This is a genomic window from Marinobacter sp. G11, assembly GCF_021282325.1.
Classification (GTDB): Bacteria; Pseudomonadota; Gammaproteobacteria; order Pseudomonadales; family Oleiphilaceae; genus Marinobacter; species Marinobacter vinifirmus.
Genome location: NZ_JAJSPB010000003.1, coordinates 1 through 57671, shown reverse-complemented (window position 1 = coordinate 57671; position 57671 = coordinate 1). Strand labels below are relative to the sequence as shown.

Here is a 57671-nt window from a genome sequence, read left to right as displayed (position 1 = left end):
TTTTGCCACCCTCACCTTCGAATCCATTTTCTGCTTTGTGCTGGAGGCCGGCCGTCTTCAGGCCCGAAACAAACTGCTGAAACTGGCCGAAAGCCATGAAAAAGCCGCGCGTACCGATGAGCTTACCGGCCTGGCCAACCGGCGGGATATGCACAACCGCCTTGCCGCCGAGTTTTCCCGCTACCAGCGCTCCGGGCACCACTTTTCCGTGGTGCTGATCGACCTGGACCTGTTCAAACGGGTCAACGACGATTTCGGCCACGATGCCGGCGATGCCGCCCTCCGGCACTTTGCCAGCCTGGTGCGCAAGGTGATCCGGCAAACGGATATCGCGGCGCGCTGGGGCGGTGAGGAATTCCTGATCCTGCTGCCCGACACCACCCTGCTGCAGGCCCTGACCCTGGCCGAGCGATTGCGTGCGGAAGTGGCGGCCACCGAGTTCCGCCACCAGGAGCAGATCCTGCCGGTGACCATCAGTGCCGGCGTCTGCTCGATTTCCAAGGCCGGATCTGTCAACGAACTTCTGAAGCTGGCCGACATCAACCTGTACAGCGCCAAGGAAGATGGCCGCAACCGCATCGCCCCCAGGGTGCGCAGCCAGGACAGCCAGCCCGCTGCGGAAAGCCCGGCTTGAGCGCGGCCCATTGCCGCATTACCATCTCTGCCGGCAATGCAGAGACCTGAACAGACATAAGGCAGTAACATGGCAGCAATTCGAATACTCACCGGCAGTGTTTACGGCGGCGCCCTGCTGACCGCCCGCAAGATCAAGGAAGAGCTTGAAGCCGAAGGGCACCAGGTGACCGTGCTGGAGACCCCGGCCCTGGAAGACATCACCGGCAATGACGACGCCCTGCTGGTCTGCACCTCTACTACCGGCCAGGGGGAAATCCCTGACAACCTGCTGCCGTTTTACCTGGCGCTGCGGGAACAACTGCCACAGCAGCCCGGTCGCCCTTTCGGCATTATCGTGCTGGGCGACAGCTCCTACGGTGACACCTTCTGCGGCGCCGGCGACCTGATGGAAGAAGCCCTGTACGAAACCGCGGCCCGCAAGGTGGGGGAAACCCTGCGCATAGACGCGCTGGAAACCCTGGAGCCGGAAGCCGAAGCCCTGCCCTGGGTCAAAGACTGGGTTAACGGAATCTGACTATTATTTACACGAGTTGCCAAAACTCTGTCTGGCTGCCCTTGAGCCACCCGCAGCGACAGGCCATACTCGACCCATAACGATAATAACGGTAACAACAGATCCTGATGAAACTGGCCCGGCTTCTGGCAGCGTTGACAGCTTTGCTGACTTTGTCGCTTCACCTCCATGCGGCACCGGCTTCCTATATTCCGGAAATGGAGTATCTGCGCCTGGCCCCGGATGCCAGCGTCACCGCCAGCGAAGTCATGGCCTCGGATCAATGGCAGAGGCTGCCGGACCAGACCCCCAATTTTGGCTATATCCGGGACCAGATCTGGCTCCGGTTCCCGGTGACCGACGCAAGCAACAGCAACCTGCTGGAAATCAGCTATCCTCAGCTCGACGCTATCGGCTTCTATCTGTTTAAAGACAACCGGTTACTGCGGGAAGTAATAACCGGCGACCGTATGCCCTTTTCCGAGCGGCCGGTACAACACCCCCATTTCCTGTTCCCCCTGCAACTGGCGCCTGGCGGCAATTACCAGGTGTTACTGCGGATACAGACAGAAGGTGCCATGCAGGCACCACTGCGGCTCTGGAACAACAGAAGCTATTTCGAAAAGGCCTCCGTTGAAAGCCAGCTCCACGCCGTTTATTACGGCATTCTGATTGCCGTTATCTGCTTCAACCTGTTTGTCTTTATCGCCCTGAAAGAAGCCGTTTACCTGTTCTATGTGCTCTCCACCCTCGGCTACCTGTTGCTGGTGGGCGGACTGAACGGTATTACCTACCAGCTACTGTGGCCGGAAAGTCCGACCATACAGAACCGGGCCATGGCGATGATTGTGCCCCTGGCCATGAGTTGCACCCTAATGTTCTCCAGGGCGTTTTTACGGCTTAAACAGGTCAGCCCGAAAATGGATCGCCTGGTACTGGCAGTGCTGGCCCTGAACCTGGCCATGGCGGCGGCCAACCTGTTCATCGATTACAACACCGGTATGCGCCTGAGCGTGGCCCTGGTGATTCCAAGCTCGCTGCTGCTGACCTTTATCGGCCCCCTGCAGTGGCTCAGGGGCAACCCCCAGGCCATGTACTACACCCTGGCCTGGGCGGCACTGACCCTCGGCAGCGCGATCACGGCCGCCAACAAATACGGCTGGATTCCCAACAGCTTTATTACCTCCTACGGCATGGAACTGGGCTCGGCCCTGGAAGCCATGCTGCTCAGCCTGGCCCTGGCAATCCGGATCTACCGGGAACGGCAGGACCGCCTGCACTCGCGGGAAGCGGAACTGCACGCACTGGAAGCCCGCCGTAACGCGGAACTGCAGTTGATGGACCAGGCCCTGCACAACCCGCTGACCGGGCTACCCAACCGCAGCAGTTTCGAGCTGCGGATGAGCGAACTGATCCGCCGCAACCCGAAGCAACGGCTGGGCATTGCAGTCATTCACCTGAACAACCTGTATGCCGTGACCAAGACGCTCGGGCACCGCAATACCGACCGGATACTGGAACTGGCATCACGGCAGTTCAACGATGTCACCCGTAAGGTGCCCGGCATTGTCGCCATAGAACAGAGCGAGGGCCGGGACTTCTACCTGGCCAGCCTGGACCCGCAAACCTTCGCGCTGATCAGTTACGCTGACCGCACAGAATCCGTACCCCGCCACGTACTCAGGGATATCGAAGTTATCCGCCAGCCCATTGACTTCCTGGGCATGCAGATACCGCTCACCCCCCAGCTGGGGGTGGCCATCTACCCCGATCATGGCACGGACGTGAACACCCTGATCCGGCGAGCCGTCATTGCCGAAGGTTCGGAACGGGCCAGGGAACGGGGTGTGGCCTATTACAAGCCGTCGAAGGATTCCTACAGCGCCGAACGGCTGACCCTGGTGTCCGAGCTTCGGCAGGCACTGGAGCTGAACCAGCTGACCCTGTACCTGCAACCCAAGCAGTGCCTGAAAAGCGGAGACATTACCGGCTTCGAGGCCCTGATCCGCTGGCCGGACCGGGAGCGGCAAGTCCCGCCCCATGAAGTGATCGAACTGGCCGAGCAAACCGGCCTGATCAAACCGCTCACCCGCTGGGTGCTGCGGGAAGCATTGGAAATACGGGAAAAGCTGGCGGCAAAGGGCGCTCCGACTCGTATCGCCGTCAACATTTCCCCCAACAACCTGCGGGAACCGGACTTCCCGGTGTTTGTGCAACGAATAATGCAGAGCTATCAGTGCTCCGCCGGAGAGCTGGCCTTCGAGGTGACGGAAACCTCCATGATGCAGGACCCGGCCAACTCCCTGAAAGCCCTGAAAGCCATCAATGCCGCAGGCATCCCCTTGTCCATTGATGACTTCGGCTCCGGCTATTCCTCGCTGTCTTACATCAAGCAGCTGCCCGCCAGCGAGATCAAGATCGACCGCTCACTGATCACCGAGCTGGCAGAGCGGGAGGAGGACCGGGTCATCGTGCGCACCACCATCGAGATGTGCCACAGCCTGGGCTACACCGTGGTGGCGGAGGGTGTGGAGAGTGAAAAAACCCTGAAGCTGCTGGAGAGCATGGGCTGCGACCTGGTTCAGGGTTATATCCTGGCCCGGCCGCAACCTTTTGATCGCATTATCGACTGGCTGGCAGATCAGCCCTGCCGTTCCCGGATCAACGCTTCCTGAGTGGTCGAAGCCACCAGTACGCCATCCCGGGTGAAGAAATTACCCCGATTGAAACCACGACCGCCGGAGGCACTGGGGCTGTCCTTGTCGTACAGCAGCCATTCGTCCATCCGGAAGTCCCGGTGGAACCAGATGGCATGGTCCAGGCTGGCTACCTGCATGTTCCGGTTCATGAACGTGCGGCCGTGGGGTGCCATGGAGGTGCCCAGAAAGGAGAAATCCGACGCGTAGGTCAGCAGGCAGCGGTGCAAGACCGGATCATCCGGCAGTGGCCCCAGAGCCCGGAACCAGTTCTGGCGGTAAGGCGGCTGTTTCTCCGGTTTGAGCGGGTTGCCGGGGTTCACCGGGCGGATCTCGATGGGCCGGTCCCGGGTGAGCAGGTCCCGAAGCTTCTCCGGCACCTGGTCCACCAGCAACTGACCCAGTTCCTGTTCGGATTTCAGGGTTTCCGGTGCTGGCGCTTCCGGCATCGGGAACTGGTGGCTGAGCCCTTCCTCGGCCACCTGGAATGACATGGAACCGGTCAGGATTTCCTTGCCGTCCTGGCGGGCAATGACCCGGCGCACCGAAAATGTGCCGCCATCGCGAACCCGCTGAACCTCATAATCAATCGGCATGCTGTGGTTGCCGGGGCGCAGGAAGTAGGCGTGCAATGAATGGCACAACCGGCCTTCAACGGTACGGCTGGCCGCCATCAACGCCTGGCCAAGCACCTGGCCGCCAAACACATGGGGAAAGCCGAGATCCTCACTGTCACCCTGAAAATGGTCATCTCCGATGGGCGACAAATCCAGCAAATCAATCAGCTTCCGGGTTATTTCCAGCATGCATGCTCCTGTTGTTTTGGTCAGGAGCCAGCGGCCAGCTCCTTAGCTTACGAAAGAATTTCTACCTCAGGTGAAACAATTTCGCAACGCTCAGTCACTGTGGATGGGCGGCACTTCCCGCGACAACGCCTGTTTTTCCACGGCAAACCGACCGGTCACCGCAAAGCCGAGCACCTCGCCCGATGGCGACAGGAAACGGGCTTTCACGTCTGAACCCTCCTGCTCGATGTCCCATTCGCCTTCGCCACCGGCCGGTGGCGGGCACACTGCTGTGGGACAACAAGGAGTTTTGATCATCACCGGCATGGCACCGTAGCTCACCTCAGTGCGTTCACCCGTGAGGGTTTTCGCCAGGGCGCGGGCACAGGCCATCAACGGCAATACATACAGCAACACCTGGCCGTCTACCTCGGCGCAGTCACCCAGGGCATAGACATCCGGTGCCGACGTCTCCAGGGCCCGGTTAACCACAATGCCGCGGCCGACTTCAATACCCGCAGCCCGGGCCAGCTCGGTGCGTGGCCGCAGACCGACCGCCGAAACCACCAGGTCTGCCGCCAGGGTGTCGCCGTTGGCCAGCGCCAGCTTTACGCCCTGCCCGTCGCGATCCACCCGCTGTACCACCGTGCCTAGGTGAAAGTTCACGCCCAGGGCCTGCAACTCCTGCTGCACGGCGTTGGCGGCCGCCTCCGGCAGCAAACTGGGCATAACGGCGGCGTCAGGGGCTATCACATCCACCTCATAACCGCCGTTGCGCAGGTCGTTGGCAAATTCACAGCCGATCAGCCCCGCCCCAATGATGGCCACCCGCTTGCCACCTTCCAGGGCCTTGCGGAACGCCCGGTAATCCAGCAGGTCGTTGATGGAATAGACCCGGTCCAGGCCATCACCGTCCAGGCCCAGGCGGATCACATCCGCACCCCAGGCCAGCACCAGTTTGCTGTAGGCCAGCCGCTCGTCGCCCAGCACCAGCTCGCGGGCACCGGTATCAATACCGGTCACAGTGCTGTAGGTGCGAATGTCCACCGACAGCTGTTCGGCCATTGCCTCGGTGTCGCCCTGGGCCAGCCCTTCGGCATCCTTACCCTTGGTAAAGCCGGTGGACAGCATCGGCTTGGAGTAATTCACGCCGTCGTCTGCGGTTACCATCACCACCGGAGTGGTTTTATCCAGCTTGCGCAGTTCCCGCACCAGCGAGTATCCGGACAATCCGGTGCCTACTATTACAATCGGTGCCTGGTCGGTCATAGTCCTGCTCCGTTAATCAGCCGATTTCGATCATCTCGAAGTCTTCCTTGCCCACGCCACAGTCCGGGCATACCCAGTCATCCGGCACATCTTCCCACTTCGTGCCCGGCTCGATGCCGTCTTCCGGCCAGCCTTCAGCTTCGTCGTAAATCAGGCCACACACTACACACTGCCACTTCTTCATACTTGCTCTCCATTAAAATTCCGTGCGCCATAATACCCTCCACCCGGTCTGTGACCAATGCCACGCGAGACGCCGGTTGTCCGGGTTTTGTGCCAATAGGCATGATTACAGATAGTCCGTTCACCATCTGCCCCTCCCTTCAGGGCAACCGGTTCGGTATAATCGCCGGTTTTACGACAGGACCGACCGTTATGACCGATACCGTCGCCGAAATGAACCAGGTCATGGCTGAAGCCGACTGCCTGGTAGACGAACAACAGGTAAGTGCCGCCATCGACACCATGGCCTCGGCCATCACCGATCGCCTGAAAGACAGTAACCCGCTGTTGTTCTGCGTTATGAACGGTGGCCTGATCACAACCGGCCAGCTGTTGCCCCGCCTCAAATTCCCGGTGCAGGCGGAATACCTGCACGCCACCCGCTACCGCCAGGAAACCACCGGCGGCATCCTCGAGTGGAAACTCCAGCCGGAATCCGACATGAAAGACCGCACGGTGCTGATTGTCGACGACATCCTGGATGAAGGCACCACCCTGTGCGCCATCGCTGACTACTGCCTGGCCCACGGCGCCCGGGAAGTGCTGACCGCGGTACTGGTCGACAAGATTCACGAACGCAAGGCCCGTCCGGGCCTGAAAGCCGACTTCACCGGCCTCTGCGTTGAAGACCGCTTCCTGTTCGGCTACGGCATGGACTACAAAGGTTACTGGCGTAACGCCCCCGGCATCTATGCTGTCAAAGGACTCTGACCGGGAAAACAGCCTGAAGATCCCGCCTACCCGCTGGTACCGGTCGCTGGCTGCGGCCGGGCTGCGCAACCCGGAGGTTCACGGCCCGGCCCGCTACTGGCTGCAGGTGGAGGGGTCTTTCACCCAGGCCCTGAAGCACCGGTGCCTCGAGAGCTTCCATGTGGAAGTCGCGCGCGAAGGCTACGCCACGCCGTTCCCGGAAGAGGTTCGCCGGCTCGGGCTGCAGCCCCGGCAACAGGCCTGGATCCGCGAAGTCCGCCTGTGCGGCGATGGCCAGCCCTGGGTCCTGGCCCGCACGGTCATCCCCCACCAGTGTTTTGAAGGCAAGGGCAGGCAGCTGCGCCACCTGGGCAACAAGCCCCTCGGTGCCTTTCTGTTCAGCAGCCCGGACTGGTCACGGGGGCCGCTGGAAACCGGCCTGTGCCTGCCCGATCATCCGCTTCAGCCCCGGCTGGCCCGGCGCTCCCTGTTCCACCACGGCAACAACGCCTTGATGGTGGGTGAATACCTGTTGCCGGTGCTGTACCGGTAAGCTTCGGTTTAACCCCCGGGCCCGGGCTGGCTATAATCCGGTGTTTGCCACGCACCTGACCCACGGAAGAGCGCACCATGTTGCAGAATGCCCTGCCAGACCCTGTCCAGGCACGCCTGGCCGACTACGCCCGCCTGCTTCGCATTGACCGGCCTATCGGCAGCCTGCTGTTGCTCTGGCCGACCTATTGGGCACTCTGGCTGGCCGGCGACGGCAGCCCCTCTATTGCCAACGTCATTATCTTCACCCTGGGCGTGTTCTTTATGCGGGCCGCCGGCTGCGCCATCAACGACTTTGCCGACCGGGACTGGGATCGCCACGTAAAACGCACCCAGGACCGCCCCCTGACCACCGGCCGCATCCAGTCCTGGGAAGCCGTTGCCCTGTTTCTGGGCCTGTGCCTGGTTTCCTTCCTGATGGTAGTACTGTTCACCAACCGGCTGACCCTGTACCTGTCCTTCGGTGGCGCCCTGCTGGCGTTTATCTATCCGTTCATGAAGCGCTACACCCACCTGCCCCAGCTGTTTCTGGGGGCCGCGTTCTCTTGGGCCATCCCCATGGCCTGGGCCGCACAGGCCAACGAGCTGAGCCAGCTTACCTGGCTGCTGTTCACCGCCAACGTGTTGTGGACCGTGGCCTACGATACGCTCTATGCCATGGTGGACCGGGATGACGACCTGAAAATCGGCATTAAATCCACCGCCATCCTGTTCGGCGAAGCCGACCGGGCGATCATCGGCATACTGCAGGCGCTGGTGGTGCTGATCCTGGTAATTGTAGGAGGCCAGGCAGAACTGGGCACATTCTGGTACCTGGGCGTGGCGGTAATGGCAGGCCTGTTTGCCTATCACCAGTACCTGGCCCGCGACCGTGCCCGGGAAGGTTGCTTCAAGGCCTTCCTGAACAACAACTGGGCCGGGTTTGCGGTATTTTCCGGGCTGGTGATCGACCAGCTTCTCTGAGTTGCCAGCATGCACGGAACCGCCGCCAACTCAATCGTGTCATATACTTGTAACAAAGACGCGTTGTAATGAGCCAGCAACATTACTGGGGAGCGCAAATCCTGCTCCCGGGGTTCTGACACAGGTTGAAGCACATGAATGGAAAAACTGTCCTGATCGTCGATGACGAGCCAGCCATCCGCGAAATGATCGCCGTGGCCCTCGAAATGGCTGATTACGACTACCTCGAGGCAGAGGATGCCCGCCAGGCCCACGCCCTGGTTGTTGACCGGCAGCCAGACCTGATCCTGCTGGACTGGATGCTCCCGGGCACCAGTGGTGTCGAGCTGGCACGGAGGCTGAAAAAGGAAGAGGCAACCGCCGACATCCCGATTATCATGCTGACCGCCAAGGTTGAGGAAGACAACAAGATCCAGGGCCTGGAAGTCGGTGCCGATGATTACATCACCAAGCCCTTCAGCCCGCGGGAACTGGTTGCCCGGCTGAAAGCGGTACTGCGCCGTGCAACGCCGGCCGGTGTCGACAGCCCGATCGAAGTGGACGGGCTGACCCTGGACCCGGTCGGCCACCGGGTAACCACTCCGGAAGGCGCCCTGACCATGGGCCCCACCGAGTACCGGTTGCTGCAGTTTTTCATGACCCACCAGGAACGGGTCTATACCCGGTCGCAGTTGCTGGACCAGGTCTGGGGTGGCAATGTCTATGTTGAAGAGCGTACGGTAGACGTACATATCCGGCGCCTGCGCAAGGCCCTTGGCGACCGCTACGACCACCTGGTCCAGACCGTCCGGGGCACCGGCTACAGGTTCTCCACCAGGGTCGCATAACCGCTTCGGCCCCAGGCCTGATACCAGAACACAGAACAAGGCTGCGCCTGATGCAACACAACTGGTCACGATATCTGCGCCTGATCCTGGCCAGCCTGGCCGGCACCACGCTGGTTGGCCTGTATTTTGGTGAACCGGTATACGGCTTGCTGGTTGGCCTGGTGGGTTACCTCTGGTGGACCCTGATCCAGGCCCGCCGCCTGTACCAGTGGCTGGGCAACCCGGACGCCAGCGAAGAAGCGCCCCAGAGTATCGGCATGTGGGGCAGCATGTTTGACGGCCTGAACAAGCTGCACCAGGGCCACCTGCATACCCAGGACCGCCTCCGGGCCCGTATCAACCGGGTTCAGGAATCCACCAACGCCATGCGCGACGGCGTGATCATGACCGACGCCCGGGGTGCCATGGAATGGTGGAACGGCTCTGCCGAACACCTGCTGGGGTTCCGGCGCAGTACCGACCGGGGCCAGTACATCCACAACCTGATCCGAAACCCGGCCTTCAAGGCCTACTTCGACTCCCGGGACTACCGGGAACCGCTGGAACTGAACTCCCCGGCCAAGCCCCATCTCCACCTGCAAATCCAGATCAGCCTGTTCGGCGACGACGACCGCCTGATCGTGGCCAAGGACGTTACCCGGCTGTACCAGCTGGAACAGATGCGCCGGGACTTCGTGGGCAACGTTTCCCATGAAATGCGGACCCCGCTCACGGTAATCAGCGGCTACCTCGAAACCCTCGTTGACCATGCCGACGAACTGCCACCCAAGTGGCGCCGGGCCATTAACACCATGGCCGCCCAGTCATCCCGGATGGAAGCACTGATTACCGACCTGATCCTGCTGTCGCGTATTGAAACCGGTGAACACACGGTAGATGACACCCTTGCCGACATGGATGCCCTGCTTAACCAGATCTGTCACGACGCCCAGGCCCTGAGCGGCAGCAAACAGCACCGCATTACCGTCAATATTTCCGACCACCGGCTGCTGCAGGGGGATGAAAGCCAGCTGCGCAGCGCCTTCTCCAACCTGGTGTTCAACGCCGTGAAGTACACGCCGGCGGAAGGCGAAGTGACCGTGTCCTGGACGGCCAACCGCGACGGCGCCCATCTGTCGGTCAAAGACAGCGGTATCGGCATCGACCCGGTTCACATTCCCCGCCTGACCGAGCGCTTCTACCGCGCCGACCCGAGCCGGCATAAAGACACCGGTGGCACAGGCCTGGGACTGGCCATCGTCAAACACGTGCTGATCAACCACGATGGCAACCTGGAAATCCGCAGCAAACCCGGCGAAGGCAGCGAATTCATCTGCCACTTCCCCCGTGAGCGACTGGTAGAACGGGTACCGGAACTCCGGGATTAAAGAATTGTCACTCCCGGGCCGGTTCAGCGGTATTTCCGAACCGTAAAAACGCGCTAACATGGCATTCATACCCGCCCATTCATCTTGCGAGGTTTTACTGTGGCCAATCAGCCGATGCCGGGGCCAGTACGTCACGCCCTGACTGCCCTTTTCCTGCCAGCCCTGCTCTTTACCAGCCAGGCTTCGATGGCAGAACTACCCACCATGACCGACGCCGCCTTTGCAGAGTGCAAGGCAGGCCTGCAAGACAAAGCGGTCCAGGCCGGTGTCAGTGCCGACACCGCCAGCCGGGTGATGGCCGATGTCAGCTACCTGGAACGGGTAATCGAACTGGACCGCAGGCAACCGGAGTTCACCACCACCTTTGCCGACTACCTGAACCGCCGGGTTAACGAAAGCCGGATCAGCAAGGGCCGGGAAATGCTGGCCGAGCACAAGGACCTGCTGGCCCGGGTGACCCGGGAAACCGGTGTGCCTGCCCCCTACCTGGTGGCGTTCTGGGGCCTGGAAACCAACTACGGCAGCTACTTCGGCAAGATGCAGGTGCCCAGTGCCCTGACCACCCTGGCCTGTGACCCGCGCCGCACGACCTTCTTCACCGAACAGCTGATTGCCGCCCTGCGCATTATCGACGAGGGCGCCATTCCGGCAGAACAGATGGAAGGCTCCTGGGCCGGCGCCATGGGCCACGTCCAGTTCATGCCCACGGTGTTCCTGAAACACGCCGTAGACGCCGATGGCGATGGCCGCCGGGACCTGTGGAACAGCCTGCCCGATGCCATGATGTCGGCCGGCAAGTTCCTGGAATCCATGGGCTGGGACAGCGACTACCGCTGGGGCCGGGAAGTGTTACTGCCCGAAAACTTTGACTTCAGCCAGGCCGATGGTCGCCGGCTGCCCCTGGCCGAGTGGCGGAAACTGGGCATTACCGATGCCTTCGGTAACGCCCTGGCCCGGGAGCCCATTAAAGCCGCACTGGTGGTGCCCAGCGGCCACCAGGGCCCGGCCTTCCTGGCTTACAGCAACTTCCGGGTCATCATGGGCTGGAACCGCTCGGAGTTCTACGCCATCGCCGTTGGCCACCTGGCCGACCGGGTCGCCGGTGCCGGCGGCCTGCAGAACCCGCCACCGGAAGACCAGCCTGCCTTATCCCGGGATCAGATCATGCAGCTGCAGGAAAGCCTGAACGCCAAGGGCTACAGCAGCGGCGAGCCTGACGGCATTCTGGGTTCCAACACCCGCAAGGCCATCCGCCAGTACCAGAAAGCCGAAGGCCTTATTGCCGACGGCTTTCCGTCCGGGCAACTGCTGCAGGCGCTGGATATCCAGGCCGGTAGCTGAACCATGGACTCCATTACCCAGGCCGCCCTTGGCGCCACCCTGGCCGGAGCCGTGGCCGGCAAAACCCTGGGGCGGTCGGCACTGCTGACCGGCGCCTTGCTGGGCACCCTGCCGGACCTGGACGTAGTCATCGACTATGGCACCGCGGTCGCCAACTTTACCCAGCACCGGGGCTTCAGCCATTCCCTGCTGATTCTCGCGCCCCTGTCGCTGCTGATCGCCTGGGGCCTGTGGCGCTGGAAGCCCGTCATAAGCTACCGGCGATGGCTGGCGCTGGTAGCACTTATCCTGATCACCCACCCCCTGCTGGACGCGTTCACCACCTACGGCACCCAGCTGTTCTGGCCGTTCGGCACTCCGGTGGCTATCAACAGTATTTTCATTATTGACCCGCTCTACACCCTGCCGCTGCTGGCCGGCTGCCTGGCGTTTCTGGTGCGCCCGCCGGCCCGCACGGCGCTGAGCCTGGCACTGGGGCTATCCACCCTGTATCTGGGCTGGACGCTGGTGGCACAGCAAATCATCACCGACAGGGTTCAACCGGCACTGGCCCGGGCCGGGCTGGAACAGCCGGCCCTGATGGTACAACCCATGCCGTTCAATACCCTGTTATGGCGAGCCACGGCCATCACCGACGACACCCGGGTGGAGATTGTTACCGGTTTTCTGGATCGCACGCCGGAACTGTCACTGGAATACTTCCCCCGCAATCCGGTGCTCCGGGCCCGGGTAGCTGGCTTGCCGGAAGCCCGGCGCCTTGAGTGGTTCACCCGGGGCTTCCTGCATTATGAGCAGGCCGGCCAACAGATTACCGCCACCGACATCCGCCTGGGTATTCCCGGCGCCCATCCGTTTACCTTTACCCTGGCGAACCTCTCGGATCAGGGTTTAGCCCCGATCCCCAGCGGCCGGCTGGACCGGCCCGCCATCAATCCGGACGCCCTGCCGCTGCTCTGGGCCCGGCTGACCGGAGAACTGCCGGTGCTGTGCCTGGCCACACTGGCCCCGCCGGCTCAGGGGCATACTTGCTGATGCGCCTGGACCAATACCTTGCCAGCGGCACCGGGTTGTCCCGCAAAGACGCCAAGCGGGCAATCACCGGCAAGCGGGTTCAGGTGAACGGCCAGTTGTGCCGCAGCACCAGCGCCAACATCAACACCGGCGACAGCGTGCTGCTCGACGGCGAACCGGTGACCCTGCCCGGCGAGCTGTACCTGATGTTGCACAAACCCGCCGGAGTGATCAGCGCCACCACCGACAGTAGCCAGCCCACCGCGCTGGACCTGCTGCCACCGGAACTGGCGCGGCAGCTGCACATTGCCGGACGGCTCGACAAAGACACCACCGGACTCCTGCTGCTCACCAGCGATGGCCAGTGGTCGCACCGGGTTACCTCGCCCCGGCGGGACTGCCCGAAAACCTATCGGGTACAGCTGGCCGAGCCATTAACGGCAGAAGCCCGACAGGCCCTGGAACAAGGCATTCAGCTCAACGGAGAAGACACGGCCACGCGACCGGCGCAGGTACTGGCCTGTTCTGAACAGGAGATAGAGCTGACCATCAGCGAAGGCCGTTACCACCAGGTCAAACGCATGCTGGCGGCGGTGGGAAACCATGTCACGGCACTGCACAGACAACGCATCGGCGCGATTGAACTGGATGCAGGGCTGGCACCGGGCCAGTTTCGGGAACTGACCCGGTCAGAAATCGATTCGGTTTAGCGAGCGCTACCGGGCTGCGTCATCGATACGTTCGAACTTCTGGGCCTCCAGGTTCTTGCGCACCGCTCCCGCCTCGAACACCTCGCCATTCATCGCAATGTAGACGCCCGGCGGCAGTAGCCGGGCCGCCGCCCAGGCAAAGCCGATATTGAAGATGGCATCGGTACGACGCATCCGGGCCGGTTGCATGGCCCCGGTCAGCACAATGGTGCGATCGGGCAGGGTTTTCAGGACCTGGGCCGTCTGGGCCATGGTGTCGGTGCCATGGGTGATAATAATGCGGGAATGTTCGGTCTGCTTTACCGCCTCGAGAATACTGTCGCGGTCGTCATCGGTCAGTTCCAGGCTGTCTTTGCGCATCAGCTCCCGGATGGCATAGCCCTCATGGATATTCGACTCTGCCAGCAATTCCGGCAACAGGCTGTCGCCGATCTCGAACTTGCTGTTGGCATCAAAGTACACCTTGTCGATGGTGCCGCCGGTGGTCAGTATCTGGATGGTCACGGGGTATCCTCTATTGGAATGGAGCTAACGGGAACAGGTCTCATTTTAACCATCCGCATGAAACTCCAAATGTAAAATATCTTTAAATGCATTAAAATTTGTTCAAATTCATAATGTTGCAAGATGTTATATTAAGTAACATTGTGTATCGAAGCCTTTGTACCAATCAGGATTGCTACGGAATGGGCGCAGCCTCCACAAACCAACACAGCCCGGCGCGCGCCCGGGGCCGGCGCGCCAGTGGCAGCGGGCTGCAACGCTGGTTTCCGTTTGTGGTGCTGTTGGTGGTGGCAGTCTATGGTTTGCTGGCGGCATTTCTGGGCCAACAAGCTTCGTCGCCGGTTGGCGACACGGCCATCGCCGAGCCTGACCTGCCGGTCATGGTCTGGAAATCCTTCGTCACCGGCATGCTGGTGTTTGCCCTGCTGCTGAACCTGAGCATTGTCATCAGGCTTCGCCGGCCCGGGCTGGCCTGGCTCAGTGTGCTGATGGTGGGCGTTATCTACAGCCAGCTGGTGATGGATGGCCTGGGGCTCTGGCTGATCTGGCCCGGCATACCGGAGCTCAACGCCCTGCTGTCCGTCAGTCTGCCACTATGCCTGATTGCCCTGTGTGAATTCACCCCCCACTTTATTGCCGTGGGCCGGCAAGGCGCCCGGCTACTCCGGGGCTTCAGCCTGGCCGCCGGCCTGCACCTGCTGGCGGCCCCCTTCGCCATCGGCCCGCTGGGGCAGGATGTGTTCCTGGTAGTTGCCGCCACCGGTGGCATGTTCATCTTCGGACTGGTGCTGGGGCAGATCCGCAAGCACGTCTACGCCCGTTATTTCGCCCTGTCGGTACTGGCCATTCTGGTCGGCGCACTCACCACGTCCCTGACAACCATCGGCTGGCTGCCGGTCAATCCGCTGACCGACTCCGCATTTTTTCTGGGGGCAGCCGCCGGCTCGCTGATCCTCACCAGCGGTGTCGGCCGGCTGTTGCTGGAAGAGCGCAAACGCCGGCTGAGCGCCGACATCCGCGCCCGGGAAGAACAGGCACTGCGCGCGCGCATCGAACAGGATTACGACCGGGTCCTGAAAACCCACCGGGTAACCGGCAAACCCAACCGCCCCATGCTGGAAGAGGCGCTGACCGCCATCGACAGCCGGCAAACCCCTTACACGCTGTGCATGGTGCGGCTGACCCGCTTCAATGAACTGGAGCAGGCGCTGGGTTACCGCTCTGCCGAAGAGCTGTTGAGGCAGTACCTGCGGAAGATGAACCGGTTCCTGAAACAGGCATTGGGCGAGCAGCTGATTCCCATCAACGGCTATGCCATTGCCACACTGGATACCGTCAACCATGCCTTTGCCCTGCGCCGCAGCCCGAACCAGCCAGAGCTCGAAACCCGCGCCCTGAGTGCCATTACCGACTGGTTATCGGGCAACTTCAGGGACGGCCGGTTCTCGTTCTCCTGGGCTGCGTCACTGGGCCTTGCCCACGCCCCGGAGCATGGCACCGACGCCGGCAGCCTGCTGTCGGCGGCGGGCTTTGCCTCCCTGAACAACGACAATGCCCTGAGTGTTTATGACCCGTCTATTGCCGAGTGGCAGTACCGCCAGCAGATCCTGATGCTGGACGTTGAAGATGCCCTGAACTCCGGCGACATGTGGCTGGAATACCAGCCGAAAGTGAGCATCCGCGACGGCCGGATCAGCTCGGTGGAAGCCCTGCTGCGCTGGGAACACAGCGAATTCGGACGAATCCCCCCGGACCAGTGGATTCCGCTGGCCGAGGAAGTGGGCATTATCCACCAGGTTACCCGCTGGGTGCTGGACCGGGCCTGCCGTGATGCCAGCGGCCTGCGGGCAAGGTACGGCGACCACATCGCCATCAGCGTCAATATTTCCGCCAAGGACCTGGCTCACCCGCTGTTCCACGAACAGGCTCGGGCGATCCTGCGCCGGCACCACCTGCTGCCCCGGAATATCATCCTGGAGATCACCGAAACCGCCATGATGACCGACCCGGAGCTGGCCCGGCATACCATCGAAATCCTCAGCGACATGGGTTTCCGGATTGCCCTGGATGACTTCGGTTCCGGCCATTCCTCCCTGGGCACCCTGGCCCTGTTCCGGCTGGATGAACTGAAGATAGACCGCAGCTTCCTGCACAATGTGCTGGACTATCCGGCCCGCCAGAAAATCCTGAAAGCGGCACTGGAACTGGGCACCGCCCTGGACCTGGACGTTGTCGTGGAAGGTGTGGAAGAAGAAGCCATCGCCGTCTGGCTGCAACAGTTCCCTGGCCTGCAGGGGCAGGGTTATTACTGGGGTCAGCCCGCCCGGGCCAGCCTCGAATCAACAGGCGCACCCCTGCCCTCTCACGTAAGCGATCATTAGCCCGTCAATAGATGCAGACTCCAATGACCTGCATCAAGGGCCCCTCCCGGCACTGCCATTAAACTGCTCTGACAATTATCAATGTCATGGAGGCCGACTATGTCTTCGCCCATTAAACAGGTTCCAACGCCGGATGCGACCGCGGCGAGCCCGGTGTTCCAGTGCTGGCAACAGGGCTATGGCATAATCCGGCACTCTGAGGCCACCGCTCGCCAGGTACAGGCGCTGGCACAGAAACTGGTGGCAGCAGGCCAACAGCCGGACGCCGACAGCGTATACCGCAAACTGATCGCCCTGGACCGGCTGACCAGCGCCGGCCTGTGGCTGGTGGTGCACATGACCTACTGCAACCGGGTGGATATTACCGGTGCCCCGTTGCAACCGAAGGATTTCAAAACCGCCCCGGAAGGCCACACCGGTGGCGCGCTCAACATGGTGCCGGCCTATGCCGCCTACCTGACCCTGAACAACCTGACCGGACAAACCCGAAGCTGGCTGATGGGCCAGGGCCACTGCGTTGCTGCCGTAGACGCCATCAACGTTCTGACCGGTAACCTGCACCCGGAACAGAAAACCCGGTACCAGGCCGCAGACGGCCTGTCCCGCCTGGCCTCGGATTTTTACAGCTACCGGCAAAAGCCCGACGGCTCCATGGCATCGCCTCTGGGCAGCCACGTTAATCCGCACACCGCCGGCGGCATTATTGAAGGCGGCTATCTGGGGTTCGCTGAGCTGCAGTACGCCCACATGCCGCTGCCCGGTGAGTCCCTGGTCGCCTTCCTGTCTGACGGCGCAGCTGAAGAACAGCGCGGCAGTGACTGGATACCCCGCTGGTGGCGGGCGGAAGACTGCGGGCAGGTGCTGCCGGTGATGATCGCCAATGGTCGCCGCATTGAACAGCGCACCGAACTGGGTACCCGGGAAGGCCTGGAGCGCTTCGAACAGCACCTGGAAGCCCGTGGCTTTGCGCCTTTCCGCTTTGACGGCAAAGACCCGGCTGCCTTTGTCTGCGCCCTGTACGAGATGGAAACCGCGCTGGCCGCCAACGGCGAGGCAGCCAAAAAAGGCGAAACCGCGTATCCGGTGCAGATTCCCTACGGCATTGCTGAAACCGTCAAAGGCTTCGGCTTTTACGGCGCCGGCCAGAACAGCGCCCATAACCTGCCACTGCCGGGCAACCCCCGGCTGGATACCCGGGCCAGGGATCTGTTCCAGGAGCACATTGCGCCCCTGTGGGTTGAACCGACCCATCTCCAGCAAGCCGTTGCCGAACTGAACGAACACGCACTGCAACAGCGCCCGCTGGAGCGGGACCACGCCCTGGCCACCCGAAACCCGCCGGAACCTTCCATACCGGCCCTGCCCTGGGGCCAGAACCAGAGCTCGCCCATGTCGGCCGTCGACGAATTCTTCCGGGCACTGGTGGAGGACAACCCCGGGTTACGCCCCCGGGTGGGCAATCCTGACGAACTGGCCAGCAACCGCCTGACCGGTATCCTGGCTGACCTGAAACACCGGGTTAATGACCCGGAAAGCCGCCAGGAATCAATCCACGGCAAGATCATCACCGCCCTGAATGAAGAGGCCGTGGTGTCTGCCTGCCTGGCCAACAAGGCCGGCCTGAACCTGGTCGCCAGCTACGAAGCCTTCTGCGTAAAAATGCTCGGCGCCATTCGCCAGGAGCTGATCTTTGCCCGGCACCAGAAAGAAGTGGGCCGGCCGGCCCGCTGGCTGGGCTTTCCGGTGATTGCCACTTCCCACACCTGGGAGAACGGCAAGAACGAACAGTCACACCAGGACACCACCTTCTGCGAAGCCATGCTGGGCGAGATGAGCGATGTTTCCCGGGTTCTGTTCCCGGCGGATTACAACAGCACCCTCGCAGTTCTGCCGTCGGTCTTCACTGACCGGGGCCGGATCAGCTGCATGGTGATCCCGAAGCGGGAGCGGCCCTGTGTGTTCAATGCCGGTGAGGCAGAAACCCTGGCCCGCCACGGCGCGCTGGTGGTCGACGAAGACACCTCCACCGGAGAAGAGCCGATTCTGCTGATTGCCAGCGGCGCCTACCAGCTGTCTGAAGCCATCCGGGCCTGCGAGCGCCTGTGGGAAACCGGCACCGCGTTCCGGCTGGTGTACCTGCAGGAGCCCGGGCGCTTCCGCCAGCCCCGGGACCCGCACGAAGCCGCGTTCTGCCTGAACGAATTCGAGCGGGAGCGGTTGTTCCCCCATCGCCTGCAGCGACGGGTTGCGCTTACCCATATGCGCCCGGAAGTATTCCGGGGCCACCTGCACAACCTGTTCCCCCAGCCGTCCCACACCCGGGTGCTGGGTTACGTCAACCGTGGCGGCACCCTGAACGAAAGCGGCATGCTGTTTGCCAATCACTGCTCCTGGGGCCACACCCTGGCAGCCTGCGCCGAGGTGCTGGACAAGCCCCCCGGAGCCTGGCTCTCCAGTGCCGAGCTGGCCGCCGTGGAAGGCCGGGGTGACCCGTCCGTGATTACCCGCGGGCTGCCCTGAAGCGCCGGCGGATTGCCGTTTCCAGCTCCAGCAGCACCAACACCGCCACACCGGCCAGTACCGCAAAGCCCAATGCTTCAGGGGAGAGCGCGGTACTGGCAAAGGTGCCCTGGAACCAGGGCACCCAAGTGAACAGGGACTGCAGGACAATCACTGCAAACACTGCCAGCAGCACCACCGGAGTACCCAGCACACCCCGCAAGGTAATCGACGGCGTATCCAGGTAACGAACCGCAAACAGGTAGAACACCTCCATGGCCACCAGGGTATTCACCGCCAGGGTACTGGCCACCACCGCATCGTCATAGTTGTACATGGCCCAGAACCAGGCGCCGAAGATACCCGCCAGGAACAGCAGGGAGACAAACACGACCCGCCAGACTACAAAGCCCCGGAGCAGGGATTCGTCCCGTGGCCTCGGCGGCTGGGCCATCACGCCCGGCTCCGGCGGCTCGAAGGCCAGGGTCATGGCCAGCACCACCGAACTCACCATATTCACCCAGAGAATCTGCAGGGCGGATATGGGCAGCGCCAGCCCCAGCAGCAAGGCCGTGATCAGACTGATCGACTCGCCGCCGTTAATCGGCAGCATGAAGGCAATGCCCTTGCGCAAATTGGTGTAGACCGTACGCCCTTCCCGCACCGCGGCCACAATGCTGGCAAAATTGTCGTCCAGCAAGACCACCGACGAAGCCTCCCGGGCCGCTTCCGAGCCTTTCACGCCCATGGCGATACCCACATCCGCCCGCTTCAGGGCCGGGGCATCGTTCACCCCGTCACCGGTCATGGCCACCACGCCATGCAGGGCCTGCAGGGCTGCCACCAGCCTCAGCTTGTGTTCTGGGCTGGTGCGGGCGAAAACATCCACTTCACCGGCCGCCTGCTGCAGCTGTTGCTCGTCCATGGCGTCCAGGTCCTTGCCGGTGAGCACCTTGTCGGTATTCCGCAACCCCAGCTTGCGGGCGATGGCTCCGGCGGTCAGGGCGTGGTCGCCGGTGATCATTTTTACCCGGATACCGGCACTGTGGCATTCCTCGATAGCCCGGATGGCTTCCTGCCGGGGTGGGTCCAGCAGGCCCACCACACCCAGCAGTTCAGCCCCCTGCTCCAGTTCTTCCACAACCAGCTCACGGCTGCCGGCTGTCACGGGCCGGCGGGCAATCGCCAGTACCCGCAGGCCTTCGGACGCCATCCCGGCAATGATTCCGTCCCATACCGGGTGGTCAAGTTCAACCGGCTCACCGTTATCCGATAACTGGTGCGAACACATCCGCAGAATCCGCTCTGGCGCGCCTTTCAGGTAGGCCACCTCGTGGCCATGATGATCATGGTGCAGGGTCGCCATAAAGCGGATATTGGTATCAAAGGGTACTTCATCGACCCTTGGCCAATCCCGGGCACTGGCTTCTACATCGAACTCCGCCTTGCTGGCAAACACCTTCAGTGCGGCTTCCATGGGGTCGCCATGAATCACGGCCCGGCCATCCCGGTGGCTGATACTGGCATCGTTGCACAGGGCCGCGGCCCGCGCCATTTCCGCCAGCACAGGGCTGGCATCTGCCGGAGCATCGTTGCGGCAGACCGCGCCCTCAAAGCTGTAGCCCTCGCCGGTGACATCGAAGCGCTGGCCGCCGGCCACTGCGGCGGTCACCATCATTTCGTTGCGGGTCAGGGTTCCGGTCTTGTCGGAACAGATCACCGACACCGCACCCAAGGTTTCGATGACCGGCATACGCCGGACCACGGCCTTGCGGCGAGCCATCTGGCGCACACCAATGGCCAGGGTAATGGTCAGAATCGCAGGCAGGCCCTCGGGAATGGCCGCAACGGTGAGCCCCACCACCGCCATGAACAGCTCCCGGAACTCCAGGCCGCTGAACGCCAGGCCGCCGAAGAAAATCGCCACCCCGGTCAGGATGACAATAATCGACAACACCCGGGCAAACCGGTCCATCTGCTCCAGCAAGGGCGTTTTCAGGGTGGTCGTGCTGGCCAGAAGGCCGGAAATCCGGCCAATCTCGGTACTGGCGCCGGTACGCACCACCACACCCCGGCCGGTTCCGGTGGCCACCATGGTGCCGGAAAAGGCCATACCGGTCTGGTCACCCAGGGCAGCCTCGGCCTCCACCGGCTCGGTGGTTTTATCCACCGCCTCGGATTCGCCGGTCAGGATGGCTTCTTCAATTTTCAGGTTGTGGCACTTTTCCAGGCGGATATCCGCCGGTACACGGTCACCCGGTTCCAGCAAAATGGTATCGCCCGGCACCAGTTCCGCTGCATCCACCTGGTGCTGTCCATCTCTCCGGACAACCCGGGCTTTCGGCGCCAGCATGTGCCGGATAGCCGACAGCGCCTGTTCGGCCCGCCCTTCCTGTAGAAAGCCGACCAGGGTCTGGATGACCACCACCGCCAGGATGACGCCGGCATCGACCCAGTGGCCGAGGGCACCGGTAATCACCACCGCGGTCATCAGCACATAGATCAGGAAATTCTTCAGTTGCCGGCCAAGGCGGGCAAGCGGGCCGGATGCGGCCGCTTCCGGCAAACGGTTGTAGCCCAGGGTGACCAGGCGTTCAGCAGCTTCGGCGTTGGATAATGGATGTTCGGCCTTCAGGCGTTCACGAGCCTCGGCGGCCGGCACAGCCTGCCAGTGCTCAGAAAGCAGGGACCCAGGCTCCAGCGCTGCGGAGTCGGAAGATGGGGGAGATCCGGTCATTACTGATTCCTTGTAGTGGACTCAACCATACTACAAGGCCGGCACAGGCCTTTGCCATTGGCACAGGTCAAACAAAAACGGGAGCCGAAGCTCCCGCAAACGATCCGAACACAGGTGACACCTGGTTATCCGCTGATAAAGACCGGGCCAGCCCCCAGGTTCCACAGGATCACCGAACCCACGCGGGTGGACACCAGGATCACCAGTGCGACCGTCAGCAAAGCGCCACCGTACATCACAGCACGCTCTTTCTCGATGCCCATCACAATGGGCAGACCGTCATACATTAACCAGGCGCCGTAGCAGGCGGCTGCCAGGAATACCGCAGCGTTGAACCAGGGCACCGGATACAGCAGGGCAAAGCCCGCCAGGAACAGGGGCGTACAGGAATAAGCCGCTAGGGCAATGCCATTGGAAGGCACGTGTTCTTCCTTGGCACCGTAGGTCCTGGCCATCCAGTTGATGGCATAGCCGAGGGCAAACACCCCCACCAGCATTGCCACGTAGGTCAGGACACTCAGTTGAACCGCACTGATTTCCGTAAGTTTGATCAGCCGCTCGCTACCCACAGACCAGCCGAAGTGTGCTGTTGAAATATAGGCGCAGATGGGAGCAATGGCCGCCAGAATGGCAATGTAAGCGATATAGAGCCTGGTTGGATTCTCGTGTTCCTTTCTGATGGATACCCACTCCTGGTCAGGGTGAGTAAAGAGACCGAACGCATGTGACAGGAGCATAGACCACCCCGCATTGTTGCTGTTGTTGGTATGGGGATATACGGCGCCTGAACCAGTTCAGACTTACAACCGTTCCTGTACTTAACTATAGTCAAGAATGCCGGTGGTAAAAGACGGCTTTGATGCTATTTTGTTCAAAGCCCGCCGTTATCATACCCTTTAGTTCTTGATGAACAGGAGCAGGAACCGCCATGAAACCACGTTTGAACAAACACTCGCTCGCCGCCCTTACCCTGGCCATTGCCAGCCTCAACGCACATGCCGAGCTTCGCACCGAGACCGTGGAATACACGCTCGATGGCCAGGTCTTCAGCGGCTACCTGGCCTGGGATGATGAAGCCGAAGGTAAAAGACCCGGAATCCTGCTGGTACACGAATGGTGGGGCCACAACGACTTTGTCCGGGAACAGGCAGAACAGCTGGCAGCCGCCGGTTATACCGCCTTTGCCCTGGACATGTATGGCGAAGGCAAGCTGGCCGAGCACCCGGATACCGCCCAGGAGTTCATGAAACAAGCCACCCGGGATATGGAGCAGGTAAAAGCCCGCTTTATCAAAGCGAAAGAGCTATTGCAGAACCACGAATCGGTGGATGCTGACAAGATTGCCGCCCAGGGCTACTGCTTTGGCGGTGCCGTGGTGCTCAATATGGCACGGATGGGCGTCGACCTTGATGGCGTGGTGAGCTATCACGGCGCCCTGGCCAGCCCGCTGCAGGCCGAAGCCGGCAAAGTCACCGCACGGGTACAGGTGTATACCGGCGGCGCCGACCCGATGGTGCCATCAGAACAGGTGGCCGGCCTGGTTCAGGAAATGCAGGATGCCGAGGTGGACCTGACGCTGGTGAGCTTCCCGGGGGTCAAGCACTCCTTCACCAATCCGGGTGCGGATGCCTTTGCCGAAAAGTTCGGTATGCCGGTCGGCTACGACGAGGATGCCGCCCGCCGTTCCTGGGATGGCACCCTGCTGTTCTACCAGGAGCTGTTCGGCAGCTGATCCGGCAAACCGGGCAGGCACAAAAAAAGGCAGCCTTGGCTGCCTTTTTTTGATGTTGCTGAATCCTCAAGGATTACAGGGCAACAACGTTCTCCGCCTGAGGACCTTTCTGGCCCTGAGTTACGGTGAACTCAACCTGCTGACCTTCGGCCAGGGTCTTGAAACCAGAGCCTTGGATGGCGCTGTAGTGAACAAATACGTCCGGGCCGCCTTCACGAGTGATAAAGCCAAAGCCTTTTGCTTCGTTGAAGAACTTAACAGTACCGGTAACAGTAGACATACGTAAACTTCCTGAAATCAATCATTTTATCTGCTGCCACACACCATTCTGGTGCTGGTCAGCGTGTTACGGAAAAACTGAACTCGCGGGATCAAAAACAGGACGGCACTACTAACTGCGGAGGTACGTCTTATTCATGAACTGCTTTGCTAATCTTTCCTTCAGGATTCACTCTACTCCTGAATTTCCGGCTTGCCAAGGGTAAATTCAATAATTTATGTAGGTAGTGATACCAAGGCCGGAGCGGTCATCCGCAACCGTCTTTATCCCCTGAACAGGGTGAAGGTCCAGAAGCCCAGGGCGGTCATCAGGATGGAACCAATCACGTGGGCCAGGATGCCGGTGAGGGCCACCGCCCACTTGCCTTCCTGCATGGCGGCAAACATTTCCAGGGAAAAGGCCGAGAAGGTCGTCAGCGCACCGCACAGGCCCGTTACGGCGAACAGCCGCCACTCCGGAGCCAGCGAACTGCTGTGGGTAAAGAAGCCCATCAGCAGTCCGATCAGCCAGCCACCACTGAGGTTGGCCACCAGGGTGCCCCAGGGAATGGCATGGTAACTGGCATTCAGCCACAGGCTAAGGGCCCAACGCAGGTTGGCGCCGATCACGGCGCCAACACTGACAGCAACTACCGACAGCCACATATCAGCGGCCTGCTTCAGGCCGGATTGTGGTCAATGAGGGTGTCCTTGTTGCGGGCGAACTCGTCGAACGGGAAATCGTCGACGGTCAGCATTTCCAGCACCAGCGCCTCATACTCGCGCATGAAATCGGCCTCTTCCTGGCTGAAAATACCCGCTTCCAGGGCCGCCTCGAACCGTTCTTCCGGATGCAGGGCAGTCATGGGCAACTCGCCCTTGGCGTAGGCCTTGGTAGCTTTGCGGTACAACTGCTCTGCCTTGCCATAGTCCTTGAGCAGGCTGTTGTACTGAGCCAGCGGATTGGCCACATCACCCTCACCTGCCGTTGTCCACGCACTTTCTGTCAGCTTGCTGCGCACCGGAGTATCCGTGCTGATGCTGTTGGCCAGTTTGCGGGTAAGCTCGTCGCCCGGCTCAGCCCAGCGACGGCCCAGCGGCAGGGTTACCGCCCGCAACGCCATAGCGGCAGGCCGGTTGGGCAGGTTCTTCAGGAATTCGTCCAGGGCTTTCTCAGTGCGATGCAGCAGCAGGGTCATGCTGTATTGCATCAGTTCCTTCTCGCCATCCACCGGCTGGGTTTCATACCAGTTCTTGAGCACCATGGAGGCCAGGTACAGGTTGGCCAGCATGTCGCCGAGGCGCGCGGAAATCAGCTCACGCATTTTCAGCTCTCCGCCAAGGGTGGTCATGGCCGCGTCGGCACACAAGCCGAAGGCAGAACTGAAGCGGGCAAGGGCCTGGGCATAGGGCCGCGACGCGCTGTCAAACGGCACGTCCGCCTTGCCGATACCCAGGGCCTGGGTGAAAGCGCGGGCAGCGTTGCCGAAGATCAGGCCGGCGTGGCCGAAGAAGGCTTCATCGAAGGCCTTGATGTCATCGTTATCCTTGGCCGCCAGCTCCTTGAGTACATAGGGATGGCAGCGAATTGCGCCCTGGCCGAAGATCATCAGGCTGCGGGTCATGATATTCGCGCCTTCCACGGTGATCGACACCGCGGCACCACTGTAACCGATACCCAGATAGTTGCGCGGCCCCAGGGTAACCGTCTTGCCGCCGTGCACATCCATGGCATCGGTGAGGATGTCACGCTGGAACTCGGTCAGGTGGCACTTGAGAATGGCCGACGGCACCGCCGGCTTTTCGCCCTGGTCGATCATGTTGGCGGTATGGTTGACCGCAGACTGGGCAATGTAGGTCTTGGCAGCAATCCGCGCCAGCGGGGCCTGGACACCTTCCATCTCTGCCACCGGGGTGTTGAACTGGCGACGGATACGGGTGAAGCCACCGGCCGTGCCCACGGCATAGGCAGCCGCACCGGCAGCACCGGACGGCAGGGTGATACAGCGGCCAACCGACAGGCACTCAACCAGCATACGCCAGCCCTGACCGGCCATTTCCTGGCCACCGATGATGTAATCCAGCGGGATGAACACATCCTTGCCCTTGATCGGGCCGTTCATGAACGGCGAGCCGATGGGGCAATGGCGACGGCCGATGTCCATGCCGTCTGTATCCCGGGGAATCAGCGCACAGGTAATGCCGTGATCCCTGGTATCGCCCAGCAGGCCGTCCGGGTCGAACATCCGGAACGCCAGGCCCACCACCGTGGCCACCGGTGCCAGGGTAATCCAGCGCTTCTCGAAGTTCAGGCGGATGCCCAACACTTCCTTGCCGTCCACTTCCTGCTTGCACACGATACCGGTGTCCGGCAGGGAGGTGGCGTCGGAGCCCGCGCGCGGGCCGGTCAGGCCGAAACAGGGCACTTCCCGGCCATCCGCCAGGCGCGGCAGATAATAGTCTTTCTGCTCCTGGGTACCGTATTTGACCAGCAGCTCGCCCGGGCCGAGGGAGTTGGGCACGCCCACGGTCACCATCAGCATTTCATTGGCGGCCAGTTTCTGCAGTACCGCCGTCTGGGCCTTGGCCGAGAAACCCAGGCCACCGTATTCCTTCGGAATGATCATGCCGAAGAATTTTTCCTGCTTCAGGAAATCCCACAGTTCCTTGGGCAGGTCAGCCCGCTCTACCGCCAGGTCCCAGGCATTGCACATGGAAATCGCCTGGGTGCACTGGTTATCCACAAAGGCCTGTTCCTCATCGCTCAGGCCGGTATGACGCTTGATCAGCAGGTTGTGCCAGTCCGGGCGGCCGGTGAACAGCTCGCCGTCCCAGCCTACGGTGCCAGCCTCCAGGGCCACCTTTTCAGTGTCGGAAACCTTCGGCGCCACCTTCTTGAACATGGCGAACACCCGGGGGGTCAGCCAGTTCATGCGGAACTGGGGCAGACCGGCTGCGGCCGTGGCTGCCGCACCCAGGAACAGAAGCAGGGTCAGCCAGCCGGAGGCCATAAACAGGGACAGCACACCCACCACCAGCATCACGCCGATGGCCGGCTTGGCACCGGACTCCCGGCGCATCACAAACAGCAGGCCGGCCAGTGCTACCAGAAACAGAATCAAAGTCATCGCAAGTTCTCTCTGTCTTCCATGGATTAGAGCCTCCGGCACGCAGCCGGAGCCACTTCGCTAACACTTCGTTACGTTCAACTTACCCTAACAGATGCCTGTATTCCAGATAACACACCGGATTCAGACAGTTAGGAGCCTCAGGATGTGACAATCACCCGGATTCCCTCCAGCGCCAGGCTGGCATGGCCCACCGCCTCGCGGGCGGCTTCCAGCTGTTTGCGCAGGAAGTCGATTTCCTCATCGCGGATAGCCGGGTTTACTTTCTGCAGGGCTTCAAGGCGGCGGATTTCCGGTACAAAGCCGGCTTCCACCTGCGCCAGCGCCTTTTCCTGCAGTGGTTCGAGGTTCGGTTCGGCCAGCCGCTCGGCATGGTCCACCATGGTTTCCACTTCTGCCCGGATCTTGGGCACGATGGCCTGGGCCGTCCGGCGGCGGATGTTGGAACACAGCTCGTTCAGCCGGTCATGGGGCAGGGCCTTGGACAGGTCCCGGCCGTTGACGTCTACCACCAGGCGCAGCGGCGAAACCGGCAGGTAGCGGGTCAGCTGCAGGGCTTCCGGCGCCGGACAATGCACGGCGAACACAGCTTCCAGCAACAGGGTACCCGGCGGCAAGGCCTTGACCGACAGATTGGCCAGTGCCGCCTTGCCCAGGCCGGAACTGGTTACCGAATCCATCACCCCGGTCACGATCGGGTGCTCCCAGCTCATGAACGCCATGTCTTCCCGCTGCAGGGCCTGCTCCCGCTCCCAGGTGACGGTCAGCCCGTCTTCCGGCAACTCCGCCACATGGCCGGCCTGGTATTGCTCTCCGGGCTTGAGGACATCGGCGTGTTCGCTGTGGTCTTCCACATCAACACCCAGGATGTCGAACGCCTGCACCAGGTAATCCCGGACCCGGGCAGAGCCCTCTTCTTTCTCGATCTCGGCGATCAGCGCATTGGCTTCTTCGCGGCGACAGGAGTTCAGCTCGATCAAGGCATCCCGGCCGTTATGCAGCAGGGTTTTCAGGCGCCGGGTCTCTGCGGCGCTGTCCGCCAGCAGCGGCTCGATGACACTGTCATCGCCGTCCAGGGCTTTCTGCCAGTTATCGGCCACGTGTTCGTGCACCGCGACACCCACGGCGCAGCTCTCGGCAAAGGCGTTCAGGCCTTCATGGAACCAGCGGTACTGCAGCTCCTGGCTGGTGCCCTGCAGGTACGGGATATGAATCCGGATGGCTTCGGTCTGGCCGATACGATCCAGCCGGCCAATGCGCTGCTCCAGCAGGTCCGGGTTTTCCGGCAGGTCAAACAGCACCAGGTGATGGGCAAACTGGAAGTTGCGGCCCTCGCTGCCAATCTCGGAACAGATCAGCGCCTGGGCGCCCTGCTCGGTGTCGGCGAAGTAGGCCGCGGCCCGGTCCCGCTCCAGCAGGCTCAGGTGCTCATGGAAGGCAGCACTGCGGATACCGGCACGCAACTGCAAGTAATGTTCCAGCGCCATGGCGGTGTCGGCCCGGGCACAGATGACCACCACCTTGGCCGGGCGCAGGCTGGCCAGTTTCTTTTCCAGCCAGGCCACGCGGGGGTCATCGGCCAGCCATTGCTCTTCCGGGGCCGACTGCTCCGGCGCCAGGCCGGTTTTGCCGTGACGTACCTCTTCATAGAGTTCCGGGCACGGCAACGGCTCCGACAGCGGCTGGCGTTCGGGGAAGCCCTGAATGGCCGCACGGGTATTGCGGAACAGTACCCGGCCGGTGCCGTGGCGATCCAGCAGGGCATCAATCACGGCATGATGGGCGTTGTCGCGGGCCAGCAACTCGTCCAGTTCACTGCCAAGCCAGTCAGACAAGGCGGCCTTGTCGTCCTCGGCGATGGCGTCCGGGTTTTCCTGAAGCCGGCGCACCACCTGGTTGATACGCTCATACTGCTGCTCTTCCTGCCGGAATGTGTCCAGGTTATGGAACCGGGCCGGGTCCAGCAGGCGCAGCCGGGCAAAGTGACTGGCAATCCCGACCTGTTCCGGGGTGGCCGTCAGCAACAGCAAGCCCTTGCTGGCCCCAGACAGGCTTTCCACTACTTCATACTCGGGGCTGGCCTGCTCCGGCGACCAGGCCAGGTGGTGCGCTTCATCCACTACCATCAGGTCCCAGCCGGCGGCGAGGGCATGGTTCCTGGCCTTTTCGCTGCGCACCAGGAAGTCCAGGCTGCACAGCACCAGCTGGTCCGCCTCGAACGGGTTAACGCCGTCATCGTCGTCACCGAAGATGTGGTTTACCAGGGCATCGACATCATCTTCCTGGGCCTTGAGGTCGTCGTAGCGGCCCTGGTCGACGATGGAGAAACGCAGGTTGAAGCGGCGCAGCATTTCCACCAGCCACTGGTGAATCAGCGAATCCGGCACCACAATCAGGGCCCGGCGGGCGCGGCCGGTGTGCAGCTGGTAATGCAGGATCAGGCCGGCTTCGATGGTTTTACCCAGGCCCACTTCATCGGCCAGCAGTACCCGGGGCGCATGGCGCCGGGCCACTTCGTGGGCGATATAGAGCTGGTGCGGCAAATGCTGGGTCCGGGCGCCAATCAGCCCCTGGGCCGGCGAGGCCCGCAGGCGATCCATGTGCTCCAGGGTCGACACCCGCAACCGGAAGGCTCCGTTACGGTCGAACTGGCCGGCAAACAGGCGTTGGTGCGGGGCAGAAAAATTCACCGAACCGGCCAGCTTCACTTCCGAAACCTGGTGGATATTCTCGCCATCGTCGGCGTGGTACAGCAGAACGCCGTTCAGGTCTTCCACGGCGCGCACAATGTATTTCTCGCCTTCGAAAGTCTCTATTTCCTCACCCTGCTGGTACACAATCCGCGACAGGGGAGCATTATCGATGGCGTAGGTGCGCTCCTCATCGGCCGCGGGAAAGCCCAATGTGACCCTGCGCCCGGAAATGTCGGTAACAATTCCCAGACCCAAAGCGGTATCGCTGTGGCTTACCCAACGCTGACCAATGACAAATTCCGATGTTTCCAAGAAACCTCCGCTGACTGAATTACTTTTGGTTTGAATCGTTTTCACGCACCCAGAAGGCGGTGGCACCGCACACGGCCGCCGGCACCACCACCAGGTTGAGCACCGGCACCATGGCCGCAAGGGCCACCGGCAGGCCGAAGCCCAGGGCCGAAAGCCGGCTGGCTGCCAGGTCTTTTCTTAGTTTCGGGAAGCTGACCCGGTGGTTATCGGCCGGGAAATCCACATATTGCAGGGCCATCATCCAGCTGTTGAACAGGAACCAGAGCACCGCTGCCACCAGGTTAACGACCGGAATCAGGCCGATAATAAACAGGCCCAGCGCCCGGGGCAGGTAATAGGCAATTTTCTGGACTTCCCGCCACAGCGCCCGGGGAATGTCCTTGATAATGGCGGCCCAGCTGCCATCCGTGCTGACTTCCTGGCCGGTGAGGTGTTTTTCGGTCAACTCGGCCAGGTAACCATAAAAAGGAGAGCCGATCAGGTTGGCAACGATCACGAAGCCGTAGGCCAGCATCAGCAGGATAACCACGCCGTAGAGCAGCCAGAACAACCAATCGAGCGCTTGCAGCCATGCCCAGTCCGGCAGCCAGGCCATGGCACCGGCGATCATCAGGGAAAACATCTCGGCCAGGAAATAGAACATCAGCCCGAACAGGATGACGTTGATCACAACAGGAATGATCACGAACAGGCGCAGGCCGGGCTGGCGAATCAGCCTGAAGCCCTCCCCCAGGTAGCCCAGTCCGCGAAAAAAGTTTCCTTTGAGCATTGCTGGTGGTCCTCCGCTGCCATGACAATAACGGGGCGCAAAGCATATCATGTCAGCCTCGTTCCCACAGCACGCAACCACCTTCGGATTACCCTATGACGCGACTCTGGCCAACCATCCGGCATATTCTTCACATGCGCCGCCTGTGGCAGGCCGTGTTGCTGGTGTCGGTTGTCGCCATTCTGTACCTGGCCACCACCAGCAGCAGCTACCCGATTCCGTCGTCCGATAATGACAAGGTCAATCACCTGATTGCCTTTATCGAGCTGACCATCGTTACTCGGCTGGCCTGGCCGCGCCTGAGCGCCTTCTGGTATGCCCCGGCACTGCTGGGTTTCGGGCTGCTGCTGGAGGTGGTCCAGGCCAGCCTGCCCTACCGGGATTTTTCCCTGGCCGATGTGCTGGCAGACAGCCTGGGGATTGCCATCGGCATGCTGCCCTGGCCCGGCACACGCAGACCGCGCGAAATGGATTTGAGAGATTCGCCTGAATCCTTGTAAGAGATATCTCACAAGCCTGTAGGAACTTTCAGTGTCTTCACGTACGAAGACGCAGCCCGGCCCATAGCCACCTCCCGCAGGGCCATGAATTCAAAGAAAAAACTATTAACGTGATAGTTGAAGCCCGCAAATAGTGTGCGCCGGTCACACGTTTGTCAGATTGGCCTTGGTATAGTGGGAACCGTCAAGGATGACAGGGAAAAGGACGACGCACTGGATGCACCCCTGCAGGGACTGTGGGGAGAGGCAAGGACACAGGGATGCCTCGCTTAAGGGATAACGAATTGGATTGCTGGCTCGGACGCTGGCCATCAGGGAAAGACGCAAGGATTACGGCAACACGGCGGTTGCCCCGAGTGCACGGACGCACCACTTGTTCCGACTGTGAACTGCCCGGGATGGCGGTTCAAACCTGTTAAAGGGCAGCCCTTGAGCTGCCCTTTGTTTTTTTCTGCCACAGAAAATTCTCAGCCTGCACCTTCCGCCAGGTAGATACGCACCTTGTTGAACTCCTCGAATTCGTTCAGGTCTGGCCAGGTCCTGGCTTCAATCACCGTTTGCAGCTGATAGGCCGGGTTACCGAGATCCCGAACCCGCGAATCTGCCAGCAAAACCCGGCTTGCTGCCGCCCGGAACGCCTCCAGCAACGGCCGGTTGTCAGGGTCATAGAGCACATCGGCCGCGGTGACCAGGTCCAGGGATTCCGGCCGCGCCGCCCAGTCGTCACAAAGCTCCACCTGCACACCGTTAAGCCGGGCATTGGCCGCTGCAGCATCCAGCGCTGCCGGATCGATATCGCAGGCAATGGCACGGGCCGCACCCGCCCGCGCCGCAGCCACGGCAACCACGCCGGAGCCGGAGCCGAAATCCAGTACCGCTTTGCCAGCCACCAGCTCCGGATGCTGCAAAATCCAGCTGGCCAGCACCTGGCCGCTGGCCCAGCAGAATGACCAGTACGCCGGCTCTGCTACCACGGCCTGGGCTTCATCATGGCTCAGGGGACCTTCCAGTACCGAGGGATCAAACAGGTACAAGGGGAGGTCCGGGCAACCTGCCGGTGCCGATGCGGCCACCCGGCCACGGCTCAGGGTCTTGCGCAGGTGCTGGTTCAGGTGTTCCGGGGTCATTGCTGGCTCTCTCGGCAGTCCAAACCGCCATTGTACCCTAGTGTCCCGTCTGACTAATTCCTTAACCTACTGAGCATCTGCAAAGCCGAAGAGTTAGGCGTGCTGGTGAAAATTTGGTGGTTCCAAATCGAGACAGCAGAACGACACTATTCGGCTTTGCAGATGCTCCCGAAGGGCTTGCCTCTGAGGACTCTGAGCCTGTGTTGCCAGTCCTTGATGTGGAACCACCACACCTGCAGACTGTCGCCTTGGTCAGAGTCCTCAGAGGCAAGCAGTAGATTAAGGAATTAGTCAGACGGGACACTAGCCGGGATGCCCGGAAATCGGCACTCCGGTATACTGCCGCCCTACCCAGAACAACAGCGATCCGTTGACATGGCAAGCAGACCCGATACCAGCGATTACCTCAACCTGTTCCTGAGCGACGTTCCCCTGATGGACGTTCGCGCCCCGGTGGAGTTCAGCAAAGGCAGTTTTCCCAACGCCGAGAACGCGCCCCTGATGAACGACGGGGAACGCCACCGGGTGGGCATCTGCTACAAGGAAAAGGGCCAGGACAAGGCCATCGAGCTTGGCCACCAACTGGTCGCCGGTGATGTAAAAGCCCAGCGTATCGAAGCCTGGAAGCGCTTCGTAGCCCGTCACCCAGACGGCTACCTGTTCTGCTTTCGGGGTGGGTTACGCTCCCGGCTGACCCAGCAATGGATCAGGGACGCCGGCATTGATTACCCGCTGGTGAAAGGCGGCTACAAGGCCTTGCGGCGCTTTCTGATCGACAGCCTGGACCAGCTGATCGACAGCGAAGACTTCCGCATTCTCAGCGGCCGCACCGGCACCGGCAAAACCCGGGTGCTGATGGACCTGCCCAACCCGGTCGATCTGGAGGGCCTGGCCAACCACCGGGGCTCCAGCTTCGGCCGGCAAGTCACCCCGCAGCCGTCCCAGATCGATTTCGAAAACCACCTGGCGGTTGCCATGCTCAAGGCACACCACCAGGTGGGCGGGCCGGTGTACCTGGAAGACGAAAGCCGGCTGATCGGCCGCTGTGCGCTACCGGAACACTTCCGGGCCCGCATGAGCGAATCGCCGCTGCTGATCCTGGAACAGCCCATGGCAGAGCGTGTCGATATTATCCGCACCGACTATGTGGAACACATGCTGGCCGACTACATCGCCCGGGATGGCGAAGAAGCCGGCTGGCTGAACTTCCGGGACTACCTGCTGAGCGCCATCGACCGCATCCGGAAACGCCTGGGCGGGGCGCGCCACCAGGAACTTCGCGCCTTGATGGAGCAAGCCCTGGAGCAACAGGAACGCACCGGCGACACCAGCGGCCACCATCTCTGGATCGAAGCCCTGCTCACCGATTACTACGACCCCATGTACGATTACCAGCTGAGCCAGAAACAGGGCCGGATCCTGGTGCGGGGCGGCCCCGATGAAATCACGGCATATGCCAGAGAGCATCACAATCCGTATAACTAACCGCTGCGTAGCAACATTTTCTGACGCTGACATTTAATATGTCTGCTATATACTCTTTGTCAGATAAATATTGCGCTGGCAATCATTTGTCGGTTTTTAGCCACCTCAGAAAATACTAACGATCAAGGAGCTTCTCTATGGAAGACATCATCAATAACGGACAAGCGTCTGAATGGATTGACCAGGGCATCGCCCTAGTTATGGCCTACGCCCCGAAAGTAGTGCTGGCCATCATCACCCTCATTGTCGGCCTGTGGCTGATCAATCGCTTTGTCGGCGTGCTGGACAACAAACTGGGCAAGAAAGACCCGACCCTTAACAAATTCCTGTGCGGCCTGGCCGGCGCCATCCTCAAGATTCTGCTTCTTGTCTCCGTAGCCTCTATGGTCGGCATTGCCACCACCTCCTTCGTCGCCATTATCGGTGCCGCCGGTCTGGCCGTGGGCCTGGCCCTGCAAGGCAGCCTGGGCAACTTTGCCGGTGGCGTACTGATCCTGATCTTCAAGCCGTTCAAGGTGGGCGATGCCATCGAAGCACAGGGTTTCCTGGGTTCGGTGCGTGAAATCAGCATCCTGTACACCATCATCGACACCTTCGATAACCGTCGCGTGGTGATCCCGAACGGCCAGCTATCCAACGCCAGCCTGACCAACATGAGCGTGTACGAAACCCGTCGTTGCGATATGACCTTCGGCATCGGCTACAGCGACGACATCGACAAGGCCAAGGCAATCTGCAAGCGCCTGATCGAAGAAGACGAGCGCGCCCTGAAAGACCCGGCTCCGCTGATTGTGGTGGGTGGCCTGGGCGAAAGCTCTGTCGACCTGACCGTACGGGCCTGGACCAAGGCCGGCGACCTGTGGCCGTTCTACTGGGACATGCAGGAGCGCGTGAAGAAAGCGTTCGACGCCGAGGGTATCTCCATCCCTTTCCCGCAGCGCGACGTGCATATGTACAAGGCTGACTGACCGGAAGCCTGTCACACAGACACAACCGGTTATTCGCAAACTGCAGATCCTGCGCTAAGCTGTCGGTAAGGCGGGAAGTCACCCCGCCTTACCGGAGCCTGGCCCGGGATTGGCAGACGGCTCTGCAACACTGTCCATGTTGTCAGGAGGTTGTGAACATGCCGGTACAGCAGTTAAAAGATTACCTGGACGAGGCCAATGTGGAATACATGTGCCTATCCCACCCTCCCGCCTTTACTGCCCAACAACTCGCCCACCATGTGAAGATTGCCGGTGACCGTGTGGTTAAAACCGTAATCATCGAACTGGATGGCAAGATGGCCATGCTGGTGATGCCCGCCACCTGGCGCGTACGTTGGGACAGGTTGTCCCGCATTCTCGACACCGACTTTGTGGAACTGGCAGACGAACAGGAATTCCAGGACAGTTTCCCGGATTGCGAAGTGGGCGCCATGCCACCGTTCGGCAACCTGTTCGGGATGACGGTTTATTGCGCCGAAGTACTCACCGAACAGCCCGAGCTGGCCTTTGCCGCCGGTAGCCACACCGAGTCCATCCACATGAAAACCCGGGATTTCCTGAACCTGGTGCAACCCATGGTGATCAATCAGGGCTTCACCCGCCCGGGCACCCAGAAACCGGCCTGGCTACTGAAGAACCGCAAAAGACCGGAACCCCGGAAGGAAACCCTGCTGGCCGGATACTGAAACCCGCCGGATTGACTCCGGTCGCTTGTCTGGCGCCCGGCATCGCGTAAACTGATGCCAACAGACAGGAACCGGATATGAACCAAGCATTTGACATCATTATCGTGGGCGCCGGCATGGTCGGCGCCGCACTTGCCACCGGCCTTGGTCAGCAAGGCATCCGTGTGGCCCTGATCGACAAAGCCGAACCCAGCGCCTTCGATGCCTCCAGTGCCCCGGATATCCGGGTGTCGGCCCTGAGTGCCGGCAGCGAACGCTACCTGGACAGCCTGGGAGCCTGGCATTCCATCCTGGCCATGCGCGCCACACCCTATCGCCGCCTTGCGGTGTGGGACGAAACCCCCAACCCCCTGAGCCGACTGCTGCCAACCTCCCTGACCGAAGTGGAATTCAGTGCCGAACAGCTCGGCGCCCGCCACCTGGGCCACATTGTGGAAAACAGCATCACCCAGCAGGCGCTCTGGCAGAGCGCCGAAGCCGAGCCGGACGTGACCCTGATAACCGGCCGCAGCGTGCAGGACCTGAAGCAGGATCAACAACAGGCCCGGGTCACCCTGGATGATGGCAGCCAACTGGAAGCACAGCTGGTCATCGGTGCGGACGGCGCTATGTCACGGGTTCGGGACCTGGCCGGCATCGGCGTTACCCGCGATCAATACGACCAGCAGGCCATGGTGATTTCCGTGCGTTACCGGGGCAGCGTAGAAGACATCACCTGGCAAGGCTTCTTCCCCAGCGGTCCGCGGGCCTTTTTACCCCTGCACAGCGCCGGCGAACAGTTCCCCGGTGAATGCTGGGGCTCGCTGGTATGGTATGACCACCCGGCCCCGCTGGCGCAGCTCAAGGCCATGGATGAACCGGCATTGATGGCCGAGATCCAGAAACGGTTCCCCGCCCGCCTGCCGGAGCTGACCCATATCGATGCCCGGGCCAGCTTCCCCATTGCCCGCCAGCACGCCAAACACTATTACCTGAACCGGGTGGTACTGGCCGGCGACGCGGCCCACACCATCAACCCGCTGGCCGGCCAGGGCGTAAACCTGGGTTTCCAGGATGCCCAGTGCCTGCAAGGTTTGCTGAAAGAAGCCCGGCGCGGTGGTGACGACCTCGCCTGCGAACGCTGGCTGGCCCTGTACGAACAGCAACGCCGGCCCGCCAACCAGCGCATGATGCTGGCCATGGACCTGTTCTATCATCTGTTCAGCAACGCCATACCGCCGGTACACCTGGCCCGCAACCTGGGCCTCGGCGCCGCCCGCGCCCTGCCCTTTGCCCGCAACCGCGTCGCCCGCTACGCCATGGGGCTAGACGACAAACTGCCCGCACCGCTTCAACAAATGGTCAATCGTCTGCCGGGTCTCGGCAGTCTATAGTGGTCAACTTGCACGCTTAACAACGAACAGGGAGTTTTCATGTCGGAAACCATTTTCACCAAAATCATCAACCGGGAAATCCCGGCGGACATCGTCTATGAAGACGACCTCAGCCTGGCCTTCAGGGACATCAATCCCCAGGCACCGGTGCACCTGCTGATCATCCCGAAAAAGGCGATCGCTACGATTAACGACATTGAAGAAGGCGACCGGGAAGTGGTGGGGCACCTGTACTGGGTAGCGAGCAAGCTGGCCAAAGACATGGGCTTTGCCGACGACGGCTACCGGGTAGTGATGAACTGCGGAGAGAATGCCGGGCAGACGGTGTTCCACATCCATCTGCACCTGCTGGCCGGCAAGCCACTGGGCTGGCCGCCTTACACTGACAAGATGAAGCAAGCCTGATTGCAGGCATCACGGGCGGAACCCGATATCACCGGATTCCGCCCTGGGTATCAGCGGCCGACGACGCGCTCTGCTTCTTCCATCGGCGAATGGCGAATATCCTCACCCTTGGCCATGAAAATGACGTGCTCGGCGATGTTACAGGCGTGGTCACCAATGCGCTCGAGTGCGCGCAGTACCCACATCACCATCATGCAACGGGTGATGTTGCGGGTATCTTCCATCATGAAGGTCAGCAAGGCCCGGGCCGCAGCCTGGTACTCTTCATCGACCTGCTTGTCTTCTTTCATGATGCGCAGGGCCTGCTCGGAATCCAGCCGGGCAAAGGCATCCAGGGCATCGTGCAGCATGCTGAGCACGTGGGTGCCGATGTGGCGGATTTCCACGTAACCCCGGGGAGCCTGGCCTTCTTCGGTCAGTTTGATGGCCATCTTGGCAATTTTCTTGGCTTCGTCACCCACACGTTCCAGGTCCGCCACCATCTTGATCACGGAAATCACCAGGCGCAGGTCCCGGGCTGTCGGTTGCCGGCGGGCGATGACCAGGATGGCTTCTTCATCCAGGTCCATTTCCATCTTGTCGACCAGCTTGTCGCCAAGGCGGACTTTTTCCGCCAGCTGGCCGTCACTGTCAACCAGTGACTGGATAGCCTGCTCCACCTGGCTTTCCACCATGCCCCCCATGTTCAGGAACTGGGTTTTCAGCTCGTTCAGTTCATCGTTGAACTTACCGGAGATGTGATCTCCGTATACATCATCCTTTCTGTTCGGCATTTTCTTTGTCTCCAAGGTTCCCGGGCCTGATTAACCAAAACGACCGGTGATGTAGGATTCGGTCAGTTCGTGGTCCGGCGAAGTAAATACTTTGTCGGTCTCGTTCACTTCCACCAGGTGGCCCAGATGGAAGTACGCCGTGCGGTTGGATACCCGGGCGGCCTGCTGCATCGAGTGGGTTACGATCACAATGGTGTAGCTCTCGGACATTTCCGCGATCAACTCTTCCACCTTGGCGGTAGCGATCGGGTCCAGGGCCGAACAGGGCTCGTCCATCAGGATCACTTCGGGGCTGACGGCAATGGCCCGGGCAATACACAGGCGCTGCTGCTGACCGCCGGACATGCCGGTGGCAGTGGCATCCAGGCGGTCTTTTACCTCGTTCCACAGGCCAGCCTTGCGCAGGCTGTCTTCCACGATATCGTCCAGGTCTGACTTGCGATTGGCCAGGCCGTGAATACGCGGGCCGTAGGCCACGTTGTCGTAGATCGACTTGGGGAACGGGTTCGGCTTCTGGAATACCATGCCAACCCGGGCCCGCAGCTCAACCACGTCACGCTTGGAGTCGTAGATGTTCTGGTCATCCAGCATCAACTCGCCTTTCACGCTACAGATATCGATGCTGTCGTTCATCCGGTTCAGGCAGCGCAGGAAGGTGGACTTGCCGCACCCGGACGGGCCGATAAAGGCAATCACTTCGTTGCGGGCAATATCCAGGCTGATCTTCTTGATGGCCCGGCTTTCGCCGTAAAACACCTCAACATCCCGCAGCTTGAACTTCGGGTCGTCGGCGTAGGGGCTGCCAACGGTAACCCCTTCCTGGATGATCGTCTCTGCCGGGCGCTCGTCCTGTACGGGAACAGCGGGCGCCTCGGTGGTTTCGGTGTTGCTGGTTACTGTCGAATTCATAGTGTTCATGGTTTAACTCCTTACCACCGGCGCTCAAGACGTTTACGGAGCCAGATGGCCAATGCATTCATGGTGATCATAAAGGTCAGCAGGATCATGATTCCGGCAGAGGCAAGTTCAACAAAGCCCTGCTCGGCACTGCTGGCCCAGAGGTAAATCTGTACCGGGAGCACAGTGGCGGAACTGAAGAAACCGTCAGGAATCTCCACGATGAATGCCACCATACCGATCAGCAGCAGCGGTGCTGTCTCCCCCAGTGCCTGGGCCATGCCGATGATCGAACCGGTCATCATGCCGGGCATGGCCAGGGGCACCACATGGTGCAGCACCACCTGCATTTTCGAGGCGCCGATGCCTTCCGCCGCTTCACGGATAGAGGGCGGCACACTCTTGATGGCCGCACGGCTGGAAATGATGATGGTGGGCAGGGTCATCAGCGCCAGCACCAGGCCACCCAATACCGGTACGGAGCGCGGCAAGCCGAACACCCCGATAAACACCGCCAGGCCCAACAGGCCGAAGATGATCGACGGTACCGCCGCCAGGTTGTTGATGTTGACTTCGATAAAATCGGTGAACTTGTTCTGGGGCGCAAATTCCTCCAGGTACACCGCTGCCGCAACCCCCATCGGGAAGGCAATCACCAGGGTAACCACCATGGTCAGCAGGGAGCCGACAATGGCGCCCAGAATACCGGCATTGGACGGCTCCCGGGAATCGCCCCGGCTGAAGAACACATCGTTGAAACCGGTGTCTACCACGCCCTTCTGAACCAGCTCATCCACCCAGCGCTGCTGCTGTTCCGACAAACGGATGCTGTAGGCCGGATTGTCGGCATGTTTCACATAGACCGACACCGTGTCGTGCACCAGGAACTCCATGGTCTGGGTAGTACCCAACAATTCCGGCTGCCGGGCCAGCAGGTCCTTGATCTGGTTGCTGGCATAGCTACCCGCCAACCGGCTCAGCTCCCGAAGGTCCTTACGCTCCTCCACCTCGGGAAAATGCTTCTGCAGAGCCGTTATAATGGGCGCCTGGAAGTCCGCCATGGACATCTGGTCTTTGTCAGACGCGTCATCCAGGTACATCTGCTCGCCATCAAGCACCACCTCAAGGGTCATGGTGGTCTTGATAAAGCCGGTGTAGCCCTTGCCGATGATGTCGGTAAACAGTACCACCAGGGACAACAAGGCGATAGCGATGGCGGTCATGCCGTAGAGCCGGAACCGGCGCTCCTTGCGGTACCGCCGCTTGAGTGACTGGCGGACAATCTCCGCCTGTGAACGTTGATCAGTCATACTGTTCCCTATACTTGCGGACAATCTTCAGGGCAACCACGTTGAGGGCCAGGGTTACGATGAACAGCATCATGCCCAGGGCAAACGCGGCCAGGGTCTTGGCGCTGTCGAATTCCTGGTCACCGGTCAGCAGGGTGACAATCTGCACCGTAACCGTGGTGACGGAATCCAGCGGATTGGCCGTCAGGTTGGCTGCCAGGCCTGCTGCCATCACCACAATCATGGTTTCACCGATGGCCCGGGAAGCCGCCAGCAGGATGCCGCCCATAATGCCCGGCAGGGCCGCGGGGAAAATCACGTTCTTCATGGTTTCTGACTGGGTGGCACCCAGTGCCAGGGAACCGTCCCGCAGGGTCTGGGGTACGGCGTTGATCACGTCGTCAGACAACGATGAAACAAACGGAATAATCATGACACCCATCACCAGGCCCGCCGCCAGCGCGCTCTGGGATGAGGCTTCAAGGCCGATACGTTCAGCCAGGTCCCGTATGAACGGGGCAACCGTAAGGGCCGCAAAAAAGCCGTATACCACGGTTGGGACACCTGCCAGCATTTCCAGCAGCGGCTTGATCACCGCCCGGGCCGGCCTGGTTGCGTACTCAGACAGGTACACCGCAGACAGCAACCCCACAGGTACCGCTACCAGCAGCGCAATGGCCGAAATCAGCAGGGTGCCGGTGAACAGCGGGATGATACCGAAAGCACCGTCTGAACCTACCTGGTCGGCACGCAGGGCAGTCTGGGGGCTCCAGGACGTGCCGAACAGAAACTCGGTAATGGGAACCTTGCCGAAGAACCGGAAGGTTTCAAAAATCACGGAAAAGACAATACCGACGGTGGTCAACACGGCAACCGCCGCACAGACAAAGAAAATCCACCGCAAGGTGCGCTCCACGTTTTCGCGGGCGTTGATGTGGGGTTGTACCCGGGTCCAGGCATAGGCAGCGCCCAGTACCGCAAGAAGAATCACCAGCGTGGCCTTGAAGCTGGCACTGCGCTGTTTGAGGGCGTCCAGAAGGTCCGCCGCACCCACCACTTCCGGGGGTACAAACTGCGGATCCAGCTTGCCGGCTGCCACGTTGTTGATCTGCGAAAGGATAAGGCTCGCCTGCCCGTCAGACTCAGGTGCAAGTTCTGCCGGCAACGAAGCCACCACATAGTTCTGGATAACCTTGCCTTCAAAACCCGCCCACAGCGCCAGGACAATCAGCGCAGGGATCGCGCACCACAAAGCGGCACGGGCCGCGTAGTAAAAGGGCAGCGCCTTCAGATTGCGAATACCGCCGATGGGCTCGGCTACCGCGCGCGAGCGCATGTAGGACAAACCATAGGCGATGACGGCAATCACCAGGATCAGAGGCAACAGATTGGCCGTTTGCATAACGTTCTCTGTATCGTGTAAATGTTGAGTTAAAGCCAGCTCAACGTTTTTATTATTGTGCCAGTTTAGCGGCTGTTTTATTCATCTGGTTGTAACAAAAGAACGCGAACCTCCCCGGCCCGCGTTCTTTGTCGTCGTCCCTGACTACCCGGAGCTGCTTACAGCTCGTTGCCGGTCATCGGCTTCAGGTTGCGCACATTCTTGGCCACTTCCATGCGGGTGTTGCGCGGGTTCGGAATCAGACCTACGTCGACCAGGTAGCCGTTGTCGCCCCAGGCGCCTTCAGTGGTGAATTCCTCGGCATATTCCTTGATACCCGGAACCACACCTACGTGGGCGTTCTTGATGTAGAAGAACAGGGAGCGGGCAACCGGGTAATCTTCATCAGCGATAGTTTCCGGAGTCGGCTCAACGCCACCGATGGTCGCGGCCTGGATCTGGCTGCTGTTTTCCATCAGGAAGCTGTAGCCGAAGATACCCAGGGTGTCCTTGTCCTGCGCCAGACGCTGAACGATCAGGTTGTCGTTTTCACCAGCCTCAACGAACGGGCCATCTTCACGCATGCTGTGGCACACGCTCTTCATGTCTTTCTTTTCCATCGCTTTGATGAAATCGAAGGTCTTGCAGCCACCTTCCATAGCGATTTCAACGAAGGCATCACGGGTACCGGAAGTCGGAGGGGGACCCATCACGCTGATTTCCAGGTTCGGCAGGCTGGAGTCAATGTCACTCCACTTCTGGTAGGGGTTGGCCACCAGCTTATCGCCACCCTTGGGATCAGGCACTTCCTTGGCCAGGGCCAGGAACACCTGCTTAAGGCTCAGATCCAACTTCTCAGCGTCTTTGGAGTTGGCGATAACGATACCGTCAGCACCGATTTTCACTTCGGTGATTTCCTTCACGCCATTGCTCTGGCACAGCTCGAACTCGCTCTTCTTCATGCGACGGGAAGCGTTAGTGATGTCCGGGTGCTGGGTACCGATACCGGCACAGAACAGCTTCAGACCACCGCCGGAACCGGTAGATTCCAGTTTCGGAGTCGGGAAGTCGGTGTTACGGCCAAAACGCTCGGCAACTACAGTGGCGAACGGATAAACAGTGGAAGAACCGACGACATTGACGGTATCACGGGCCATGGCCGGGGTGGACACGGCGGCAATGCTGCCCGCCAGGGCAACAGAAGCGATTGCAGCTTTCAATTTCATCACGTTATGTCTCCAGTATCGGTGGACGTTATGTTGGTATCTGCTTTACCGATGAGTGCATCCTAGGGAGACTCTGTGACAACTTTGTTACAGCTTTTGAAATATAGCCGTCATTAGCGAAATTTTCTTGCAGCGTGCGGCCAGCCCGTTACCATGCACGGAAAACAATTCATAAGCTTCCGTAAGGCAAATCATTCATGAAAGCATACGATGACGACAAACCCGCCCCCCGCGGGGAAATGATGCTGCAGGTGATTCCCCTGCCCTCAGACACCAATGCCAATGGCGATGTGTTCGCCGGCTGGCTAGTCAAACAGATGGATATTGCCGCCGCTGCCATGGCCGGGCGCATTTCCCGGGGCCGCAATGCCACCGTGGCCATGGATCGCATGGAGTTCCTGTCGCCGTTGCGGGTGGGTTCCCAGGTAGGTTGTTATTGCGAATTGGTGGACATTGGCCGCAGCTCCATGAAGATCCAGGTGGAAGTCTGGACCCTGGACCGCAGCTCAAAGACACCGCGCAAGGTAACGGAAGGCCTGTTTGTATACGTAGCCATAGACGAGCACGGCCGCATCCGGGAAGTGCCGGAACAGAATCACTGACCTTTCGACATCAGCTGCTCGATGAGAGCCTGATACCGGGGCGCCAGCCTTGAAGCCCGCCATGGATTCGGCGGCTCTGCAACAGGTGGTTGTTCAAGCAGCCTGGCCAGCTGATCAGCTGCCGCCCCGGCTTCCGCCGCTTTGTCAGACTCAATGCTGGTGTACCGGCACTGCGGCGGCACATACTCCCGGTAGGCCAGACGGTCCGGTGCCAGTGGCAAACACCCGGCAGCCATGGCTTCGAGCATCGCCAGCCCCTGGAAATCGTGAAGCGCTGTCGTCAGCACAATATCGGCACGGCCTAGCAAGCGATCATAATCTGCGCGGCGCTCCAGAAAGCCCCAGTGTTCGATGTGCCCTGAAAATTGCCGGTGAATCCGGTCAAATGCTTCCGGGCGGCTGCGAAAGCCCTCGCCCACCACGCTGATACGGAAAGGCATTGCACGCTCTGTCAGCTGCTCCAGCAATGCCAACAATCGGTCCGGCCCCTTGTCGTATTCCCAGCGGTGATTCCACAGCAGGTGCGGACACGCCCGGTTCACAGGCCGGGGCTGGTCGATAAACAAGCGGTCTTCAATCGGAACCGGCAGCACCGAAGACCTTTCCCTGAGTTTTTCCATCACCCCATCGGGCACCGCATCCGGCATCTTGTTCAGAAAGCCTTCCACGCCTTGCAGAAAGCTGTCCCGGTTCCAGGCGCTGTTGAAGACCACCGCATCGGCCGCCAGGGCACTGTAGAGATTGACCATTTTCGGCTCTACCCGGCCCCGCTGCTGATCGCTGACCGGAAAGGCGAACTGGTTTTCATGCATGTAAAGCAGGCACGGCGTGTTTGCCAGCGAGGGGTGCAACCCGCGCAATGTGGCCAGGTCGACCATGGACGTGGCAATGACCAGGTCCCAGGATTCCTGCAGGCAAGGCTCGTCCAGCCAGCTCACCGGATTACCCCGTATCCGCCATTGGAAGAATCTGGGCGGAAGCGCCAGCGTCTGCCAGTGATAACCGGGCAGCAGGGTGACCAATTGCTCTCGCCAGCGCCGATGGCTGGCGGCATCGTAGCCTGACAATAGAAGAATGCGTTGGGTCATGGCGATCCATAGCTGGGGGACGAAGGAGTCGGCAAGTGTATCAGGCCTCGGGCTTTCCTTGGTTCAGGGACCACAGGCCGAACACCGGCCCCGGCAACAGCAAAAGCGCCACCCAGACATCCCAGGCGCTCCAGAACCCGCTGGTGAGCCATATTGCCGGCAGCGTCAGGCCAAAGCCGACCGCGTTCATGACCGCCAGCGACGAACCCACGGTTTCCTTCGGTGCGGTCGAGGCCGCCAGTGCAGAGAATTGCGGTGAATCGGCCACTACCGCCACGCCCCAAACCAACAGCAAAACCATTAACAACAAAGGCGGCAGCCCGTTCATCCAGGGATAGAGCAGACACAGAGCCCCGGACACCATCAGCGCCCGCCGGGCCACCCACTCACTGCCCAGGGTCCGACTGAGCCGACCGCCACCGATACAGCCGGCAGCGCCGATGCCGATTACCGCAAACGACAGCCAGGGTATCAAAGCCTCACCCTGCCCCAGCCGTTGAAGTTCTCGCCCGATCAACAGCGGCACCAGCGTCCAGAAGGCATACAGCTCCCACATGTGGCCAAAATAACCGCCGGCCACGGCCCGGAACCGGGGCAGGCGTAAAGCCGACAATCCCTGTCTCAGGGGAAGGCGTCCGCTGGCTTTGGGCAGGTGCGGCCCGTCACCCAACAAAAACACCAACAGTCCGCCCAGTAGCGCCAGACAGGACGATGCAAACAGTGGCCACTCCCAGGGCATACCTGATGTTGCCCCTCGCATCAGATGTGGCAAAGCGGTGCCCAGGGTCAGCATCCCCACCAGCCAGGCCAGGGCGGCGCCGGCATATTTGGGTGTCCAGGCAATCACCAGCTTCATACCGAGGGGGTAGATTCCGGCCAGACACAGGCCGGTAGCGAACCGGAACAGGCTGTCCAGCGGAAACACCCCGGCCACCGCTACAAAGCCGGCGTTCGCCAGTGCGCCCATCAGGCTCGAAATAAGGAAGATGCGGCTGGCGCCGAAGCGATCCGCCAGGCCGGTCACCGCCAGAGCAAGCGTACCGGCAATAAAACCCGCCTGAACAGACAGCGTAAGCCGGCCCAGATCCGATTCCGCTAACCCGAGTTCGGCTGACAGGGATAGCCAGACCCCGTTGATACTGAACCAGAGGGAGGTGCCGAACAATTGTGCGAGCACAATGACTGGCAAAGGATAACGTTGCAGTAGGCTGGTCATATTATTGTCTTTGTGGTTACCGGAAAGCCAAGCCTAGCTCGAAACCCGACTGAGACCCCATGCGACTTTGGTGCCCGGTCACGGTTTGGTTAAACGATCCAGCCGCAGGCGCTCCCGGTCATCAAACAGCCGCCGGCCTCCCCAACTGACCGCCATCACCGCGCCAAACCCCGTGCCGACGGTAATAATCAGCATAACCAATATCTGGTACTTAACGGCGACCGCGGGCGGGCTGCCCGCCAGTATCTGACCGGTCATCATGCCGGGCAGGCTGACAATGCCGGCTGCTGCCATGGCGTTAATGGAGGGCATCATGCCACTGCGCATGGCTTCCCGACGGATGTCTTCCAGTGCCTGTTGCCAGGTCTGGCCCAGCATCAGCCGGTTCTCGATTACCGCCCGCTGGCGCCAGACCGAATCATTCAGACGATCCAGAGCCAGGCTGACCCCGGTCATGGTGTTGCCCAGCATCATACCCAGCAAAGGAATCGCGTACTGTGGGGTATACCAGGGCTCCGGACCAATCACCACCGCCAGTGCCAGCACGGTCACGGTAAACGACGACACGAACATCGCGCCAGTGCCGATCCCGAACGCCCACCCGCCTTTCAGGCGTCGGCCCTGGCGCGCCACCACTTCCCGGCCAGCCACCAGCAGCATGACCGCCGCCAGCAGCGCAATCCAGTAGAAGGCGGAAGAGGCAAACAGGGCTTCCAGTACCAGGCCAATCAAAGCCAGCTGAATAACCGTTCGTATGGCCGCCACCAACAGGCTGCGGGTGATCCCCAGCCGCCCCAGGTAAGCCGTCGCTGCCAACGCCAGTACCAACAAGGCCGCCAGGCCCAGCTTCCACCAGGCCAGGTCAATCACTTCCATGGACAGGCTCCAGTGCGGATCCTCGAATCCGATAGTGAGCGTTGGCTACCCGATGAATCTGGGCGGAATCATGGGCGACCCACAAGGTGGCGATCTGCCGCTGTTCAATCTCCTGCAACAGCCAGCGTTCGATCGCCTCTGTCGATTCGTTATCCAGATTGGCGGTCGGTTCATCCAGCAGCAGCGCGTCTGGTTCCAGAACCAGGGCCCGCCACAACGCGAGTCTTTGCCGCTCGCCGGAGGACAACCGGCTGACCGACCAGTCCATCACCTCGGCAGGGAAACCCAGAGCGGCAGGCAAACGCTCACCAGCCCCCTCGGGAAAGTGGGCGCTTACCTCATCAAACCACCACTGGCTTTCCGCCGGCACCATCACCACCTGGCGCCGCCACTGATGTGCCGGCACACTCTGTTGATCGAGGTTATCCAGCGAAATCCGGCCACCGTGGGGTTCCAGATCGGCCACAGCGCGCAGCAGTCGGCTCTTGCCACTGCCAGAGGGGCCCGACAGGCACACCACCTGTCCGCGGGGAACAGTTAGCGATACCTCATTCAGCACGCCAATGCTGACATCTTGAAGCAACAACCCTGTCAAAGGAGGCTCACCAGGGCAGTTCCTCACCGTTGCTGTGCCAGAACGACCCGGTGTTCTCCAAGGTCAGATTGGCAATGCGCTCGGCCAGCCCCCTGGCAGACTCCTCCGGCGTGATCAGCCCGCCAAAGTTCACCATTCGCGTTTTCACATAACCGGGATGCAGCTGCGCCACGGCAATGCCCCTGGGTTTGAGATCCACCGCCAGGGATTTTCCGAAAGCGTTCAGCGCAGCCTTCGAGGCCCGATAGCCATAACGGCCGCCTGAGTCGTTGTCGGCGATAGAGCCCATTCGGCTGGTTATATTGGCGATCTTGCTGCCCTGCCCCATCAGAGGCGCCAGGGCTTCGGCCACGCGCAGTGGCGCGTAGGCGTTGATTTCCATCTGGGTGCGAATGGAGTCGAAGTCGATACTGCCCAGCTGCTCGTCCTGAAGCAGGCCCGCGTTGTTGATCAGCAGGCTGATACGCTTGCCCGCCAGACCGGATTTCAGCTTATCGATGCCGGCATCGGTGGCGACATCCACGCCGTCGATCACCTGAGCCGCCACACTGGCGAGCTCGTCCGACGACTGCCGGCATACGCCAATGACTTCACAGCCTTCGGCGGTATAATGCCGGGCCAGTTCCAGACCAATACCCCGATTGGCACCGGTGATGACCACTACATTGGAATCAGACATAGCCTTTCACTCCTGTTGATTTGTCCGCACGCTCCGGCAACCATACTGACAACAGGGCCGCTGTGGCTACCAGGGCAGCGGAAATCCACAAACAGGCTTCCAGCCCGTAGGCCTGGTACACCCAGCCAGAGAGAATTGTGCCCAGCAGCCGGCCGGCGGCGTTGGACATGTAATAGAACCCCACATCCAGCGATACACCATCACCCCGGGCATAGCTGACAATCAGGTAGCTGTGCAGGGAGGAGTTGATGGCAAACAGCACCCCGAACAGCAGCAAACCGCCGATCACCACCGCCTGTGCCGACCAGCCGGCCATCAAGGCCCCGGCAATGGCCGCCGGAACCACCGCCAGCAAGGCCGCCCAAAGCACGGCACCGGATTTACCGTTGGAGTGTCCGGTGATTTTGGGTGCAATGGTCTGGATAAAGCCATAGCCGATGATCCAGCTGGCCATAAAACCGCCCACCTTCCAGTGGTCCCAGCCAAACACCGTGGCCATGTAGACCGGCAGGGCCACCACGAACCACACATCCCGGGCACCGAACAGGAACATCCGGGCGGCCGACAGCACGTTAATGGCCCGGCTCTTGGACAGGATCTCGCTGAACTTCGGCTTGGCCTTACTCTTGCCCAGATCCTGCCCCAGCAGGAACAGGCTGGCCAGCCACACCAGCCCCAGCGCCACTGCCATGAGGATCACCGCGCCGGTAAAGCCGGCTGCCATCAGCAGTACGCCGCCCAGAAAGAACCCCACCCCTTTCAGGGTGTTTTTGGAGCCGGTGAGAATCGCCACCCACTTGTACAGGGTGCCCTGCTGTTCATCCGGCACTAGCAACTTGATGCCGCTCTTGGCGGACATCTTGTTCAGGTCCTTGGCAATACCGGACAATGCCTGCGCCGCCATCACCCAGGGCACCGTGAGCAGGGCCGCCGGTACCGCCAGCATGGCCAGCGCCACAATCTGCAGAAACAGCCCGATATTCATGGTGCGGTTCAGGCCCATGCGGGCCCCCAGATAGCCGCCCACCAGGTTGGTCACCACCCCGAAGAACTCGTAGAAGATGAACAACAGGGCGATTTCCAGCGGCGAATAACCCAGCTGGTGGAAGTGCAGCACCACCAGCATTCGCAACGCGCCATCGGTCAGCGTGAAAGCCCAGTAGTTACCGGTGATCACCAGGTACTGTCGGATGGCAGCGCTCATATCAGGCCAGCCCTACCTTGCGGACCAGTTCTGCGGTGCGGTTGGCGTAGCCCCATTCGTTGTCGTACCAGGCATAGATTTTCACGTGGGTGCCGTTGACCACCAGGGTGGACAGGGCATCGACAATGGAAGAACGGGGGTCGGTTTTGTAGTCGATGGATACGAGTGGGCGCTCTTCGTAGCCCAGGATGTCCTTCAACTCGCCCTCGGCGGCCTCTTTCAACAGCTGGTTGACCGTATCCCGGTCGGTCCGCGTCTCCACTTCAAACACACAGTCGGTCAGCGACGCGTTGATCAGCGGAATCCGCACCGCGTGGCCATCCAGCCTGCCTTTCAGCTCCGGGAAGATTTCGATAATCGCGGTGGCGGAACCGGTACTGGTGGGAATCAGCGAACTGCCACAGGCCCGGGCCCGGCGCAGGTCCTTGTGGGGCGCATCGATGATGGTCTGGGTGTTGGTCAGGCTGTGGATCGTGGTCAGGGAACCGTGTTTGATGCCCAGTTTCTCGTGGACGACCTTCACTACCGGCGCCAGGCAGTTGGTGGTGCAGGAGGCCGCCGTAATGATGCGGTCATTGGCCGGCTCGAAGATGTGTTCGTTCACGCCCATGACAATATTCTTGGCGCCCGGCTCTTTCACCGGGGCGGTCACCACCACCCGCTTCACACCCTGATCCAGGTAGCCCTGCAGCACGGCAACTTTCTTGTTCACGCCACTGGCCTCGATCACCAGGTCGCAACCAGACCAGTCGGTATCGGCAATGGCCTTGTTGTGAGCCACGCGGATGCGCTGGCCGTCAATCACCATCTCATCGCCATCGGTGGTGGCTTCGTGGTTCCAGCGGCCATGCACGCTGTCAAAGTTCAGCAGGTGCGCCAGCGTGTTGGTGTCGGCCCCCGGGTCATTGACGGCCACAAATTCCAGCTCCGGCCAACCCCAGGCGGCCCGCAGAGCCAAACGGCCAATGCGTCCAAATCCGTTAATACCTACCTTGATCTTGCTCATGGTGTTCTCCTTGCGAGTTTCGCAATCCTTGTAAATTCGTGATCAGGGGCACTGCACTGCCGGGCGATCTGCCATGGCCTGCAACCTCGCCAGGGGCTGCCCGATCAGTGCCGCATTGTTCCGGGCGGTTTCCTCCAGAACCCGCACCACCCAGTCTGGCAGGTGCGGATGAAGGTAATAATAGACCCATTGGCCACGACGCTCTGTTTCCAGCAGGCCCGCGTCACGCAGCAAGGCCAGGTGGCGGCTGACTTTTGGCTGGGAAACCTCAAATGCTTCCGTCAGCTCGCACACGCACAGCTTGCCCTGGTCTTTGATCAGCAGCAGGGCGGCCAGGCGCAGGTCGTCGGCCATGGCCTTGAACACAGTCACCGGGTTGTAGTCCGCCGGTTTCAGGCTAGTCTCTTTCTGATGAACCAGGGTGAACAGGCCGATACGCTCCCTGATCTCCTTGAGCGTCAAGGCAAAGGTGGCATGCCGGTTGGCCTCAGCCGGGTCCGGAAAGTCCCAGGCAATTTGCTGGGCACCAGAAGATACCCGCGCGCATTCCCGGGCAGCCTTTTCACACAGAGTGATTACGTAATCCCAGTACTGGCCCTGCAGCTCAGACAGCGACTTGCTGTAAAGCCCGTCCACCGGAATGCCAGCTTCCTGCAGCACCTGTAGCGCGAGCGGGTGCGGTTCACCGGGCTCGGTACCGGCGCTGGCCACTTCAAACCGGTCGCCAGCCATGTGCCGGAGCAAGGCTTCTGCCATCAGGGAGCGGGCGCTGTTGGCGGTGCAGACAAACAGGACTCTTCTTTTCATACGAATTTCCGTATATTCGGGTTGCCATATATTTAACTTTTGCGATAATAGCCGGCAACTGTGACAGAGTAAAGACAGCAAACTGGCCCCATGATGAACTTCGACGACCTACCGAACATTGACACCAACCTGATCCAAACACCCACCAATGCGGACCTGTTCGCCGCAACACATTCAAGCCACCGCCCGCGGATTCTGCTGCTGTACGGCTCCCTGCGCGAGCGCTCTTTCAGCCGCCTGGCGGTGGAAGAAGCCGCCCGCCTGCTGGAAGCGATGGGTGCGGAAACCCGCGTCTTTAATCCGAGGGGACTGCCCCTGGCCGATGCCGAAGATGCCTCCCACCCGAAGGTTCAGGAGCTGCGGGAGTTGGTGCAGTGGAGCGAAGGCATGGTGTGGTGCTCCCCGGAGCGGCACGGCGCCATGACCGGCATCATGAAAACCCAGATCGACTGGATACCGCTGTCCCTGGGCGCCGTTCGGCCGACCCAGGGCAAAACCCTGGCGGTGATGCAGGTGTGCGGCGGCTCCCAGTCATTCAACGCAGTCAACCAGTTGCGGGTGCTGGGCCGCTGGATGCGCATGGTGACCATCCCGAACCAGTCGTCCGTACCCAAGGCGTTCATGGAATTTGACGACAACGACCGGATGAAGCCTTCGGCCTACTACGACCGTATCGTGGATGTCATGGAGGAGCTGGTAAAGTTCACCCTGCTGGTGCGGGACCGCAGCGATTACCTGACCGACCGCTATTCCGAACGCAAGGAAAGCGCCGAAGAACTGTCGAAGCGTGTGAACCAACGTTCCATTTAAGGATGTGCAATGAGCAGTAACGAACAAGCCCCGGAAGCTTCCTCCAGTAGCATGGGAATTTTCGGGCGCTATCTGTCAGTTTGGGTAGCCCTGGCGATTATTGCCGGTGTAGCGCTGGGCCAACTGGCACCGTCTGTGCCGGAAACCCTGTCGCGCTTTGAATACGCCCAGGTGTCCATCCCCATCGCCATCCTGATCTGGGCGATGATTTTCCCGATGATGGCGCAGATCGATTTCAGCGCGATTGTCGGCGTGCGCAAAGAGCCCAAGGGCCTGGCCATCACCACCATTGTGAACTGGCTGATCAAACCCTTCACCATGTTTGCCATTGCCTGGTTCTTCCTGATGGTGGTGTTCGAGCCCTGGATCGCCCCGCAACTGGCCAGCGAATACCTGGCCGGCGCCATTCTGCTGGGCGCCGCCCCCTGCACCGCCATGGTGTTTGTCTGGAGTTACCTGACCCGCGGCGATGCCGCCTACACCCTGGTGCAGGTGTCCCTGAACGACATCATCATGCTGTTCGCCTTCGCCCCGATTGTGGTGTTCCTGCTGGGTATTTCCGACATCCAGGTACCCTGGGATACGGTGATTCTGTCGGTGGTGCTGTACATCGTGATTCCGCTCACCGCCGGCTACCTGACCCGCCGCACCCTGATCGCGCGCCACGGCGAGCAGTGGTACGACGACGTGTTCATGAAGCGCCTCGGCCCGGTGACCCCGGCGGCGCTGATCGTCACCCTGGTGTTGCTGTTCGCCTTTCAGGGTGAAGTCATTCTGCAAAATCCGTTGCATATACTGCTGATCGCAGTGCCGCTGATTATCCAGACGGTGTTCATCTTCCTGCTCGCTTACGGCTGGGCCAGGCTGTGGAAAGTGCGCCATTGCATCGCCGCACCCGGTGCCATGATCGGTGCCAGCAACTTCTTTGAACTGGCCGTGGCTGCCGCCATCGCCCTGTTCGGCCTGCAGTCCGGCGCTGCACTGGCCACGGTGGTGGGCGTACTGGTGGAAGTACCGTTAATGCTGGCTCTGGTGCGCATAGCCAATAACACCCGGGACAAGTTCCCGGCCTGATCAGAGATTGTCTTTGGGAGTGAATATGGCCCCTGGCCCGGTGTCAGTTGCACGAATTCGGGAAATTTTCCTGGCCTTCCTGGCCCTGGGCCTGACCTCCTTTGGCGGCCCGGCGGCCCATCTGGGTTATTTCCGTAATGAGTTTGTGGCCCGGCGCCGCTGGCTGTCAGAGCAGGACTATGCAGATCTGGTCGCCCTGTGCCAGTTCCTGCCCGGGCCCGCCAGCAGCCAGGTGGGGTTTGCCCTTGGCCTGCAGCGCGGTGGCGGCTGGGGCGCTGCCGCCGCCTGGACCGCCTTTACCCTGCCCTCGGCCATCATCCTGGTGGCCTTTGCACTGAGCGCCAGCCTGCTCGACGGCGCGGTCAGTCAGGGCATTATCCACGGCTTGAAAGTGGCAGCGGTAGCCGTGGTGGCCCACGCCGTGCTGGGTATGGCGCGCACCCTGTGCCCGGATCAGCAACGGGCCGGCATCGCGCTGGCAGCGGTTCTGCTGGTGGTGTTTGTGGGCGGCACAGCCGGGCAGGTTTCTGCGATTCTGGTCGGCGCCCTTGCGGGCCTGGTGCTGTGCCGTTCTGCCAACGACGGCGCCGCCGGACATTCCGGCATCTCGGTGTCGGCGGGAACCGGCCGGCTGACGGCTGTTTTGTATGCATTCCTGCTGGCCGGCCTGCCCCTGCTGGCGTGGCTCGCGCCCTCCACCCTGCTGGATATGCTTGATGGCTTCTACCGCGCCGGGGCCCTGGTCTTCGGCGGCGGCCACGTGATGCTGCCGCTGCTGGAAGCGGAAGTGGTACAGACCGGCCGGGTAACCGCCGATGAATTCCTCGCCGGCTACGGCGCCGCCCAGGCCATCCCCGGCCCGCTGTTCACCTTTGCCGCCTATCTGGGTGCCGTGATGGGGCCCTCTGCACCAATTATCTGGGCCGCGCTAGCCCTGCTGGCCATTTTCCTGCCCGGCATGCTGATCCTGATGGCGGTACTGCCGCACTGGAACAACTTCCGCCGCTGGCACCGGGCTCAGGCCCTGATGCGCGGCGCCAACGCCGCCGTGGTGGGCATTCTCGGTGCCGCGCTGTACCAGCCGGTATTCACCAGCGCCATCGTCGGCCCCGGCGAATTCGCCCTTGGCCTGACCGGGTTTATGCTGCTAAGCGTATGGAAACTCCCGGCCTGGGGCGTGGTGATCGTGATGGCCGCCGGCGGCGTGCTGCTGGGAGCGTAACCTGCTGCGCCTGTTCAGCCGGCAGCCACCCTGCTAATATCGCGCTCGTTTTCTGAGCGCGCCAAACCCGTTAACCAGCACCACCGACCGGAATTAAAAGAATGGATGTTTACCAGGCCCTTTTCCTTGGCCTCCTCCAGGGACTGACCGAATTCCTGCCCATATCCAGCTCCGCCCACCTGATTCTGACACCTGCCTTCTTTGGCTGGGAAGACCAGGGCGTAGGCTTTGACCTGTCGGTGCATGTGGGCACGCTGCTGGCCGTGGTGCTTTACTTCCGTCGGGATGTCTTCGGCATCGCCCGGGACGGCCTGATTTCCATTGGCCAGCGCAGAATCGTCGGTCAGGGCGCCCTGGCCTGGTACCTGGTCATCGGCACCATTCCCGCCGGCCTCGCTGGCCTGGCCCTGCTCGACATGATCGACAACGAACTGCGCGGTGCCTCGGTGATCTTCTTCACCACCCTGGTGTTCGGCATTCTGCTTGGCATTGCCGACTGGCTGCCGAAACGCCAGCGCACCATGGATACCCTGAACTGGAAAGACGCCGTCGTCGTCGGCGTCGCCCAGGCCATGGCCCTGGTCCCCGGCACCTCACGCTCCGGCGTCACCATCACCGCCGGCCTGTTCCTGGGCATGACCAGGGAAACCGCCTCGCGGTTTTCGTTCCTGCTGGCGATTCCGATTATCGTGCTGGCGTCTGCGGTGAAGCTGCTGGAAGTGGCCTCATCCGATGTGATCGTGGACTGGAATGGCTTCCTGATTGGCGGCGTAACGTCGTTCCTGATGGCCATCACCGCCATCCACTTCTTCCTGAAGTGGCTCAACAAAGTGGGCATGTGGCCTTACGTTCTCTACCGGATTGTTCTGGCCGGGGTGATTTACGCGGTTCTGATGTAATCGCAGCTTGGGAGTTTCGTTCTTTTGGTGCCGGCCTCGACCTTGGGGGGGGTGGCTGGTATCAGGAAGGGCTTTCCAAAAAGCGCTCGAGTTTCCTGGCATTGGAGGTAGGCAGGTATCGGGGTGGGCCTTCCAAAAACCGCTCCTTACGGCACTTCCCTGTGGCGCTTCTGCTCCGCCATCCATGGCTCCGCACATTTTTGGAAGGCCCACCCCGATACCAGCCCCAAACCTCTCAGCTGGCTTTCAAAGCAACCTCTTAGCCTTGCCTATGTAGCGTCTGCAAGCCGATTGGGATTTCAGAAACGCCGAAGCATGGCGGTGGGACGGTCTTTCCAAAAATTTGTGGAGCCATGGATGGCGGAACACAAGCGCCCATGGACGGCTAGAGCGCTTTTTGGAAAGACCGTCCCACCGCCGTGCCACCACCGAGCCAGAAGGCTAGGGGTAAAAAGCACCGACGTCTAACAAGCCTCCAACGGCGCATAGGCCAGCACCAGCCACTTGGCGCCCTCGTCGAAGTTTACCTGCACGCGAGTATGGTGTCCGGTACCCTCGGAGTTCATTACGATACCCTCGCCGAACTTCGGATGACGTACTCGCTGTCCCAGACTGAAACCGGACTGCTGCGCTGAATCCTGGCTGAACATGCTCTCATTAGGGCGGGACACCATCGCCGGCCGGGTCACCGTATTGCGCAACCGCACTTCCTGCAGGCAGTCACCCGGAATCTCCCGAACGAAGCGGGACAGCGCGTGGAATTTTTCCTGCCCGTACAAGCGGCGGGATTCGGCGTAAGTGAGCACCAGCTTTTTCATGGCACGGGTAATGCCTACGTAGGCCAGACGGCGCTCTTCTTCCATACGCCCCGGCTCTTCCAGCGACATGCTGTGGGGGAACAAACCTTCTTCCACGCCCGCCAGGAACACCAGCGGGAATTCCAGGCCCTTGGCGGAGTGCAGGGTCATCAGCTGTACGCTGTCTTCATGGGCATCGGCCTGGGCTTCGCCGGCATCCAGTGCCGCCTGGGCGATGAATTCTGCCAGCGGGTCGACGCCGTCTTCCACCTCGAAATCGGACAGGGCATTCACCAGTTCTTCCAGGTTCTCTACCCTTGCCTGGCCCTTCTCGCCTTTTTCGCTGGCATGGTAGTCCTTCAGGCCACTGGCTTCGATCGCCTGTTTCATCAGGCCCTGCAATGAGGCTTCGCCCACCATTTCAGACAGGCCGTTGATGATTTCCATAAACGACTGCAACCCGGTTTTCGCCCGGCCTTTCACCTGCCCTGCTGCCAGCAGGCGTTCGGCAGATTCCCACAGGGAAATGCCCTGCTCGGTGGCGTATTCACGCAACTCCGCCAGGCTCTTGGCGCCGATGCCGCGGGTCGGGATGTTCACCACCCGTTCGAAGGCGGCGTCGTCCCGGTGGTATTGCACCAGGCGCAGGTAAGCCAGGGCGTTGCGGATTTCCTGGCGGTCGTAGAACCGCAGGCCGCCATACACCCGGTAGGGAATGCCCTGGCGCATCAGGGCTTCTTCCAGTACCCGGGACTGGGCGTTGGAGCGGTACAGGATGGCGGATTCGCTGCGCAGGTTGCCGTCGTTGACCCAGGCGGTGATGGAGTCAGCGATGTAATTGGCTTCGTCCTGTTCGTTAAAGGCCGCGTACAGGCTGATCGGTTCGCCTTCGGGGCCGTCGGTCCACAGCTCTTTACCGAGGCGGCCCTGGTTATTGGCGATCACCGCGTTGGCCGCCTTCAGGATCATCTGGGTGGAGCGGTAGTTCTGCTCCAGCCGCACCAGGCGGGCGTTCGGGAAGTCCCGCTGGTACTGCTGGATGTTTTCGATCTTGGCACCACGCCAGCCGTAGATGGACTGGTCGTCATCCCCGACCACGGTCAGCGGCACGCGGTTGCTGGCCAGTACCTGAAGCCAGGCGTATTGGATGGTGTTGGTGTCCTGGAACTCGTCCACCAGGATGTGCTGGAAGCGCTGCTGGTAGTGACTCAGTAGCTCCGGCCGGTGCAGCCACAGCTCGTGGGAGCGCAGCAGCAGTTCGCCAAAGTCCACCAGGCCGCCCTGCTGGCAGAGTTTTTCGTACTGGCGGTAGATTTTCAGCATGGTGCTGGTGAAGTGGTCACCGGGGTTTTCCTGGATATGGTCCGCCCGCAGGCCTTCGTCTTTCTGGCTGTTGATAAACCACTGGGCCTGTTTCGGCGGCCACTGGCTTTCATCAATCTGGAACTCGCGCATCACCCGCTTGACCATGCGCAGCTGGTCGTCGCTGTCGAGCACCTGGAAATTCTCCGGCAGGCCGGCGTCTTTCCAGTGCGAGCGCAGCAGGCGGTGGGCGATGCCATGGAAGGTGCCGAACCACAGTCCCCGGGAGGGGATGTTCATCATTTCTTCGATGCGGTAGCGCATTTCCTTGGCGGCTTTGTTGGTAAAGGTCACCGCCAGGATGCCGGTCGGCGGCACCTGATCCACAGTCATCAGCCAGGCAATCCGGTGCACCAGCACCCGCGTTTTGCCACTGCCCGCGCCGGCCAGTACCAGCAGGTGGTCGTTCTGGGCGGTAACGGCCTCGCGCTGGGCATCGTTCAGGGGGTCAATAATGTGGGAAACGTCCATAGCACCTGGCTTTTACTGGTTAAATAAACAGGCCTGAGAGTATAACAGGAGAAAAGCAGGTTTGTCGGGCAGGGATTGGCGCCGCTCTTTTGGAGTTAACGCACAGGAACGGGGACTTCTTCCCAGGACACGCTACGAGCACATATATGTAGACCTCTTGTTGCGCAAGCCTCCCAAGCTCTCGGTGGTGTAAAAAGTTAACTGGGTAAAACTGCGCACGTATATCCGGCCTTTATGATGAGTCACTTCGGCGACTC

51 protein-coding genes (1 of these 51 running past the window's edge) are annotated in these 57671 nt (G+C 61.0%); 25 read left to right on the top strand and 26 right to left on the bottom strand.

Annotated elements, in window-relative coordinates:
• From LWH94_RS02825 to LWH94_RS02815, 3 genes are all read left to right on the top strand, one after another.
• Positions 1–634 carry the 3' portion of a GGDEF domain-containing protein gene (locus LWH94_RS02825; protein ID WP_232901186.1) on the top strand. Its footprint begins 470 nt before the window's first position, so 634 of the gene's 1104 nt are visible here — the last part of the coding sequence; the start codon falls outside the window, past its left edge; the stop codon is at positions 632–634.
• Positions 635–703: 69 nt separating this feature from the next.
• On the top strand, positions 704–1150 hold the full coding sequence (locus tag LWH94_RS02820) for a flavodoxin (RefSeq protein ID WP_094624943.1): 447 nt from the start codon (positions 704–706) through the stop codon (positions 1148–1150).
• Positions 1151–1257: 107 nt separating this feature from the next.
• Positions 1258–3804, top strand: coding sequence for an EAL domain-containing protein (locus LWH94_RS02815; RefSeq protein WP_232901185.1), 2547 nt, complete (start codon positions 1258–1260; stop codon positions 3802–3804).
• Here the strand turns inward: LWH94_RS02815 and tesB are convergent.
• From tesB to rubA, 3 genes are all read right to left on the bottom strand, one after another.
• The gene (tesB, locus tag LWH94_RS02810; RefSeq protein WP_232901184.1) at positions 3771–4631 is read right to left on the bottom strand and encodes an acyl-CoA thioesterase II; all 861 of its coding nucleotides are present in this window, start codon (positions 4629–4631) and stop codon (positions 3771–3773) included. The genes LWH94_RS02815 and tesB overlap by 34 nt on opposite strands.
• A 90-nt stretch (positions 4632–4721) precedes the next feature.
• Positions 4722–5879 (bottom strand): NAD(P)/FAD-dependent oxidoreductase, encoded by a 1158-nt coding sequence (locus LWH94_RS02805; RefSeq protein ID WP_232901183.1) that lies wholly within the window; start codon positions 5877–5879, stop codon positions 4722–4724.
• Positions 5880–5895: 16 nt separating this feature from the next.
• Positions 5896–6063, bottom strand: a complete 168-nt coding sequence (rubA, locus tag LWH94_RS02800) for a rubredoxin RubA (protein WP_022988488.1) — start codon at positions 6061–6063, stop codon at positions 5896–5898.
• Between the two features lie 191 nt (positions 6064–6254).
• On the opposite strand from rubA, the gene LWH94_RS02795 reads away from it, so the two are divergent.
• The 8 genes from LWH94_RS02795 (at position 6255) to LWH94_RS02760 (ending at position 13562) form a co-directional block, all read left to right on the top strand.
• Complete coding sequence (locus LWH94_RS02795; protein ID WP_232901182.1) at positions 6255–6812, top strand: hypoxanthine-guanine phosphoribosyltransferase; 558 nt, start codon at positions 6255–6257, stop codon at positions 6810–6812.
• Positions 6793–7344, top strand: coding sequence for a chorismate--pyruvate lyase family protein (locus LWH94_RS02790; RefSeq protein WP_232901181.1), 552 nt, complete (start codon positions 6793–6795; stop codon positions 7342–7344). Before LWH94_RS02795 ends, LWH94_RS02790 begins: the two co-directional genes overlap by 20 nt.
• A gap of 77 nt (positions 7345–7421) precedes the next feature.
• Complete coding sequence (gene ubiA, locus LWH94_RS02785; protein WP_232901180.1) at positions 7422–8306, top strand: 4-hydroxybenzoate octaprenyltransferase; 885 nt, start codon at positions 7422–7424, stop codon at positions 8304–8306.
• 134 nt (positions 8307–8440) lie between these two features.
• The gene (gene phoB / locus LWH94_RS02780) at positions 8441–9133 is read left to right on the top strand and encodes a phosphate regulon transcriptional regulator PhoB (protein ID WP_022988492.1); all 693 of its coding nucleotides are present in this window, start codon (positions 8441–8443) and stop codon (positions 9131–9133) included.
• Positions 9134–9183: 50 nt separating this feature from the next.
• Complete coding sequence (gene phoR, locus LWH94_RS02775; protein ID WP_232901179.1) at positions 9184–10500, top strand: phosphate regulon sensor histidine kinase PhoR; 1317 nt, start codon at positions 9184–9186, stop codon at positions 10498–10500.
• 114 nt (positions 10501–10614) lie between these two features.
• Positions 10615–11841 (top strand): lytic murein transglycosylase, encoded by a 1227-nt coding sequence (locus tag LWH94_RS02770; RefSeq protein ID WP_442914958.1) that lies wholly within the window; start codon positions 10615–10617, stop codon positions 11839–11841.
• Between the two features lie 3 nt (positions 11842–11844).
• The gene (locus LWH94_RS02765) at positions 11845–12873 is read left to right on the top strand and encodes a metal-dependent hydrolase (RefSeq protein ID WP_232901178.1); all 1029 of its coding nucleotides are present in this window, start codon (positions 11845–11847) and stop codon (positions 12871–12873) included.
• Positions 12873–13562, top strand: a complete 690-nt coding sequence (locus tag LWH94_RS02760; RefSeq protein WP_232901177.1) for a pseudouridine synthase — start codon at positions 12873–12875, stop codon at positions 13560–13562. The genes LWH94_RS02765 and LWH94_RS02760 overlap by 1 nt, the downstream gene beginning before the upstream one ends.
• Before the next feature lie 6 nt (positions 13563–13568).
• Here the strand turns inward: LWH94_RS02760 and LWH94_RS02755 are convergent, their stop codons facing one another.
• Positions 13569–14066 carry an asparaginase domain-containing protein gene (locus tag LWH94_RS02755; RefSeq protein WP_232901176.1) on the bottom strand — a complete coding sequence of 166 codons (498 nt, stop codon included), beginning with the start codon at positions 14064–14066 and terminating at the stop codon, positions 13569–13571.
• A gap of 182 nt (positions 14067–14248) precedes the next feature.
• Here LWH94_RS02755 and LWH94_RS02750 point away from each other — a divergent pair, with 182 nt between their 5' ends.
• Positions 14249–16447, top strand: coding sequence for an EAL domain-containing protein (locus LWH94_RS02750; RefSeq protein WP_232901175.1), 2199 nt, complete (start codon positions 14249–14251; stop codon positions 16445–16447).
• A 99-nt stretch (positions 16448–16546) separates the two neighbouring features.
• Positions 16547–18967, top strand: a complete 2421-nt coding sequence (locus LWH94_RS02745) for a xylulose 5-phosphate 3-epimerase (RefSeq protein WP_232901174.1) — start codon at positions 16547–16549, stop codon at positions 18965–18967.
• On the opposite strand, the gene LWH94_RS02740 is transcribed toward LWH94_RS02745, so the two are convergent.
• Complete coding sequence (locus LWH94_RS02740; protein WP_232901173.1) at positions 18948–21683, bottom strand: cation-translocating P-type ATPase; 2736 nt, start codon at positions 21681–21683, stop codon at positions 18948–18950. The genes LWH94_RS02745 and LWH94_RS02740 overlap by 20 nt on opposite strands.
• Positions 21684–21808: 125 nt before the next feature.
• The gene (locus tag LWH94_RS02735) at positions 21809–22420 is read right to left on the bottom strand and encodes a Yip1 family protein (protein WP_232901172.1); all 612 of its coding nucleotides are present in this window, start codon (positions 22418–22420) and stop codon (positions 21809–21811) included.
• Positions 22421–22611: 191 nt separating this feature from the next.
• On the opposite strand from LWH94_RS02735, the gene LWH94_RS02730 reads away from it, so the two are divergent.
• Entirely contained in the window at positions 22612–23415 is an 804-nt protein-coding gene (locus tag LWH94_RS02730; protein ID WP_232901171.1) for a dienelactone hydrolase family protein, read from the top strand.
• 73 nt (positions 23416–23488) lie between these two features.
• Here LWH94_RS02730 and LWH94_RS02725 read toward each other — a convergent pair whose 3' ends face one another.
• The 5 genes from LWH94_RS02725 to cysZ all read right to left on the bottom strand — a co-directional run bounded on the left by LWH94_RS02725 (position 23489) and on the right by cysZ (position 30575).
• On the bottom strand, positions 23489–23695 hold the full coding sequence (locus tag LWH94_RS02725) for a cold-shock protein (protein WP_008939715.1): 207 nt from the start codon (positions 23693–23695) through the stop codon (positions 23489–23491).
• 263 nt (positions 23696–23958) lie between these two features.
• Positions 23959–24339, bottom strand: a complete 381-nt coding sequence (crcB, locus tag LWH94_RS02720; RefSeq protein ID WP_094624925.1) for a fluoride efflux transporter CrcB — start codon at positions 24337–24339, stop codon at positions 23959–23961.
• Positions 24340–24353: 14 nt separating this feature from the next.
• Complete coding sequence (locus LWH94_RS02715; protein ID WP_232901170.1) at positions 24354–26801, bottom strand: acyl-CoA dehydrogenase; 2448 nt, start codon at positions 26799–26801, stop codon at positions 24354–24356.
• Positions 26802–26941: 140 nt separating this feature from the next.
• Entirely contained in the window at positions 26942–29806 is a 2865-nt protein-coding gene (rapA, locus tag LWH94_RS02710) for an RNA polymerase-associated protein RapA (protein ID WP_232901169.1), read from the bottom strand.
• A gap of 19 nt (positions 29807–29825) precedes the next feature.
• Positions 29826–30575 (bottom strand): sulfate transporter CysZ, encoded by a 750-nt coding sequence (gene cysZ, locus LWH94_RS02705; protein WP_232901168.1) that lies wholly within the window; start codon positions 30573–30575, stop codon positions 29826–29828.
• A 95-nt stretch (positions 30576–30670) separates the two neighbouring features.
• On the opposite strand from cysZ, the gene LWH94_RS02700 reads away from it, so the two are divergent.
• Positions 30671–31075, top strand: a complete 405-nt coding sequence (locus LWH94_RS02700; protein ID WP_232901167.1) for a VanZ family protein — start codon at positions 30671–30673, stop codon at positions 31073–31075.
• A 467-nt stretch (positions 31076–31542) separates the two neighbouring features.
• On the opposite strand, the gene LWH94_RS02695 is transcribed toward LWH94_RS02700, so the two are convergent.
• The gene (locus LWH94_RS02695) at positions 31543–32202 is read right to left on the bottom strand and encodes a 50S ribosomal protein L11 methyltransferase (protein ID WP_022988508.1); all 660 of its coding nucleotides are present in this window, start codon (positions 32200–32202) and stop codon (positions 31543–31545) included.
• Positions 32203–32577: 375 nt separating this feature from the next.
• Between LWH94_RS02695 and mnmH the strand changes: the two genes are divergently transcribed.
• From mnmH to LWH94_RS02670, 5 genes are all read left to right on the top strand, one after another.
• Positions 32578–33687 carry a tRNA 2-selenouridine(34) synthase MnmH gene (gene mnmH, locus LWH94_RS02690; RefSeq protein ID WP_232901166.1) on the top strand — a complete coding sequence of 370 codons (1110 nt, stop codon included), beginning with the start codon at positions 32578–32580 and terminating at the stop codon, positions 33685–33687.
• A 137-nt stretch (positions 33688–33824) separates the two neighbouring features.
• Positions 33825–34655: a mechanosensitive ion channel family protein gene (locus LWH94_RS02685; RefSeq protein ID WP_232901165.1), complete on the top strand. Its 831-nt coding sequence runs from the start codon at positions 33825–33827 to the stop codon at positions 34653–34655.
• Between the two features lie 158 nt (positions 34656–34813).
• Positions 34814–35362, top strand: coding sequence for an aminoacyl-tRNA deacylase (locus LWH94_RS02680; protein WP_232901164.1), 549 nt, complete (start codon positions 34814–34816; stop codon positions 35360–35362).
• A 77-nt stretch (positions 35363–35439) separates the two neighbouring features.
• Positions 35440–36735, top strand: coding sequence for an FAD-dependent oxidoreductase (locus LWH94_RS02675; protein ID WP_232901163.1), 1296 nt, complete (start codon positions 35440–35442; stop codon positions 36733–36735).
• A 39-nt stretch (positions 36736–36774) separates the two neighbouring features.
• A complete protein-coding gene (locus LWH94_RS02670) occupies positions 36775–37140 on the top strand; it encodes a histidine triad nucleotide-binding protein (RefSeq protein ID WP_232901162.1) in 366 nt (121 codons plus the stop codon).
• Between the two features lie 50 nt (positions 37141–37190).
• Here LWH94_RS02670 and phoU read toward each other — a convergent pair whose 3' ends face one another.
• The 5 genes from phoU to LWH94_RS02645 all read right to left on the bottom strand — a co-directional run bounded on the left by phoU (position 37191) and on the right by LWH94_RS02645 (position 42706).
• Complete coding sequence (gene phoU, locus LWH94_RS02665) at positions 37191–37913, bottom strand: phosphate signaling complex protein PhoU (protein ID WP_058342005.1); 723 nt, start codon at positions 37911–37913, stop codon at positions 37191–37193.
• A gap of 30 nt (positions 37914–37943) precedes the next feature.
• Entirely contained in the window at positions 37944–38831 is an 888-nt protein-coding gene (gene pstB, locus LWH94_RS02660) for a phosphate ABC transporter ATP-binding protein PstB (protein WP_058342006.1), read from the bottom strand.
• 11 nt (positions 38832–38842) lie between these two features.
• Positions 38843–40120 carry a phosphate ABC transporter permease PstA gene (gene pstA / locus LWH94_RS02655; protein ID WP_232901161.1) on the bottom strand — a complete coding sequence of 426 codons (1278 nt, stop codon included), beginning with the start codon at positions 40118–40120 and terminating at the stop codon, positions 38843–38845.
• Positions 40113–41501 carry a phosphate ABC transporter permease subunit PstC gene (gene pstC / locus LWH94_RS02650; protein ID WP_094624914.1) on the bottom strand — a complete coding sequence of 463 codons (1389 nt, stop codon included), beginning with the start codon at positions 41499–41501 and terminating at the stop codon, positions 40113–40115. Before pstC ends, pstA begins: the two co-directional genes overlap by 8 nt.
• A gap of 158 nt (positions 41502–41659) precedes the next feature.
• Entirely contained in the window at positions 41660–42706 is a 1047-nt protein-coding gene (locus LWH94_RS02645) for a substrate-binding domain-containing protein (protein WP_269802465.1), read from the bottom strand.
• A gap of 197 nt (positions 42707–42903) precedes the next feature.
• Here LWH94_RS02645 and LWH94_RS02640 point away from each other — a divergent pair, with 197 nt between their 5' ends.
• Positions 42904–43308, top strand: coding sequence for an acyl-CoA thioesterase (locus LWH94_RS02640; protein ID WP_094624912.1), 405 nt, complete (start codon positions 42904–42906; stop codon positions 43306–43308).
• Here LWH94_RS02640 and LWH94_RS02635 read toward each other — a convergent pair.
• From LWH94_RS02635 to LWH94_RS02600, 8 genes are all read right to left on the bottom strand, one after another.
• Complete coding sequence (locus tag LWH94_RS02635; protein WP_094624911.1) at positions 43302–44396, bottom strand: tRNA-queuosine alpha-mannosyltransferase domain-containing protein; 1095 nt, start codon at positions 44394–44396, stop codon at positions 43302–43304. The genes LWH94_RS02640 and LWH94_RS02635 overlap by 7 nt on opposite strands.
• Before the next feature lie 40 nt (positions 44397–44436).
• Positions 44437–45612 carry an MFS transporter gene (locus LWH94_RS02630; RefSeq protein WP_232901160.1) on the bottom strand — a complete coding sequence of 392 codons (1176 nt, stop codon included), beginning with the start codon at positions 45610–45612 and terminating at the stop codon, positions 44437–44439.
• A gap of 78 nt (positions 45613–45690) precedes the next feature.
• Positions 45691–46488 (bottom strand): ABC transporter permease, encoded by a 798-nt coding sequence (locus LWH94_RS02625; RefSeq protein ID WP_011787040.1) that lies wholly within the window; start codon positions 46486–46488, stop codon positions 45691–45693.
• Positions 46475–47083: an ABC transporter ATP-binding protein gene (locus LWH94_RS02620; protein ID WP_232901159.1), complete on the bottom strand. Its 609-nt coding sequence runs from the start codon at positions 47081–47083 to the stop codon at positions 46475–46477. The genes LWH94_RS02625 and LWH94_RS02620 overlap by 14 nt, the downstream gene beginning before the upstream one ends.
• Positions 47084–47090: 7 nt before the next feature.
• A complete protein-coding gene (locus LWH94_RS02615; protein ID WP_232901158.1) occupies positions 47091–47762 on the bottom strand; it encodes an SDR family oxidoreductase in 672 nt (223 codons plus the stop codon).
• Positions 47755–48966, bottom strand: a complete 1212-nt coding sequence (arsJ, locus tag LWH94_RS02610; protein ID WP_232901157.1) for an organoarsenical effux MFS transporter ArsJ — start codon at positions 48964–48966, stop codon at positions 47755–47757. Before arsJ ends, LWH94_RS02615 begins: the two co-directional genes overlap by 8 nt.
• A 1-nt stretch (position 48967) precedes the next feature.
• Complete coding sequence (locus LWH94_RS02605) at positions 48968–49972, bottom strand: ArsJ-associated glyceraldehyde-3-phosphate dehydrogenase (protein WP_232901156.1); 1005 nt, start codon at positions 49970–49972, stop codon at positions 48968–48970.
• 42 nt (positions 49973–50014) lie between these two features.
• Positions 50015–50779, bottom strand: coding sequence for a metalloregulator ArsR/SmtB family transcription factor (locus LWH94_RS02600; RefSeq protein WP_232901155.1), 765 nt, complete (start codon positions 50777–50779; stop codon positions 50015–50017).
• A gap of 93 nt (positions 50780–50872) precedes the next feature.
• On the opposite strand from LWH94_RS02600, the gene arsH reads away from it, so the two are divergent.
• The 4 genes from arsH (at position 50873) to LWH94_RS02580 (ending at position 54784) form a co-directional block, all read left to right on the top strand.
• Entirely contained in the window at positions 50873–51589 is a 717-nt protein-coding gene (arsH, locus tag LWH94_RS02595) for an arsenical resistance protein ArsH (protein WP_232901261.1), read from the top strand.
• Positions 51590–51598: 9 nt separating this feature from the next.
• Positions 51599–52663 carry an ACR3 family arsenite efflux transporter gene (gene arsB, locus LWH94_RS02590; RefSeq protein WP_232901154.1) on the top strand — a complete coding sequence of 355 codons (1065 nt, stop codon included), beginning with the start codon at positions 51599–51601 and terminating at the stop codon, positions 52661–52663.
• A gap of 25 nt (positions 52664–52688) precedes the next feature.
• Complete coding sequence (chrA, locus tag LWH94_RS02585; RefSeq protein WP_232901153.1) at positions 52689–53885, top strand: chromate efflux transporter; 1197 nt, start codon at positions 52689–52691, stop codon at positions 53883–53885.
• A gap of 101 nt (positions 53886–53986) precedes the next feature.
• Complete coding sequence (locus tag LWH94_RS02580) at positions 53987–54784, top strand: undecaprenyl-diphosphate phosphatase (RefSeq protein WP_232901152.1); 798 nt, start codon at positions 53987–53989, stop codon at positions 54782–54784.
• Positions 54785–55248: 464 nt separating this feature from the next.
• On the opposite strand, the gene uvrD is transcribed toward LWH94_RS02580, so the two are convergent.
• On the bottom strand, positions 55249–57414 hold the full coding sequence (gene uvrD, locus LWH94_RS02575) for a DNA helicase II (RefSeq protein ID WP_232901151.1): 2166 nt from the start codon (positions 57412–57414) through the stop codon (positions 55249–55251).
• Between the last annotated feature and the right edge of the window lie 257 nt (positions 57415–57671).

Bases quoted from the DNA above. Each gene is read 5' to 3' on its own strand.
- LWH94_RS02815 (WP_232901185.1), top strand. From the start codon at position 1,258: ATGAAACTGGCCCGGCTTCTGGCAGCGTTGACAGCTTTGCTGACTTTG.
- tesB (WP_232901184.1), bottom strand. From the start codon at position 4,631: ATGCTGGAAATAACCCGGAAGCTGATTGATTTGCTGGATTTGTCGCCC.
- LWH94_RS02615 (WP_232901158.1), bottom strand. From the start codon at position 47,762: ATGTCTGATTCCAATGTAGTGGTCATCACCGGTGCCAATCGGGGTATT.
- LWH94_RS02645 (WP_269802465.1), bottom strand. From the start codon at position 42,706: ATGAAATTGAAAGCTGCAATCGCTTCTGTTGCCCTGGCGGGCAGCATT.
- LWH94_RS02790 (WP_232901181.1), top strand. From the start codon at position 6,793: ATGCTGTCAAAGGACTCTGACCGGGAAAACAGCCTGAAGATCCCGCCT.
- LWH94_RS02730 (WP_232901171.1), top strand. From the start codon at position 22,612: ATGAAACCACGTTTGAACAAACACTCGCTCGCCGCCCTTACCCTGGCC.
- pstA (WP_232901161.1), bottom strand. From the start codon at position 40,120: ATGACTGATCAACGTTCACAGGCGGAGATTGTCCGCCAGTCACTCAAG.
- LWH94_RS02715 (WP_232901170.1), bottom strand. From the start codon at position 26,801: ATGACTTTGATTCTGTTTCTGGTAGCACTGGCCGGCCTGCTGTTTGTG.
- uvrD (WP_232901151.1), bottom strand. From the start codon at position 57,414: ATGGACGTTTCCCACATTATTGACCCCCTGAACGATGCCCAGCGCGAG.
- LWH94_RS02740 (WP_232901173.1), bottom strand. From the start codon at position 21,683: ATGACCGGATCTCCCCCATCTTCCGACTCCGCAGCGCTGGAGCCTGGG.
- LWH94_RS02795 (WP_232901182.1), top strand. From the start codon at position 6,255: ATGACCGATACCGTCGCCGAAATGAACCAGGTCATGGCTGAAGCCGAC.
- arsJ (WP_232901157.1), bottom strand. From the start codon at position 48,966: ATGAGCGCTGCCATCCGACAGTACCTGGTGATCACCGGTAACTACTGG.
- arsH (WP_232901261.1), top strand. From the start codon at position 50,873: ATGAACTTCGACGACCTACCGAACATTGACACCAACCTGATCCAAACA.
- cysZ (WP_232901168.1), bottom strand. From the start codon at position 30,575: ATGCTCAAAGGAAACTTTTTTCGCGGACTGGGCTACCTGGGGGAGGGC.
- LWH94_RS02735 (WP_232901172.1), bottom strand. From the start codon at position 22,420: ATGCTCCTGTCACATGCGTTCGGTCTCTTTACTCACCCTGACCAGGAG.
- LWH94_RS02605 (WP_232901156.1), bottom strand. From the start codon at position 49,972: ATGAGCAAGATCAAGGTAGGTATTAACGGATTTGGACGCATTGGCCGT.
- LWH94_RS02640 (WP_094624912.1), top strand. From the start codon at position 42,904: ATGAAAGCATACGATGACGACAAACCCGCCCCCCGCGGGGAAATGATG.
- LWH94_RS02680 (WP_232901164.1), top strand. From the start codon at position 34,814: ATGCCGGTACAGCAGTTAAAAGATTACCTGGACGAGGCCAATGTGGAA.
- chrA (WP_232901153.1), top strand. From the start codon at position 52,689: ATGGCCCCTGGCCCGGTGTCAGTTGCACGAATTCGGGAAATTTTCCTG.
- LWH94_RS02685 (WP_232901165.1), top strand. From the start codon at position 33,825: ATGGAAGACATCATCAATAACGGACAAGCGTCTGAATGGATTGACCAG.
- LWH94_RS02760 (WP_232901177.1), top strand. From the start codon at position 12,873: ATGCGCCTGGACCAATACCTTGCCAGCGGCACCGGGTTGTCCCGCAAA.
- LWH94_RS02770 (WP_442914958.1), top strand. From the start codon at position 10,615: ATGCCGGGGCCAGTACGTCACGCCCTGACTGCCCTTTTCCTGCCAGCC.
- LWH94_RS02820 (WP_094624943.1), top strand. From the start codon at position 704: ATGGCAGCAATTCGAATACTCACCGGCAGTGTTTACGGCGGCGCCCTG.
- pstC (WP_094624914.1), bottom strand. From the start codon at position 41,501: ATGCAAACGGCCAATCTGTTGCCTCTGATCCTGGTGATTGCCGTCATC.
- LWH94_RS02765 (WP_232901178.1), top strand. From the start codon at position 11,845: ATGGACTCCATTACCCAGGCCGCCCTTGGCGCCACCCTGGCCGGAGCC.
- LWH94_RS02580 (WP_232901152.1), top strand. From the start codon at position 53,987: ATGGATGTTTACCAGGCCCTTTTCCTTGGCCTCCTCCAGGGACTGACC.
- phoR (WP_232901179.1), top strand. From the start codon at position 9,184: ATGCAACACAACTGGTCACGATATCTGCGCCTGATCCTGGCCAGCCTG.
- mnmH (WP_232901166.1), top strand. From the start codon at position 32,578: ATGGCAAGCAGACCCGATACCAGCGATTACCTCAACCTGTTCCTGAGC.
- LWH94_RS02670 (WP_232901162.1), top strand. From the start codon at position 36,775: ATGTCGGAAACCATTTTCACCAAAATCATCAACCGGGAAATCCCGGCG.
- LWH94_RS02805 (WP_232901183.1), bottom strand. From the start codon at position 5,879: ATGACCGACCAGGCACCGATTGTAATAGTAGGCACCGGATTGTCCGGA.
- arsB (WP_232901154.1), top strand. From the start codon at position 51,599: ATGAGCAGTAACGAACAAGCCCCGGAAGCTTCCTCCAGTAGCATGGGA.
- LWH94_RS02630 (WP_232901160.1), bottom strand. From the start codon at position 45,612: ATGACCAGCCTACTGCAACGTTATCCTTTGCCAGTCATTGTGCTCGCA.
- LWH94_RS02750 (WP_232901175.1), top strand. From the start codon at position 14,249: ATGGGCGCAGCCTCCACAAACCAACACAGCCCGGCGCGCGCCCGGGGC.
- pstB (WP_058342006.1), bottom strand. From the start codon at position 38,831: ATGAACACTATGAATTCGACAGTAACCAGCAACACCGAAACCACCGAG.
- phoB (WP_022988492.1), top strand. From the start codon at position 8,441: ATGAATGGAAAAACTGTCCTGATCGTCGATGACGAGCCAGCCATCCGC.
- LWH94_RS02600 (WP_232901155.1), bottom strand. From the start codon at position 50,779: ATGAAAAGAAGAGTCCTGTTTGTCTGCACCGCCAACAGCGCCCGCTCC.
- ubiA (WP_232901180.1), top strand. From the start codon at position 7,422: ATGTTGCAGAATGCCCTGCCAGACCCTGTCCAGGCACGCCTGGCCGAC.
- LWH94_RS02625 (WP_011787040.1), bottom strand. From the start codon at position 46,488: ATGGAAGTGATTGACCTGGCCTGGTGGAAGCTGGGCCTGGCGGCCTTG.
- LWH94_RS02675 (WP_232901163.1), top strand. From the start codon at position 35,440: ATGAACCAAGCATTTGACATCATTATCGTGGGCGCCGGCATGGTCGGC.
- LWH94_RS02635 (WP_094624911.1), bottom strand. From the start codon at position 44,396: ATGACCCAACGCATTCTTCTATTGTCAGGCTACGATGCCGCCAGCCAT.
- crcB (WP_094624925.1), bottom strand. From the start codon at position 24,339: ATGTGGCTGTCGGTAGTTGCTGTCAGTGTTGGCGCCGTGATCGGCGCC.
- LWH94_RS02745 (WP_232901174.1), top strand. From the start codon at position 16,547: ATGTCTTCGCCCATTAAACAGGTTCCAACGCCGGATGCGACCGCGGCG.
- LWH94_RS02700 (WP_232901167.1), top strand. From the start codon at position 30,671: ATGACGCGACTCTGGCCAACCATCCGGCATATTCTTCACATGCGCCGC.
- LWH94_RS02695 (WP_022988508.1), bottom strand. From the start codon at position 32,202: ATGACCCCGGAACACCTGAACCAGCACCTGCGCAAGACCCTGAGCCGT.
- LWH94_RS02725 (WP_008939715.1), bottom strand. From the start codon at position 23,695: ATGTCTACTGTTACCGGTACTGTTAAGTTCTTCAACGAAGCAAAAGGC.
- phoU (WP_058342005.1), bottom strand. From the start codon at position 37,913: ATGCCGAACAGAAAGGATGATGTATACGGAGATCACATCTCCGGTAAG.
- rubA (WP_022988488.1), bottom strand. From the start codon at position 6,063: ATGAAGAAGTGGCAGTGTGTAGTGTGTGGCCTGATTTACGACGAAGCT.